Below are 57,671 nucleotides of genomic sequence, written 5' to 3'. Positions count from 1 at the left end.
GTTCAATAAATGGCTCATCAAATGACAAATCGGCTTTCATCATCTCTTCAAATACAGTATGGTGCCGCAATAAATTCACTCGGAAGTGATGTTTCTCCCCGATTACTCTCTCATATGCCGTAAGAGGATTCGTAAAGACGCCAAAATAGCTCATATCTTCAGTATGTCCACCCGTCAAACCTTTTGACAACATGTCATCAATGGCTAGATTTAATGACCCGACTAGATCTTGTATATATGCTTCTCCTTCCCGTGGTATAGCATTGGTCACCATGTTGCAGGCTTGCTCATATAAAAGGCCATTTAGCTTCATTTGATGATCTCGTCCAATCTTGCCGCCTGCAGGTGATTCAGTATCTTCTTGAATGCCACCTGCTTGTAGAGCCGCGGAATTCCCCAAAATTACATGGTGACAAACGCGGGTTAAAAGGATCGGGGCTGTTCGGATAGCATCGAGCTCTTGCATTGTGGGTATCCGTTTGTCGCTGAAATTATTTTCATTCCACCCTTCCCCAAATAACCATTTATCTGAAGGCGTATTTTTAGCAGCATCTCGCACCATTGCTAGCATTTCTTCTGCCGAAGCAGCTTTTGACAAATCTAGTCGAATTAACTTTTCCCCATGGAAAAGGATATGAAGATGACTATCGACAAATCCTGGATACATCGCAGCCCCTTCAAGATCGCCAAATGCATCCGCTTTCATTTTCAGTTTATCGATTGACCCTATTTCCACAATTTTGCCGTTCTCTACCAGTACCGCTTCAACCATTTCATTTTCTTGAACCATTGTATATATGGGACCACCATACCATAATTCTTTCATTTAAAAACCAACCTTTCAAAATAAATTAAAGATAAACCTGTTTTGGAGATTGTTGCTTTTTCTACTAATCTCATTATGCTATTTTCTTCCCTATTCCTCAAGCAAGGCTTTTTGCTTACAAAAAGAAAAAGACACGGGAGTCACGTGTCTTCAGGTAATTGACTTAGTTCATTTTTCAAGATTTGTTCGTATTCTTTGGAAGTTTTAATTTGAATGGTTATAGTGCCTGGTTGATAATAAGCTTTCACCAGGAAAGGAACGCCTAATGTGTTTTGAAATTTAAAATCCAAACCACCGAAGGATACCGTTGCATCCCTTCCTTTCGGAACATATCCTACGTCCTTTGAGTGATTATGCCTTTCAATAATGTTTAGATCCAATTTATCCACCGCATTAAACAAAGTGGAAGATGTTTGACAAATTCCACCACCAATTCCCATGACCATTTTACCTTTAATAATCTCAGGTGCCATTTGATAGCCTGTTGCGACGTCTCTTGGGCCGACAACGGAATTAAACGAAAAAATGTCATTATTGCCCACAATCACATTATCAATGGCTAGTGCAGATAATTCGATGTTTTTGCTTCTTCCGGTTTTATACGCTTTAAAGTTTGTGCTATAGGATGCCAGCACCACTTCGTTAAGATAAGGAATATCCTTTTCGCTATAATCACTTTGTATATACTTTAGAGGTAATTCAATTTCTCCTCCTGAAAAAGAATGTTGAATAATTTGTTCCACAAGCCCCTCTTCATCTACTTTGATAAGTGGTCTGCCTTTTATGATTTCTCCGTGATCACCTATTTTATCCAGAATCATCGGTTTCAAATAACCACCGCTGTTCTCGGTACCATTTGCAAATTGATGGACCCATTTTTCAACGTCATTTTTAAATCGTGAAAAGTCGGCTACCAATTCATAATCGGAAGGAGATATTTTCTTAACTATTTCTTTTGTGAATGGATCGATGATTGCAATCGTTCTTTCAGCGAACGAATCACCCTCAGTTGCTTCCTCAGCTGCAATTTCCGTGCTATTCAATGCAAGAAAAAGGACGAGTACAATAAAGAGAACCTGATTATTTTTCATTTGCCTTTACACCTAACCTAACCTATGTTCATAGGCTTAGCATTCCCCAAACCTATCGAAATATGAAGGGGCACTAATTATTCAAACACGCCGTTCCGAATGATTTCAACATCAACATCTACATTTACTTTCATGTCCTGGAACATTTCTCTCCACTTTTGGTCAGTTAATTTTGCACCCCGAACTTGCGCTCGATACTGTTCCCCGAAACCGTAAATATCGGAATTCACCTCTTGACTATATTTCAGGATCCGTGAAAGTTCATTCTTTACCTTTTCGTTTATAGCTTTTTCAATTTTTTCCAACAACTTTGCATCACTGGTTGGAATTAAAGAATTGATTTCCAATAGTCTGCATTTCATATCGATGGTCAGGTCAAACTCATTTTGTTCCGGATTCACCACTTTGATTTTTCTTTTGGTTTTGATGGAATCGATGGCGATTTGCAATTGCTTTTCTTCAAATTTGGATGAGTCGATGGATTGTCCATCTAAAACTAACTCGAGCGTACTGTCTTTGAAATTATCCTGCATCATTAAGATGTAGAAGTTATCCCCAGCCGGAAGATTCCCAACCATTTTCCCATGGCTAAAAAAAGCAGTTCCATCGAATTGAATGAATTCGCCGTTTTTGCGTAGAATGGGCAAAGCAAAATTTCTCACTTCAGAGTAATTATCCCGGACAATTTCGTGCAATGTCGAGGAAATAATGTGCTGTTGTTCAATATTGTGGTCCATCAAATTGTAAATATGTTGGCCGACATCCGTAACATCCTTGTAAGGGTACTCAAGAAGCGATTTTGACGTACCTTTTACAACAGCCAAATAAATGCTTGTACTAATTTCATTATTCATCATGGTGGTGTGCAATGCATCTTCTATGCCATTTTTCGCCAAGTCCTCACCGAATAGTATGACTCGCAATTGGCCGGCTGCCAGTTTTTTAGAAGTTTTCATATCCACCTTAACGCGAGTCCCCCGACTTGTGCTTTCAGTTTCGGATTGGACTTCCACTTTACTTTGCAGTTCAGGATTAATTTGCCTGATGACGGAGGTAGCTGTCACTTTATCTTCTTCTGCTGCATCATAACCAATCAAGGTAACCAGACCTATCCTTTCAAGGATTTCCTGACTTGTACAACCGGTGACGAGAATGCAACTAAGTAGCAAAACAATGAGAATATTACCCTTTTTCATTTTTTCTTCCCCCTTTTCTCAATACATTTTTTAAACTTGCCATGATATAGAGCAGGATAGGATAGAGAAAAACGATGACAAAAGCGATTTGTGCAAAAAAATTGTTTATATCATCTATTTGGGTACGTGATTGCATCGGAATGTTGGCGATAAACATCAAGATGCTAAAAAGCCAAATAAACGTCGTTCCCTTAACATTTTTAAATCGTTTTACGCCGCGATAAGCTGACCAAGCAAATAAACAAAGATTCGGCAATATAATAATGGTCCAGAAACAAATAATGATAATTTCGATTCTTTCTATAAACGGGAGTTTGATAACGGTAAATAAAGTCAGGGTTGCCCAAAGAGTTCTTTCCAATTGGGCTTCACTGAAATAAACAAGTGATACGAGTATGACGGACAAATAAATGAATAATGTACAAAGAAGAGCAAGGTGAACGTATTTTTGAACTTTATTTTTTTCCTTGGCATATGGATAAAGTGTATTGATGACCTCAAATCCGACGATTGTAAAGGTCATCGAATAAGCCCCTTTAAAAATGCTTGTTATATCGTGGCCAAATAGAGGCAACAAATGATTATAATGTGCATACTTCAATGGCATGTACACCACAATCAAGATCCAAAGGCCCGTCATGAAACTGAAAAAGCATACTCCTAGCATGACTCTTAACCCGCCGGTAAATGCGTAAATTACAAGTATTAACAAAACCGTTGTAATGAATGACTGTGACAGATCGGGAAATACCCATGTGTTGATGACTTCAATATAGTTCTTGATTACTGAATAGAAAGCAAATGTACAATAGAGAACATAAATGATATTTACAATACTGCCGATGAACTTGCCGAATATGTCCAGATGAATACCATATAGGTCGTTGGAAGGGTATAATTCGAGCGTCTTTATCATGAAAAAAACAACAATATGTGAAAATAGAGCAGCTAATATAACAGAAATCCAAGCATCATGACCGGCATCTTTTACAACGACACGCTGAAAACCATGAATACCGACACCTACTTGAGCTGCTGCAATGACAAAAAAGAAGAGAGAGGCATTAAACTTCTCGTCATTGCCGATTTGGAGAGTGGATTTCACCTGATCACCTTCTCTTCTTTTGCAAGGTTTTCGTTTGTTTCCTGATTGTTACTCTGTGCTCTTGAATTTACTGATTGGCGACTAATAAACGGTAATGGCATCCTGATAAAACTATCCGGCCAGTCTTTCCACCTTGGCGGGTAAATCGGTGCCATGTACGGTGCTCCCAAGCTCGATTGTCTTAATAAATGAATAATAAGGAAACAAAACGCCAGCATTACACCGAAAAATCCCCAAAAACCTGCCAATATTATGATTGGAAAACGTAATATCCTAATGACATTACCCATCAGGTAATTAGGGGTTGTAAACGATGCTAGTGCGCATAAAGCGATGATAATAATCAATATGTTGCTTGTGATACCTGCTTCAACAGCTGCTGTTCCCAGTACGATACCACCAACAATCCCGATCGTTTGCCCGACCTTTGTTGGCAATCTTGCCCCGGCCTCCCGAAGCAACTCAATAATCAATTCCAGCACCAAAGCTTCAATAATTGGAGGGAAAGGAACAATTGCCCTTGATTCACTCAAAGGAACCAATAATGGCTGCGGGATAACTTCATAATGGAAGGTTAGGGCCGCAACATAGATAGGGGTGAAAAAAATAGAAATTATCATTGCCATAAAACGTAGCAAGCGGATAAATGTTGCTATTTGCCAACGAAGGTTTTGGTCTTCCCTGCTTTGAAAAAATTCAATGAATGTATATGGACAGAGGATCGCCATGGAACTGCCGTTAACAACAATCCCTACTTTCCCGCTTAGAAGGCCATCGCAGAATCTATCGGGTCTTTCTGTTAATAACAACTGAGGAAACATAGAAAATGAGTTATCATCTATCAATTCCGATAATACGGCACTGTCAAGCAAGTCCGAAATATCAAGATCTTCAATCCTTTGACGTATTGTATTGACATGCTGCTCGGATGCAATGCCGTCAATATATAGCACCGATAATGAAGTCATCGTGTCTTTCCCTAAAGTAAACTTTTCATTACACAAATTGGGATTGGTAATATAACGGCGAATCAATGATATATTTGTCGCCAGGTTTTCATTAAAGCCCACCTGTGAACCGATTACTTGGGATTCGTTCTCCGGTGCGGATAAACCTCTCGATTGGTAGGAGGATATTTTGGCAATGACCAGTTCGGAATGGCCTTCCGAATGAATTAATACAGCACCTATCAGCATTTCCAATACACTTTTATTAAGCTCCGCAGATAAGTCTATTTCCGCAATAGGAAGTTTTTCTTTTATCGTTTTTGGTGGGGCACTTTGTTCTTTTTCTAAAATAGGCAATATTTGTTCGTTCAAAATTTTCCCGTCGATGAGAAAGTCCAGATAGACAATAGTAACTGTGGCACTAATATTTTTGATAACCAAATCTGCGGGTGAATGAACCTTCTCTTTAAGAACATCGAGAAACTCCCTTTTCGATGCTGGAATTGGTAATTTTTCAGGTTCCTCTTTATTCTGTTGTTCATTTGAATTCGTTGCATTTTTTTTTGGTTCTCTGAACATAAAACTTCTCTCCATTTCCTATCTTTACATAGGATGTCGATAAAGAATTGAACTATACTTTTTAATTTTGCAAAGAAAATAGGCAATTTTTTCGCTTAATTAACGAAAAAATTGCCTATAACTTTACATTTTAAAAGCTTGCGCAGCGGATTTCAGATTCTCCGCCATAATTGCTAAATTATCCGCTGAAGCCGCGATCTCTTCCATTGAACCATTTTGTTGTTCGGAAGCCGAAGCAATCTCTTGCGTATTGCGTGAAGCTTCAATCGATATTTTGGATATATGTTCAATTTCATCAACCATTTTTTCTGAAGAGCTTTTAATGTGTTGACTTTCATTTAGTATTTCTTTCATATGAATGGAAACTTTGTCGACAGCTTGTGCAATATTTTCAAATTCACTGCCAGCTCTTATCACTAATTCTTTTCCATCGTTTACGGCTGAATTTCCCTCATCCATTGCTTGAATGGATAAAGCAATCTCATTTTGTATATCCTTGATCAAATCACTAATTTGTCCGGATGCTTTACTTGATTGTTCAGCAAGTTTGCGCACCTCGTCGGCAACAACGGCAAAACCTCTTCCATATTCGCCTGCCCTTGCAGCTTCAATAGCCGCATTAAGTGCTAGCAAGTTTGTTTGGCTGGCAATGTCGGTAATTACAGAAATGATGTCATTGATTTCCGATGATTTTTTCCCAAGTCCATTGATTGTATCAGATGCTGCATTCGTTTTTTCTTCAACCGTTTTCATAAAGGTAATCGTATTGCCAATCACTTCGGAACCAGAGCTGGAAGCATCAACTGCTTTGCTCGAAATTTCGTTCGTCTGTTGGATATTATCCGCGATTGCCGTTATACCATTAGATATATTCGTAACGACTGTTTTTGCGTTGTCCGTAAAGCTGACTTGTGTTTCCGTGTTGGACGCAATCGTTTGGATCGAAGCTGCAATCTGTTCTGTAGCTTGAACAGTTTCATCCGAACTTGCCGATAGCTCTTCGGAAGAAGAAAGTACGTTATCCGACGCCTTTTTAATTTCTGAGACAAGATGCTTAATATTATCAATCATTAGATTGAAGTTGTTTGAGAGTTGCCCAATTTCATCTCGTCGTTTTGTATTAATAACCCTAGTCGTAAGATCCCCAGTGGCGATTCTTTCCATTTTTGCTGAAAGGACAAGAATAGGCTTCGTAATGCTTCTTACAATAATAAAAGTTACTAGAACGATGAGGACAGCTGCAATACAAATCATGAGGATTGTCGTATTTTTTAGAGCATTTGAGTCAGCAAGTATTTCGTCGGAAGGTGTATAAATACTTAGTCCATAGCCGATCGATTGAATCGGTGTGTAGGTGATGATGTACTCTTCATTCTCATAATCAAATCTAGAAATGCCTGCTTCTTGAGTACTTTTCTCTATATATGATCTTAAAGCTCCGATATTAGCTTCCTCAAACTTACTTCCAATCAAATCGTCTGAAGGATGTTCTTGAATAATGCCTTGCCCGTCAACCAGTGTGATTGAGTTGGAACTTTCTTCCTCCGCCAAATATGTATCAATCAAATCTTCCAGGTTTGCTGCACCAGCAAGTATTCCTACAATTAACCCTTTGTCATTAATGATCGGCGTGGCCGCAATGACAACCCGATTCCCTGTCTCTTCAGAAATTAATACCTCGGAGAATACAGATTTACCTCCAAATACACTCGGTACATAACTTTGCTTGCTATAATCCGCCCCGATACTCCCTTTTAATGTGTGGGTCAATACCGTTCCTTCTTTATCAATAACAAACATCGTTTCAAATTCATCTGAACGATTTTCCAACATATTGATATAAGGCAAGATTCGTTCAGCATTCATTGTTTTCATGACATCACTAGCAGCAGCTACTTGCATTTCGGATAATTGCGAGCTGAACCATTGTTCGATGGACTGCGCCTTACTCACTGCAAGTTTCTGCATGGCATCTTGTTCTTTCTCTATCAAAATACCACTATTATTATTTTGAATAAAAAATGCAACAGCGATTAGCGGGATGATCGAAATCAATAGAATGGCACTTATGAATCTAGTTCGGATACTGATCATTCGTCCTTGCTTGCTTAGTTCTTTCTGACTCTTTTGCTTTCGAATCTTCGTTGAACCCTTTTGAATTTTCTGTTTTTTCTTCTCAGTTTGGTTAACTGGATTCTTCTTCTTTTTTGGCTTTTTATATTTTGGTATCAATAAAGTAGCCCCCCCGGATGCGATTCCAATATTCAATTGTTTGAATAATGAAGTTTAAATTGTAAAACCCTCCCTTTTTGAGAAATATTTTCAGAATTAATTATATACTAAAAATAATATTAATAAAATATAAATTTAGAACATTACTACTAAAAGAAAAATTTAAATTAGTTATAAAGTATAACTTTTTAAAATTATTGATAGCTTATTTGAATTAATTTGCTTTCCAAACAAAAAAAGACACCTTTGAAAGTGTCTAATTGTACCATTCAACTGACATCAATGATCGACATATTCTTGTGAGGTGCGGATTTCGACAGTTATCGAATTTCCGGAAGTTGTCGAAACGATCATAAAAGGGATGCCGGTTGTATTTTGAAATCTGAAGTCGAGTGTTCCATAGGAGACGGTTGCGTCCCTTCCCCTTGGAACATAACCAATGTCACGTGAATGATGATGCCTCTCAACATAGGAAACACCCAATTGATCTACAGCATTAAAAAGTGTCGAGGACGTCTGACAGATTCCCCCGCCGATTCCTGTTACAAATTCGCCATTGATGATTTCCAGTGCTTCTTGATAGCCGGTTTCTTTTGTTCTTGGGCCTACCGTAGTATTAAACGAAAAATAATCGTCCACTCCAACAATCACTCTGGATATCGCATCCGAAGATCGCTTGATATTATGCGCACGACCACTCACAGAACTATCGTAATAAGTCGTATAGGAAGCCACAATTACCTCATCCAGGGTGTCGAATTCGGTTCGATCATAGCCGGTTTCTGTTAGATAGAGCGGTAATTCAACATTTCCTCCATCCGGGGAAACAGCAAGAATCCTTTCGATGAGCTCACTCTCTTTTAATACAAGCATAGGCGTCCCTTCGACGAGTTCGCCTTTTTCATTCACAAAATCCAGGACCATTCGTCGGTCATAGCCCTCTCTTGACTCTGTCCCCCGTGCAAGGTCTTTTGCCAGCAGTTCAATTTGGTTGACATAATTGGCATAATCCGTATGAAAACCTAGCTCTTTTGTGGATATGGTAGTGATAGTTTCCTCTGTGTTCGGGTCGATTAGATGAATTAAATAAGAAGGTTTTTTTTCTTCTTCCAAGACCGGCTTCTCAAGCGTTTTTTCTGTATTAACGAATTCATCGTCTTTTTCTATGAGAGGATTTTCTGTGATACGTTCCGTTTGGTCGGTACACGCAACTAATAATACGAACATAACCAAAATGAAAAGTGCTTTCATTGCACGCCCCCTATTCGACATTTTTCTCCAATTACTAATGTATTCAGAAGGGGGTGAAAACGTCCCTGCTCATCATTCAGGGAGCCTTTAGGCAATGAAATGTCATCGAAGCAAACATTATCGCTACAAAAAAACTCGAAAATACATCGATATGCATTTTCGAGCGAGAAATAATTTTATTTTATTTTTTTATAAATTTTTTGCGACGAACTAATCTCTTCATACAACTTATAATAATTTGTGTAGTTCAGTGATTCTTTATTGCCAAGACATAAGACGCCAAATTTCCCTAGACTTTGATGGAAAAGATGATGCACCTTATTTTGTAAGTCCTTGTTGAAGTATATTAATACATTACGGCAAAGTATGACATGAAACTCATTGAACGAGTGGTCTGTTACAAGATTATGTTGGGCAAATACTACATTTTTCGTCAAGTAGGGATGGAATTTCACTCCGCCATCCGTGACTTTATAATAATCCGAAAATGCTTGTTCACCACCCGCTTGCATATAATTGTTTGTATATTTTTTCATACGCTCCAAAGAAAAACATCCATTCTTCGCGGTTTTTAAAACATCTGTGTTAATATCCGTCGCGTAAATTTTCGTTTTTTCATAAAGCCCCGCCTCATGTAAAAGGATGGCCATTGAATAGACCTCTTCCCCGGTAGAGCAACCCGCATGCCAGATCCGAATAGATGGATACGTTTTTAGTTGGGGAATGACATTATCTTTAAACGATTTGAAAAACAAGGAATCTCGAAACATTTCAGTAACGTTGATGGAAAAGTCGGCTATCAGTCTCTCAAAGCAGGTTGCATCATGCAAAACTTTATCCAATAGGCGGGATATCGTGGTTAATTTCTCTCCATGGACCCGATGCCATACCCGCCTTCTTATCGAAGGATAGGCATAATCGCGATAATCATATCCATACTTTAAGTAAATGCCCTCAAGGAGAAGATGAATCTCCAGTTTCTCAAGTTCATCTCCCTGGTTATTATTTTGTAAAGTGGTTTGATCCATCGTTTTTTCCCCTTCAGATTAATATAACCATACTGTTATAAGAGAAATTAATTGGTCGGGCTCCACAGGTTTTGCAATATAATCGGATGCACCAATTTCCAGGCATTTTTCGCGGTCTTCTTTCATCGCTTTCGCAGTAAGGGCTATCACCGGCAAGTTTTGGTGGATCGGCATTTGGCGAATTTTTGCAATGGCTTCGTATCCGTCCATTTCAGGCATCATGATATCCATTAATACGATCTCAACGTCTGGATGCGCATCCAACATCGCAAGGCTTTCCAATCCGTTTTCCGCAAATACGACATCCATTCCTGCCTGTTCTAGAACGCTCGATAAGGCAAAGACATTCCGAATATCATCATCGACAAGCAAAATTTTCTTTCCTAATAGACCTTGCTTCGGCTGGACTTGTTGCGCATCTACGGTCACAAAGTCCGACTGCCTGCTAGAAGCTTCAAGATAATCTTGGAGCTCCGCCACTAATCTATCGGGAGAATGCTCATTTTTTATAATAATCGTTTGGGCGAGTTTATTTAACTCATTTTCTTCTTTAAGCGATAAATCGCGGCCAGTGTAAATAAAGATACTAATGTGCTGATTGGCATCATTATTTCTTATTTGTGCCAGTAGATCAAAACCATTGGTATCGAGTAAGCCCAAGTCAAGGATGATACAATCGATTGCCTCTACCTTCAATGTTTCAATTGCTTCTTTGCCTGATGATACTCCTTTAATTATGAAGTCCATGTTCCCGATGAGCTCCATCAAACTATTTCGTTGGTTAAGGTCATCATCGACAATTAGCAAACGTTTGATGTGGCTGGTTTGTGTAGATTGACTAGTGATTGGTTCACTAACTGCCTGAATATCATGTTGCAATATACCCGTATTGTCGTCCAACTCGGCAGCTGCCACTTCCGATGGGCGCAAAATCGGTTCTTCCACATAGGGATGGCCCTCGAAGTTACCGACATAGAACGTAAATTTACTTCCCTTTCCTTCTTTACTTTCTACCTCTATTACTCCTCCCAGAAGTGCTGCGAGCTCTCTACTGATGGACAACCCCAAACCTGTACCGCCATATTTTCTGCTTGTCGTTCCATCTGCTTGCTGGAAAGCCTCAAAGATGAGTTCTAGTTTATCATTTGATATCCCTATACCCGTATCGACGACTGAAAATGCCATAATCGGTTTTCCGTATTTTCTAGTTTTATATGAATCTTGCGAAATGAACAAGGCTACTTCTCCTGTGGAAGTAAACTTGAATGCATTGGAAAGCAGATTCTTTAATATTTGTTGAATACGAATTTGATCAGTGAAAATTGCCGCTTGGGCATTCTCTTCTACATGGACCTTGAAACTGATATTTTTGCTCTCTGCGATTGCGGCAAAATTACTTTCAACGAATTCTACCAACTCTTGGATGGAAACATCGGTAGGTATGATGTCAGTTTTTCCGGATTCGATCTTTGCTAAATCCAAGATATTATTAATTAAAACCAACAAATCATTGCCAGATGAATAGATTGTTTTTGCATATTCGACCTGTTTGTCGGATAAATTATCACTTGGGTTATCTGCTAATAATTTTGAGAGGATAATTAGACTATTCAATGGTGTGCGCAATTCATGAGACATATTAGCCAAAAATTCCGATTTATATTTTGAACTTAAAGCAAGCTGCTCTGCTTTGATTTCCAACTCTCTTCTCGCTTGCTCCACGATTCGGTTTGCCTCTTCATACTTCATGTTTTGCTTTTCAAGACTTTTTGCTTTTTCCTCTAGCTCTGCATTTGTCTGCTCCAGTTCCTCTTGCTGCATTTGCAGTTTCGTTTCCGAGTGGCGCAAACTTTGAGTTTGTTCTTCCAATTCTTCATTGGTAGCTTTTAATTCTTCTTGCTGATTTTGTAATTCTTCGGATTGTGCTTGAATCTCCTCCATTAGTGTTTGCGTTTCTTCAAGCAGGCTTGTTAATTGTATCCTGCCAATCACACTCTCTAGCACGATTCCTAAATTTAACACCAATTCTTCCAGGAAGACATGGTGCGTAGGGCTGATTGCTTTTAAAGAAGCGATTTCAAGCACTGCATTTACTTCTCCCTCAAACAAAATGGGCAAGATTACTACTTCCGCCGGAGTTGCTTCACCAAGACCTGAAGAGATGCGAAGATAGTCAGTTGGCACATCGGTAAGAATGGTTGGTCTTTTTTCGATAATTGCTTGCCCTAGAAGCCCTTCGCCTGGTTGGATTGTCTTTTTCAATGCTTGTGGCTGCAGTGCAAAGGTCGAGATGAGATGAAAGACCTCATTGTTATGTGTTTTAATATCTCTAACATAAAATACAGCGTAGTTTCCTTCAATTAAAGGAACAACTTTTGAAAGCAACGTTTTCCCCAACTTCTCCAGGTCGCGTTTCCCGGTAATGGAGGATGATATTTCCGCTATATGGGACTTCCTCCACGTTAATTCTTTTTCTATTTGGATTTGTTTATCCAGAGTATCCGTCATTTGGTTGAAGGAGTTGGCCACTCCGTCAAACTCATCATTGGAAATGACATCAATTTTGGTCGTGAGGCTTATCTTCCCTGCCGCAATGTTCTTCATAATTTTTGACATAGTAGTAATTCGTCTCGTAAAGGACAAAACCTGTCTCAAGATAATCAACATAATAATGACGATTGCGACAGCCAGCATGATGGAAGTTAAGCTTGTTTCGCTTTGTGTATTGTCGACCATGTTGTTCAGTGATTTCTCTAGTTCTGCATCATAATCGGAAGTTATCTCCCTAAGAACAAGCGTAAAATTTTCATGCAGCTGTTCGGAACTTTCATCGATCAATTGCCTTGCCTCTTCTTTTTTATTGGCATTAATTAGTGATACCATTTGATTTTTATATGCTTCAAACTCACTATTTACACTGTTTAATTTGCCGACTAATTCCTTCTGTTTCTTATTTGTTGCAATTTGTTCCAGTGTTTGTATATTTTTTTGGATTTTTTCTGACTCTGCTTCTATTTTAATTATTTCATCGTTGATGGCATTTTCATTTGTGTAGATGATTAAATTTCTTAAATTCATTCCTTGATCTTTAATGTCTACCCGAATAGACCCTGCAAGGATAGATGAATCAAAGCCTTTATGGATCTCGTCGCTTGTGTTATTTAAGTGCGAAATCCTCACAAATCCACTACCAATCACCAATAGAAGCAGGATAGGCAGAGATGATAATGCCAATAACATTTTTGTCTTAATTTTCATGCTTCACGCCCCGTCCAAAACATTTAAAACTATAGTGCCTATCTAACTTTTTTTTCATTAATACATGTTTCATAAACTAAAGCGATTGCCTGAACCCGATCGGAAAGATTCAACTTTGAAAGAATGTTCGTTATATGATTTTTTACAGTATGTTCACTTATAAATAGTTTTTCCGATATTTCCTTGTTGCTTAGTCCCTCTACAATTAGTGAGAAGACATCCACTTCCCGGGTGGAAAGCAAGTTGTCTTGTTTAACTTTTTGAATCGCGAGGGCAATGAGGGATTTATTGATTCCCATTTCCTCAGTTGCATCCAACCTAATGACATTATCGAGGTTTTTATTCTTTAATGGGACTGTATTTATATTTTCGTGGTTCTTTCTCTTTGCATATTGAACAAATTCACCTGGTGACAATGGTTGACTATAATAGTAGCCTTGTATTTCATCACATTGCATCTTTTTCAACAAGTTGAGTTGATCTTCTGTTTCCACACCTTCGGCAATGACACGGAAATTCAGATTTTTAATTAGAGTGATGATTGATTCGACAATGATACGGCTATTTTTTTGTGGGTCGGTTATTTCCTGGATATATGATTTATCGATTTTGATGGTATCAAAAGGAAATTCCCTCAAATAATTGATTGATGAATAGCCGGTCCCATAATCATCCAGCGCAATATTAATATTAAGCTTCTTTATTTTCTCCAGTGAACTTTTGACAATTTCTTCATTGTGCAAAAGAGCCGTCTCGGTTACTTCTATTTCCAGCAAAGAGGGATCCACCTTTGAAGCTTCGAGAATTTCTCTCAGATGTTCCACCAGGTTTCTTTGCAGAAAATGCTGTGCATTAAAGTTAACGGATATTTTCAAGGAAGGTAGCTGTTCTTTCCAGCAATTGAGTTGTGTGCAAACTGTTTTTAATACCCACTTATCAATTTCGTATATAAAGTTTGACTCTTCAGCAATAGGTATAAAAACATCCGGTCTGACGATTCCCCACTCGGGATGATTCCATCGAATAAGTGCTTCGGCATTGACTACCTTGCCCGTCTGAAGATCGATCCTCGGCTGATAAACAAGGGAAAATTGATCTAGTTCAATTGCTCTCCTTAACTCATGTTGCATTAAGAACTTTCGATAAGACTCCATATTCATTCCTGAATGGTAAACCTTATATCTATTTTTCCCTTGTTCTTTTGCAAGATATAGAGCGGCATCCGCATTTTTCATTAAAGTGCTTGAATCTTCGGCATCATAAGGGAAAATGGAAAGCCCGATGCAAGTTGTCATGTAAAATTCAAAACTATCAATATAAAAAGGTTCTTTAAAGCTGTCTAACAATGTTTCAGCAACTTCTAGACACCCTTCACGATCACTATTTGATAGAAGTATGATAAATTCATCTCCACCGATTCGTGCGACAAAGTCCGTCTTTCTAACTGAACTAAGAAGTCTCTTGGAAACCTGTTGCAGTAGCTTGTCCCCGATTACATGGCCGAGGGAATCATTTACCGATTTAAAACGGTCTAAGTCCAAATACATCAATCCGAGCGTCTCGTTGCTCTGTTTAGCCTTCGTCAAAGTTTGGAGCAGGACGTCATGAAACTTTCTTCTATTCGGTAGATTCGTTAACCCATCATGATAGGCCATATATTCTATCGTTTGGTTCTTTTCTTCGAGGCTTTTAGATTGTGCGACAATTTTCTTGTTTAACAGATAGAGCTCCACAAATCTTTCAACTTTCGATTTCAAAATAAGAGGGTCAAAAGGTTTTAAAATATAATCAATGGCGCCAACGGAATACCCCATGAAAATGTGTTCCGAATCAAGATTGTTTGCCGTAATGAAGAGAATCGGAATATGCTTTGTTTTTTCTCGCGCCTTAATGATTTTGGCTGTACTAAATCCATCCAGACCAGGCATCTGGACATCAAGGAGAATGACCGCAAAATCATATTTCAATAAATATTTGAGTGCTTCTTCACCTGAATAAGCTTTTATTAAATTATATTCATCTCTTTCTATGATTGCTTCCAAAGCTAATAGGTTTTCCGGACGATCATCTACCAATAGAATGTTTATTCGATCCTTTTGATTCATCTTTTCTCCCCACCCTTTACTATTAACCTCTAATAATTTGGTAGTACTAGAATACCATAGTGTTTAAAAGGATGGGAGATATAAACTCCCTAGAGGAAATAACTTTAATTTAGAATATCAGGACTAAAGTAGTGAATAATGAATCTAGAAATCTACTTTAAGATCTTCTTTCCATTGAGATGTTCATTTGATGTTTAGAGCAAGCAGCTATCTGGCGCCATTGGCCACATTTTTTAAGTAGTGAAATTTATCTTCGTGCACAAAATCACAATTCGAAGCGAACGCATGTTGCTTTAGTTCAAAAGAGAGCCTTCTGAGAATTTCTAGTAAGTGATTCCTTTCATTTTCATCGATTGAAAACTCAACTCCATATTCAAAAAAGTCATCCTTAATTTCAGTCTTCCAAACGATGAAACCATTCAGGACAATCGGATTACTCATAATGGTGCATTCGAAAAGATACATCACGTCAGGTCGAACGGGTAGTTGCATATTGGATGTAAACTTTAGGCCACCTAAGCCAATACTGTCGATGACTACTTTCGTTTTACCTAGTTTCACTTTTCTTCCTTGGAAAGATGTTAAAGTCATTTGGCTGCTTAATGGATAAAATAATTCGATTCGGGAAAATGCTCTTCTTTCCATTTGCTCTGGAGTATCACTAATAATCTTCGATTTCAGGTAGATATTTTTCAAAAATAATTGGAACTCTGCCTCCGGGACAGCCTCACTAAAAAGATAGCCCTGGATTTCTTTGCATCCTTGTTCCTTTAAAAATTCCAGCTGTTCGATTGTCTCGACACCCTCTGCAACAAGGTTCATTCCCATTCCTTTAGCCATGAAAATAAGAGAAATAATGATAATGTCCATTTTTTCATCTTGCTTGATCAGCTGAGTAAACGATTTGTCGATTTTGATTGTATCGATAGGGAAATCACTAATATGCGCCAAAGAAGAGTAGCCTGTGCCAAAATCATCCAATGCGATTTTGATCCCAAGTTCCTTTAAAAACTGAATAGCAAATTCCACTTCTTTCTCATGCTCGATCAAGGTAGTTTCCGTAATTTCAAATTCAATTAGGGAAGCTTCAATTTTATATTTATTTAATAGTGACAAAATCAATGTAACCCAATCACTTTTTAAAAATCTTTGGGATGTGATGTTGATGGAAATCGGTACAATTTGTAAATTCCCCTTCCTCCACCTGTCAATTGAGCGGCATACTTCCTTGAATACCCAATCACTGATCTCATTTATATAACCGCTTTCTTCTGCTATCGGAATAAACTCTCCTGGAGAAACCAAGCCCCAAACAGGATGTTGCCAACGAACCAACGCTTCCGCACCAAGCAATTTGCCAGTTTGGGCATCTACCCTCGGTTGAAAGTGGAGAACCAATTCATCATTCACAATCGATTTTCTCAAATCACGCTCCAATTCAAACGTTTTGAATGAAGATATATTGAGGGTCGGCGAATAAATATGATAGCTGTTTTTCCCATTTTGTTTGGCCCGCAAGACTGCAGAACTCGTATTTTTTAAAACTTCGACCGCCGTTTTGCCATTAGTAGGAAACTCACTACTCCCGATACTTGCTGAGACGTAAAGCTCAAATTCTCTTACCAAAAAAGGGTCGCTTAAATGATCGATTACTTTCTTGGCAATCAATTCGGGATAGTTGCTTTCATCATATTCCCATAATATGAGCCCGAACTCATCTCCTCCAAGCCTTGAAAACAAGAAAGTGCCAGTCAATAAATTATTGACACGCTCACAAAATTGTTTCAAAACAATATCCCCGATTTCATGTCCGAGGGTATTGTTAATATTTCTGAAGCGGTCCAAATCGAGGAACAGGACGGTAAACGGTTTCGCTTGTCCTATTAGATGTTCGACTTTTTGATTAAACAAAATACTATTCGGCAAATTGGTGAGGTTATCATAGAAAGCGAGTTGATGAATTTTGTCTTCATAGTTTTTATGCTCAGTAATATTGGAGATAATTCCATCAACCCGAATCACTTGCCCATGGTCGTTTAATACAGGGAGTGTCTTGTCGTGGACCCAAATGATGTCCCCGTTGTTATGGAAAACCCGATACTGAATATCAAAGCCCTTTCCTTTCAAGACTTCGGCATAAGATTTACTATAATGCAGTTTGTCTTCCGGATGGATCAAATCTTCCAGACTCCCCTTTTGGTAAAACATTTCAGTTGGGTAGCCAAGTATTAATTCAATGCCGGCCGTAACAAGAGTAATTCGATCGTTCACTGTATCGTAAGATCGAATGCCCGGCGATAAATTATCAAAGATATGCTCAAACCTTTGTTTTGATTCCAGAAGTTCTTTTTCTGCTAATTTTCTATCTGTAATATCCTGTGTATTGCAAATCAAGCGACTGGGTTTTCCGGTTGGATCTTTGACTACCGAAATTCTTTCATAAACATAACGGATTGTATTATCCCCGCGAAGCAACCGGTACTCAAGTGTATTTCCAGCGCCATTTTCGATAATATCATTAAAATAGTTTAAATACTTTTCACGATCGGCAGGATGAACATATTCTAATCCTTCGGCGATATTGGGTGTATAACCTTCCTCGATTTCCCTGCCGCAAATGATATAGAGCTGGTTCGACCAATAAATCTCATCCTTCTCGATGTCATAGTCCCACGAACCAATATTCCCGCAGCTTTGGGCCAGTTCCAATCGATTCAAGATATTTTGAATCTTTTGCTCATGTTGGACATACCCGGTGATATCTTGCGCCATTCCATAAATGAAAAGCACCTCTTTGTCCCGATTCATGAATGGTACCAAGGTGAGACCGATATTCACTTCATTTCCGTTCTTATGTTTTACAAGTTCTATGATACTTTGTGCCTCGCCGTTAAGTGCCAATTCGAACGATTTCTGAACTTCTTGATGAAAGAAAAAATGATTAAAGTCTGATACAATTGTTTTTTCTGAATAGCCGAAGATGGAAAGTAATGACGCATTGAAAAGATCCACCTTACCTTCGAGCGATAGTGTAAATACGGCATCGGGATGCTTCTCGAACATGGCCTGAAAGATGGCCGCATTCGGATAGTTGTCACTTTGGAGTGTAGATTTGTGTTGTTTTCCGGTTTTATTTTTCGTCATTTTAGGTAAGATTGAAAATTCCATAAAAATCCTCCCAGTTCCATGGTTAGTTAAATAATATATCCGTTCTAGAGTTGTAAAAAATGTCAATTACAAGGATAAGTACATGATAGACCTTGCTAGAGTGAATACATATCGCCGATAACTCTTATTTTTAATAGGAACCTGTTCCTATTTTTGGTCTCACATCTTTCTTTTCCATCCGTGACCAAAAGCTCACAAACAGCCAACGGGTAATCTTAGAAATTAAAAAAGCCCCAAAAGATACTAAGCATCTTTGGGACAGCAGATTAAAATGGCTTAAAGACCATTAAAAATACTAACAGGATCAAGAGAAAATAAGTTGTGAATGTAAAAGGTTTCGTTTTATTGGCTACTTGAATATACTCGCTGGGTAGATCATCTCCTTTTGTTTGGCCCAGTATTTCAAGCATGGCTCTTTCATATCTTGGCAATACATAGGCAACAACCGGCTGAGTCAGGATATATAAAACAATGGATGCAATGTACCAGCCGGTCGTAAATAGATACGGATGTATAAAACCCATTACAAGTCCGGAAGCCACCAAGGCAATACTTCCAATTTTAGCTAATTTTTCAATTTTCGCATTTACCATATGAGCCGTAAATGCACTTCTCACATTACGTGCACTTTTCATGACAAACGGTGAAGCAAATGTGGCACCTAATCCACAAATAGCACCAAGAATATGAATGGACAATAAAAATTTAAAAAGGATTTCCAATTATTAAGCACACTCCTTCACGACTATTACTTTATGTATACGTATGAGGAGGTTTGAAATTTCTCGATAAAAGATTTTTCTAATAGAAAGGAGCAGCACGAATCCGTCATGGAAATCGTGCTACCCCTTATTAATCACTTATCAAAAATTCACTCGTAATATCATAACCCCGCATATAATCGGGCGAACCGGGGAAATTTTGCATGAAGCCATGAATACCTCCATCAAATCTTACCAGCTTTACATCAACCCCTACTTCTTTCAATTTTTCTGCATAAAATTCCCCTTCATCACATAGGGGGTCATATTCAGCCGTAAAAATAAGAGTTTTCGGCATTTGTGAAAGGGTATTTTCGTCTGCTAAAAGTGGTGATTCATATTGCTGACCCGCTTGCCCATTATGCAGTAAATCTGCATGGCTTTTCGTAATGTCCACGCCATACTTTGCGTTATACAGGTCCCTTGATTGATAGTCGCTCCCTTTAATGGAGACGTCAATATCGAGGATTGGATAATGAAGTACTTGTTTTGCTAATTGGAAGTCCTTGGTCATAATGGATTTCATAGCGACCACGGTAGCTAAATTTCCTCCCGCACTTGGACCTCCCACCACTACTTCCTCTTGACGGCCGCCAAGTTCGGATGCGTTTCTGATAACCCACTCTGTGGCGGTGTAGCAATCATGAAATGCGGCAGGAGCAGGATGATTTGGAGATAAACGGTAGTCCACCGAAATTACCTTATAACCGGATAGCTGGCAAAGCAATCGGCAAGAGACATCGTGGGATTCCAGATTGCCGTGGATAAATCCTCCACCGTGAAAAAATACAAAAAGTGGATAAAATGCCACCTCATCATCCGGTGTGTAGATGCGAATGGGGATTTGATGGGTTTTCGCATCGATGTTTCGGTCTTCTACATTTAAAACTTTCGGGCGTTTCTCCAGGGCTGGGTTTTCGAATGGAATCCCTTTACTCCTGGCTACTAAATTTTGCTGGAAATATTGCTCAATATAATGATGTAGTGGCATTGGTTAACTCCCTTCTTATTTAGATTTGGTATACCTCCGATAAATCGGTTCATAATATTACTTCTTATGGTGATAGGCAGAAATTTGGGTTACCCGAACATTTCCTGTGTTTAATTCGTGATAAATACCACGACTATCCGTAAATTCAATAAATTGATCTCTTTCTTTTCGGATAATCTCTTCTGCTACTTCTTGTGATTCGACATGTATAAATCTTCTCACATAGTGGTGCTCATCAAAAAAATAAGTCACTTTGAATTCCTGCATAATTGGATTCGCCCCTAAAGTTTCTTACTAATTAACATAACCAAGTGAAGTGGCTCTATGAATAGAAAAACCAAGCTAAAAAGGATAAATCCTTCTCACTTGGTTCAATCTATTTATTCCAAGGATTCGATAAATTCCAGATCGCCTACGTATTGAGACATATGCTTTTTGATTTCTGCATAAATTGAGGCTGCATTTGGCAAACTCTCATTAGTTAATTGATACATCGGGATAATCTCGAAATCCTTCCAATTCGCAAATTTCACGTATGTTGGCAATAATTTTGGATTTTTAATTTCGATTAATGTAGTTGTGTCGCCCTGTTCAGTATAAGTTATCGTCTTTTCGACTTCCAACTCCAATATTGCGCCGATTTGCCGGTACAATTGATCTTGAGATGAAAGAAAGTTTCCTAACGAATGAATAACAAATGTTTGATTTCCCTCGATACCTGTATACCATTTTACAGGTTGCAATACGTGCGGGTGGTGGGCAAAAATGATATGAACTCCATTGTCCGCAGCTAATTGGGCAATTTTTTCCTGATATTCATTAGGAGTACGGCTGTATTCCTCGCCAATATGCAAGTTTAATACAACCAGATCAGATATCTCTTTTGCCTTTTGGATGTCTTCAATCATTTTTTCTTCATCAATATAGCTAACAAGATACTCTTTTCCATTAGGCACTTCTAATCCATTTGTTCCGTAAGTGTAGCCTAGAAATGAAAAAGTGATTTGATTTACGGTCATCGTTTTGATCTGCTGAGATTCTGTCGGGCTAGTCGCAGCTCCTATATACTCTATCCCCAACTCGTTCCAATAATTCGCTGCGTTTTGTATCGCTTGCTCTCCCCGGTCCAATGTATGATTATTGGCCATATTGACTACGTCCACCCCAACGTCCTTCAAAATGTCGGCCAACTCGTAAGGGCTATTGAATTGAGGGTAACTCGAGACACCGAGTCCCTGGCCGCCAATGATACTCTCGCTATTTGCAACGGTAATATCCGCTCTCTCTATGTATGGCTTTACTTTCGTAAACATCTTCGTAAAATCATATTGGTCCTTCCCGATGTATGCTTCTTTATAGACCGGGCTATGCGCCAGAATATCACCAATCGCCGAAATGGTTGCAGTATACGATTCTGGCTTCATATCCAGCTTTATGATCTCTTCTTTATTGTCCGAAATATTCTTTTCAATCACTTGCGTTCCGGCGGTTCCCTTATTCTCATTTTCTTTAGAAAGGTTATGATGAACAACAGAAACGAATATTAATAAACCGATCAATAAAAAGTACTTCTTTATAATTGTCATTCACCCCCCTTTAATCACCTTACCTTTTAATATACATATCTTATCAAAAAATATGCTATTTACAATTATTTCTAGAGGGATGTATAAAGTTTATAGGTTAACTAAAAAGCTTCCGGTAGTTCCTATCTAAATTCCTCCTTTATCCTATTGTGAGGTTAAGATTTGGAAGTTTTACTTTTACTTAGACACTTTCAAACAATCTAAAGGATTTATTATAGTATTTAGAGAAAATATATAATGTAATACTGTACTGTTAATTATTGCTTTAAGGAGGAAGAGAAATGTCGAAAGTGAAATTAATTCAAGCGGAAGAAACGTATAATCTAAGGCATCGTATCTTAAGACCTCATATGGAATTAAAGGATTGCATGTACGATACCGATCATTCCGATGGTACTTTTCATGTGGGAGCCTTTGTTGGAAATCAACTTGTGAGTATAGCTTCCTTTAATATAGAGATTCATCCTGCTTTTCCTGCAAAAAGGCAGTATCGTCTAAGAGGTATGGCCACGTTGGATGAGTTTAGAAATCTAGGAACCGGAAGAAAGATAGTAAGTTTTGCAGAAGAGGTAATTAAATCAAAAGAGGCTGATTTATTGTGGTGCAACGCAAGGACAACAGTGAAGGAGTATTATTACAAAATTGGTTTTCAGACATATGGTGATGTCTTCGATTCCCCGTCAATCGGCCCTCATATTGTTATGTACAAGCTGATTAAATGAGATACAATCTAAAAATAGCCAGGAAAATTAATTTCTTTCCTAAGCTATTTTTTATTTACTTATATAAGTCGCTCAACGCTGAATCAAGTTTTGGAAATTCAAATTGGAATCCTTCATCCAGGAGTACTTTTGGCAGTACTTTTTGACCTTCGAGTACGAGTTTGCTTTTTTGTCCAAGTGCCAGTCTCATGATAAAGGACGGGACAGGCATCCAATGTGGGCGATTCATTACTAGGCTTATTGTTTTGCCAAATTCCTCCATCGTCAGAGGAGCGGGAGATGTTACATTGACCGGTCCGATGATTCTAGTTTGATGAAGTGCAAACGAAATAGCCCTCACAACATCCACGATATGTACCCAAGACACCCACTGCCTACCAGATCCAACAGTCCCTCCTGCATAAAATTTATATGGCAAGGTCATTAATGGAAGTGCACCACCATCCCGACCCAATACCAAGCCAAATCTCATAAGTACCGTTCGCACATTATACTTCTCTACTTTCCTTGCCTTCATCTCCCAATCATAAACCGTCCGTCCCAAGAAGTCATCAGTTTGGCATTCTGAATTTTCCGTATATACAGCTTGCAATGATACAGGATAAATGCCGATTGCGCTTGCACTGATAAAAATAGAAGGCTTTTTAGGCAATAATTCAATTATCCTCAATAACTCACCTGTTGCTTCCATCCGGCTATCATAGATTTGTTTCTGATGTTTCCTGGACCATCTCCCACCATTGATTGAAATACCTGCCAGGTTAATAAACGCATCAATATTTTCCAAGCCGTTTTCTGAAGCTGCGCCTTCCTCAAGCCATTTTACATACGAAACCCCATTTTTCGGGTGTTTTTCCTTTCTTGTAAGAATCACAATCTCATGTCCTTCGTTAATTAGAAGCTCGGTTAATTTACTACCGATAAAACCTGTACCCCCGGTGATCGCTATTTTCAAGATTTCACCCCTAGGTCAATATTCTAGAACATTCATATAGCCCCTCAAAATAATGAAGCTCTTCGTTATAAAATTACTGTTGAATCAACTGGATAAGATTGCCGCATGTATCATCAAAAACAGCTATACTAATATTTCCCATGTTCGTAGGTTTCATAGTAAACTTCACACCCTCTTCGATTAACCTGTTGTACTCGGCGTCAAGATCGGCAACCCCAAACATTGTTACCGGGATCCCTTCTGAAAATAACCGCTCTTGATATTCCTTTGCCGCTGGATGGTTATTCGGTTCAAGTAATAATTCCGTACCATTTTGGTTATCGGGCGAAACAAGCGTGATCCATCTGTATTCACCGGAAGGCACGTCATGCTTCTTTATAAATCCAAGCTTTCTAGAATAAAATTCTAGTGCCTTGTCCTGATTATTTACGAATATACTGGTAACAATGATTTCCAAATGTGAATCCTCCTTTAATCATAATGATCTTGTTGTTTAGTATAAAATGCTGTTAGCGAATCTATCCACTTTGTATTTAAAGCTCGTCCATTTTTCTTACGATTTAGCCCAAGCTCCAGTAAGTTTATGGAACGTTAATTATTGCTCTATCAATCATTAAACGGTTGCTTTCTCATTGAAGTGTAGTTTATTGCTTAATTGCTATATATATTGCTATTTCTCCTTTAGGATCGTATTTTTCAAAATCATATGTGTAAGCGCGCTTTAATGTGCCCTCTTCTTCTTGAGCCCAAATGTCGGTCCAAGTATTAAAGACCCCTTGTTCATCCCCTGGTTCGACATTAAATATCACATACTTCTCGTTTTGCGGTATTACAAGCGTTGGCTCTTCGCCATCGCACTCTATCCCGATACTTAACGAATAATCCCCTTTATAGTCACTTTCATAATTATGATAAATACCGTATTTAGTGTTCTCATCTCCTACCAGGGAATGGGAAGCACTCTTCCACAAATCAGTTATTTTTTCCAGCATAAGATCATCGCTAAAATTATTCGTTCTCGTACTGTTGATGATTGTTAATTTCATCCTTATCATTCCTTTCATATTTCCTCATTAATGTATTCACCAAACGCTTCCAATTCCCTTTAAATATCTAATACATTTTGAATTTGAATAAGAGAATTACGGCTATATGGTTTTTTCATAATGTGGTTAAATTATATTGTCCCTCATTTTTCCATTTTTTAGATACAATGTCGCTTCGCATCAAGCAATGCCGAAGCATGCACACTAAAAAAAGATTAAATACATCCACATACATAAATTAATTTGGAAAAATTTAAGCCAAATCACTTTCCCGGTTGTCTAATAGATGTATAACAAAACGAAAGGAGGAATAGTGATGAAAATGGAACGTCTAGTCAAGAAAGCGCAAAAAGGAAATGATAAAGCATACCTCATGCTTTTTCAGCAATATGAAACAGATATTTATCGAATGGCTTATGTCTATGTAAAAAATAAAGACGATGCCTTGGATCTTGTTCAAGAAGTGGCCTATCAGTCCTTCAAGAATATCCGAACATTGAAAAATCCGGAGTATTTCAAGACGTGGCTCATGAAAATAACAATCAATTGCGCACTGAACTTGCTTAATAAAAATAAGAACGTACTACCGTTAAATTCGGAAATACAAATTGGAACAGAAGAGGAAGACATTGCCCTTTCAATCTCTTTACATAAGCTTATTGATACTTTGAAAGAGGATGAAAAAAGTGTCATCTTGTTGAAATACTACGATGACCGTACATTAAAGGAAATTTCAGAGATATTGGAAATCCCGCTTGGGACCGCAAAGTCTGTTCTATACCGGGCTTTAGAGAAGCTTCGTCAAAATATAAAGGAGGTAGGTAACTATGGATAATCAACATCTAAAAAAAGAATTATCAAAGATTGAAATTCCAATGGAGCTTCATGAATGGAGCAAAATGGGTATTCGCAACGCCAAGAATGAAATGGGCGGGAAATTGAAGCGAATAGCCAAAAAGAGACTGGCTATCGCTGTTATTTCTGCTTGTTTAATGCTCCCAACAGGTGCATTTGCCTATCAAACCTTACTTGCGGATGACTTATATGGTTCATTTGATCAGCTGAAAAACCATATCGTTAATGCTACTATGGAAAGTTACTTATTGTTTAATGCAAAATTAGATCAAGCAAAAGGTGATTTGGAGAAAGAAGAATTCGAACAATTTAAAACTCTATTGAGTGTATTTACTAATGCAAAACTTGAATATGGCGATAAGAATGGAAACATAGACTATGCACAAGTTCCTGCGGAGAAATTAGAGGAAATAACAGTAGCAATGTACGAGGTTCAGCCATACTTTGACAAATTAAACGGATTACCATCAAGCAAAGAGGTGTTAACTGCAGAAGAATATGAGCAATACATTCAAGCTTTAATGGTTTATGAAACGACAATGGCACAACTGGGAATATCAGGGGCACCAGATGTCGCTTCTATTCCTTCAGAATTACAGGACGAGTTTGTGAAAGCTCAGGAGTATTTAATCTTTGTGAACGACAAACAAATGGAGAATTAAGCTCTATGTAATATTTGTCTGATTAATAAAACATTTATTGAATTTACGAAAATCTCGGCGACAACCGAATGTTTCAAAATTGGATTATCTTGCGATCATTATCCGGTTGTCGCTTTTTTTAATGCTTCATCGAACTTAAAATCGATTAAAAGGCAAATAGCCCCGCATTCATTATCAAATTCCTTTAGAGGTACATTTAACAGCAGGAGTATTCCTTCATAAAAAATCCATGCATGAATCGCTAAACATTGAAGAGCTCTGTATGTTTATCGGGCACATCTTAATACGATACGATACGGAATCATCCTAAATACAAGCCATTGTTTATATTTCTTTTTACTCACCATTATATTCATTTAATGATGTTCGAAATCCCCGTTCAACTAAAATTCTTGTTCTTCTTGGATTGATGATTAACCTATTTTTTTAGTAATTTAGTCTTCTTGCCAAGCAACTCCCCATACGCTACGCCCCCTAATATCAAGACTGCTCCGGCTATTTGCCCAACACTTAACATTTCACCTAAAATAGCGGCTGAGAAAATCAATGCTGATAGAGGTTCCACATATCCTAGGATGGACACAGATTGCACTGGTAATAGACCAATAGATGAAAAGTAGAAATAGCAGCCAATTCCGGTATTGATTACTCCTAATATTACTATTGCCAAAACATTTCCCTCCACCAAATCGACGGAAAATCCTTGCCTCATACCTAGATAAATGGCTACTGTCAGAAAACTAATGACTAACTGGCAAGTAGCATTTTCAAGCCCAGTAATACTTTCTGCTTTTTTATTGAAAATTACCATTACTGCATACATGACTGCTGCCAATAAACCGTATAATAGTCCTAGAGAAATTTCCCCTTGTAAAAAAGCTTTCTCATTTACCCAGATCATTCCAACAATGACACTTAGGAAGCCCAGAATTTTAGCACTTGTCATCTTTTCCTTAAAGATGATAGGAGATAAAATCACAACAATCACTGGTCCACAATAGTAAGCCAGTGTAGCTATGCTAACTCCGATTTGTGTGTATGCCTCAAATAATAAAACCCAGCTACCACCCATTGCCGCCCCAGAAATGACCAGGTACAACCCGTGGATTTTCTCTTCCAAAATCCGAATTTCGACTTCGTGAGAGCAAATACAATGATTAGAAATAGACTACCAATAAGTGTCCTGAAAAAAACAATTTCATAGCTATTAAGCAAAACAAAACTTGCCACAATGCCTTTAGAGCCAAATAAGAGCAGTGCCACTATATATTTAAAGTATACATTTTTCATTTTTATCCCCCTCCCTCCTCTCATCGCTTGATTTGCTCTGGTTTCTAAAACCGCTTGATTTTCTAGTAGTTGTAATTCCTGAGGAACATCCTCTGGCTAAATATGACAAGTTTCCAATGCATGAATTATCGAACAGTCCGTTTATGCTTTTGGAAAAAGGAGAAAAATCTGAAATTTCTGAATTCTTCGTTCAACATCAAATCGCCCCACGTGTACATTTCACAACTTGGGACGATTATGCCATTATGTCTATGGTGGAAAACGGTTTAGGGATTAGTATATTACCAGAATTAATTTTACAACGTACTCCCTACAAAATCGTAAAGAAGGAGCTTGAGGATCCAGCTTTTCGGAATATCGGGATAGCAATGAGACAGCAGAAATCTCTCTCACTCGCTTCCAGAAAATTTTTGGAGTACCTACCATATAGAAAAAAAGAGTAGAAAACCAGGGGCGCAACTTTTCAGATGATATTGCTCCTTTTTGAACATACCCTTTGGAAGGTGCCGAAGTTATGGAAAGGGATAGTACTGATGGAATCGCTTTTCATTAGGCGTTTGGATGGTGTTGCACGTGCCGAGCATGGATTAGCAAATACACTATTTATAGCTAACCAACACACTGGTTGACTATGCTTTTGCAAAATACAAAACCACCTTCTTTGTCGATGAAGGTGGCTTTAAAGACCCTTGTAATCTATAATAGTTCGTATTTGTTACTAGTAATATTTTCAATACACGAGATCAAGAAGGTGCCTTCTCGGCTTAAAATTCATGAATATTAAAAACCTAAGCCCTTATCCTTTTCTCATAAGGATCGTCATTGTATTCCGCTTTTCTTTTATAGACAACAATCCCCGATTCCTCTTTTCCATTTTTGGCAGGAATAACTACCTGAGTGCCTCTGACAGCTTCCCCGATTTTATGAGAGTTTTTCCCTGTTAAACGACCGGATTTTTTCATGCAGAATCACCTCCAAAAATATAATTTATAGTATTCATCAAGTTATAATTATGTCTAAAGATATCGTCTATTTCTTCTTCACTTAATGTTTTTGTACCAGTAATTGAAACGATAAGAACCAGTTGATTGCCTACAGGATAACATAATCCATATCTTTTATCAAAGTGTATATCGCTTTTGCGAAGAACGGATTCTTCATTTTTCATGAAGCAATCAACCACGATAATCCTTTCAGCATCCCGCTTCCCTTCGTTCACTCCATACTCATAAAACAGGGTTCGACCTTCGCTTCCGGCAATCTGTCTTAAGCCATGTTGTTCTGCTTTCCAAATACCGATTCCTTCTATCGAAAAAGATTCCGGTGGTTGATAGCCCGTCAAAACCCCTTCAGCCAAATAATCATATTTTCTCGCTGGATTGTTGACTAATCCCTTTGATAATTTTCTAAGCAGGCGGATGATTGCATAATCTTTTTCTATGTTATTTCTTGCATCTTCTAATAGTTTTGCCGGATCATTAAAAAACCGGAGATCTTGTATTTTTGTTTTGATTACTTTGCATGCCCTATTAACGGCTGCTTCATAGTTTTTGTCGGAGCGTATTTCATATGTTAAAACAGATAAACCTGCCAGATCACTGGGCAATCGGAATCCTTCTGTCGCTTCTTCATTCGAAATGCTTTCCGGTATAATAAAAAACACACGACCACGCTTCAATCTTCCCCAAAATAATCCCATTTCAAATACTGTGTTATCTCTCGTTTTAAAAACAGTACTACCCCTTGTGGTCACAACATCATCCGGGGAAAAGACGAAGATGGCATAATCACTTTCATCCAATTGTCTTTCCAGGCTTTCCATCGGGTATTCCAAAGCGGAAAATACACCCGCAGACCAAGGGGTAATTTCAGCATCATAGTGAAGAAGTTCGTGTATCGCGTCAACATAATGGATAGATTCTCTTGCAGATCCAATAAACAATTTGGGTTTTAGAATGCTCATAAATCCTCCAAAAATGATTGTATGAAATGTAAAAAAATCACCTTAATTATAGCATATGATTTGCGCCACCGTTTTACTATTATTCTAATTCAGAGTGTTATATAAACTTTCGCACTGTTGTGCTGCAAGCCGTAATAGCTGATAGAAACGCTCATTATGTAATTTTATATTATTAATTACTATTTTAACCACACACATTCAGGTCATTTTTCGATCATTAACTTCGACCGCAAAATTACTCTTATAAAAAAAACACTTTCCTTGGCTCTAGGAAAGCGTCCGGTATTTGATATAGAATTGCTTGGCTTCCTCTATTTCGGCTCTATACCCTTACCGAAAAAGTTCAGTCCGAATTTATTGCTTCTTAAGAAATTCGAGACTTTTGTCAATCGATTCTTTATTTTTCGCGATAGTTTCCGTAATGGTTAATGGAACTTCACTACCATCGGTGTCATAATTATCTTTCGGGTTTTCATCTAAGCGAGGTACTGGTGATTTATTCTTATCAATATCCATTTAATCCCCCTCTCGAATGATATTACTATTAGTATAAACGATATATTTCGACTTTTATATTAAATTTGGGTGACAATTATTAACATGAGAATCTCTTGTTCGAGTAGAATGCCCGGATTTTTATAATCACATTGTGCCTTCTTGAAGTGAAATTGGAAAGTATCAACAACAACTTTAGCTAAGATTTCATTTAAGAGCATTAGTAAAAAATCAACGAAATCTATTTTTTGAAGTTAAGTCCTACTTCCTATTATAATTTCTTATTTTCAGAAAATAACTTTAAACTCAAATTTACCACAATCTATCAGCCACATTCTTTTACCGGAATGGTATTTACTACACCTAGATAATTAACATCAGCTAATTTCGGCCCAGGTCAAAATCATTAATATTGCAGCCGTTATACACTTTTTAGCAATACAAAAGTTCTAGATATCCTTCAACAATATGTCACAATAATGAAAAAGCACCCATATTCCATGGGTGCCTCAGTTTAATTACATATACTCAGAGGCGGGCCGAAGAAGATCCAGCTATATCCTCTTATCATTTTTCATGTAAAAGTGCAGACATTACATCACCAGCTAACGGAGGCGAAAAATAGTAACCCTGATATTGATCACAACCAAGCTCCATTAAGTAGTGAAGTTGCTCTTCTGTTTCGACACCTTCTGCTACAATCTTCAAGTTCAAATGTTTTCCCATTGAAATAATGAGTGAAGTTATAGCCATATCTTCCTCATCATTTGGTATATCTTTAATAAAACTTCGGTCTATCTTTAAAATATCTATCGGGAAACGTTTTAAATGAGCCAAGGAGGAATATCCTGTTCCAAAATCATCGATGGCGATACAAATACCAATATTTTTTAATTCATTAAGTACATATACAGTTGTATCGAGATCTTTCATCATGGCACTTTCTGTTATTTCAAACTCTAAATAACCTGGTTCGACTTGGTAATTTTGTAGGATGTCTTTTACAAAATAAACAAAATCCCTCGATAGAATTTGCTTTAAAGAAAGATTGATAGCCACTGGTACAGTATGAAGACCATTTGTCTGCCATTCCTTGATGTTTCTGCACACTTCTTTCACAATCCATTCACCCATTGGTATAATAAAACCGCTTTCTTCTGCTATGTGAATGAACTCCATTGGAGATATTAGACCTAATTCCGGATGTTTCCACCTAACGAGAGCCTCGCAACCAATAATTTGGTTTGTTTTTAGTTGCACTTTTGGTTGATACATTACAAAAAGCTCATTGTTCAAAATTGCTTTTCGTAAGTTGGTTTCTAAGTAAAGTTTATTATACTTTTGGTCAGGGTCGGTAATCTGAAAAAATTGGTACATATTTTTCCCTTTTTCTTTAGAATAGTACATGGCAATATCCGCTTGCTTCATAAGTTCCTGGCTATCTTTACTATTTGTAGGGTAAAGGCTAATTCCAATACTTGATGAGGTGTGGATTTTATTTCCATTCACATTGAAAGAAGCATCAAAAGAAGATAAAACTTTCTTTGCTAAATCTTCTATCTGCCTCAAATCTGCCAAGTTCTTTACCAACAAGGCAAATTCATCCCCACCCATCCTTGCTAATAAATCATGTGGTCTTATCTGGGTTTTCAACCTCTTTGTTACTTCCACTAGAAGCTGGTCACCTATATGATGTCCCAAAGTATCATTTACAACCTTGAAACGGTCTAAGTCCAAATAAAAGACTGCGAAGTTTTGGTTAGACATCTCTGCTTGATTAATATAGTCTTCTAATTCTTCGTCAAACAACCGCCTATTAGGCAATCCTGTCAACATATCATGGTAAGCCAAGTAACGGAGCTGTCCTTCAAACTCTTTACGTTCTGTTATATCTCTGGAAACAACGACTATTGATGTCACTTCATTATCTTGTAAAACAGGAGATAATATACTTTCAGTCCATTTCCAGTTGTTATCTATGGTTTTTAAACGAGCTACTGACGAGAAGCTAGTGGCATGAGTTAATACTTTTTTTATTACCTCAATAGCCGATTCCAAATCATCAGGATAAATAAAACTTAAAATGTTTTTACCTATCAAAAATTCCGGGGTAAAACCCAGTACTTTTTCGTTTGAAGGCGAAGCGTAAGTTATATGGAATGAAGGATCTAAAATACGAATCATATCACTTGAATTTTCACTAATAATTCTATAACGTTCCTCGCTTTCCTTAAGTTCTTTTTCCACTTGTATTCTTTTTGTTATATCAACTACCGAACCAATTACCTCTACCACTTTCCCTTCTTTATAAATTGGACGTAGTGCTCCAAAATATACGAGTGAACTATTTTTGAGAGTTCCTTCATAATTCACTATTTCTCCTGACCAAGCTTTTTCATAAAAATTGTTTATTCTAGCTGCTTCTTCTTCATCAAGAATTTGTTTCAGTGTTTTTCCTACCACAAGATCTGGAGTCAAATCTATGGTATATGCCAATTCGCCATCAAAAAGCGTATGAACAAACTCTTCTCCTTTTTTCGTATATTTAAAAATGATGCCTTGCTGCTGTCTAACTGTGTCTTTTAGCGTGTTTTCCATTTCGTTTGCTTCTTGAATTGCCTTTTTTTTCTCTGTTATATCAATAGCTATTCCATAAATCCCAATAATTTTATTTAAAAAAGAAATAGGAATAGTCTTATATTCAACATCTCTAATCTCTCCATCTTTCCGAATTACTCTGACTTCACTAGTTTTGGGGGTTCCTTTCTTTACTTTACTAAGGTTATCATTAGTTTTTTCCAAATCTTCAGATACTACAACTTGTTGAAAATTTGTCTCACGACATTCATCAATCGAATAACCCCATATTTTCTCAAATTGTTTATTAATTTCCTTAAAATAGCCATTGATATCTAATAAAAAAATAGCAGCAGAACTTTCTTCAAATAAAGTTTTGTAAATTTTTTCTGTTTTTAGTTTTTCAGTTATATCTCGTCCTAATACAAGAAGTGCATCTGGCTTGCCATTACTATCATAGATAGGTACTTTCACTACATTAAAAATACACTCTTCACCATTTACCGGTACAACCTCTTCAAATTTAAGTTGTTCTCCTTTCTCCCATGTTTGCTTGTCGGACTCTTGAAAAAAAGGAACGAGAGCCTTGTAATGAGGGTAAAACTCTCCTAGTTCTTCCTCAGTTTTATATTTATAATTTTCATCCAAACCAAAAATCCCCAAAACCCTCTTGTTAGTTTCCAACCATCTTCCTTGTGCATCTTTTAACACTATAATATCCGGACTAGCTTGCACTATCGTTTGTAAGTGGATGTAATGTTGTTTTTCTAGCATCTTTATAACCTACTTTTCATTGTGTTGATGAATTAACAGTGAATATACTCTTTTTCACACGGTTACAATACAGCACTCTTATACCTAATTTAAATATTCCCTTAATAAACAAACCTGAACCAGTATTTTGAGTATATTTCTTCAAAAGTTGCTAATTGTTCTAGATAGCTTTACTTAGCCATCTAGAACTTAATGGAATAACGTTATTATCTTAGGCACTTTGAAGTAATAGCATAACTGCTTTCTAATTTAAGGTGCACTATAATGGCTAACAAATTTGAGTATGCAAATAATTGAAATTAGAGCATAAAAAAGTCAGCATTTCATTTTGCTGACTTTATATGTTTTATTAAATTGTTACACTTTAGCTTTTATTTATAACCCCACTCCTAGGTAGGGCCCATACCGTCCGGAAGATTGGGAATAAAAATGAGTTTTTTGCACGGGCAAACATACTTGTAAGAAAAAAATTATTGTTAGAAACAATTATTATCAAGTTTTCTTTTGCAGACTCCTAAAGATACCGAATAGAAAAAATATAATCACAGCAACAAGTCCACCGATTAGCGCCCAACCCCAACCTGGCATTCCATTCCCTTGTACTGCGACAGTTGTGGAAGAAGACCGCTCTGCAAATTCTTCCAATGCTTTACTTCCTATAATAATATCTTTTTCTTCAATTATTTCTTTTCCATTTACATTCATTGTGACTGCTAATCGATACGTGCCCTCTCTTAGAGGCTTAGTTCCCATAGCAAAAGGAAAACGAATTCGAGTTGTTGGCGCCATTTTAAATGGACCGAACTCTCCCTCACTGACTATTTCACCTTGTTCATTCTGCAAAAGGTATGTCCCCTCTATCGCCTCTTGTATACGCTGTGCTTGATTTATCATTGTAATATAAACTTTTCCGATAATCTGATTGAAGCCGGCATCCCCCAAGGTAAATTCCGGAGGAGGTAATTCACCTATATCCAATTGAATGGCCATGGCGTGAGCTATTTCCGTTTTCAAAACGAAGTTCGCTTCACCTCTTTTTGTTTTTTTTTCATTTTCCTTGTTCCCTTCGACAACAAATTTCACGGCACCTAAGAATGTCCCGTTCGCCCTAGAAGGCACAATTATTTCAATAGGGATTTCCAGTGTCTGCTGTGGCTCGAGGGTGATAGATTCTTTCACTTTAAAAAAGTTTTTTGCTTCCGAAGCCTCCCGCAAAAGAGAGGCATCTTCTGAATTTAATTCCTTTTCGTACAACATACCGCCTTCAGGATTTGTATAACCGTTGGATGGCTCTATTCTGACATTCAAAGATTCGACAGTTTTATTCACCAACTTTACTTTTACCGTTTGCTGTTCATCAGGGTTAACTGCTAATTGAAAGTAGCCTTTTACTTCCTCTTTTTGGTTCATTGGATAGACAGGGTGGACCTCAAGAGGTGTTTCCTGTGCCAAAATAGTGGATTGTACTCCGACCAGTGAAATCAGAAAGAGGAAAAAACTCAAGAAGATTCTCATCAAGGACCTGAATTAATGGTAACAGAGATTGTAGAAGTATAAGTCCCTGCTTTTACATCTTTGGGTAGAAGTTTCAAATCAAGTGCGTTGGTAGGGAATGTAGTAGTATATTCTCCCATCCCTCCACCAGCTGGTGCTGAAAGAATCTTTAAGCCTGTTCCAGTATCAATCAAACCTCCCGATTTTTCAACTTCGGCAGCATCACTTGCTCCCTCGTCATTCGCAGTTAGTGAAGGGGTAGCCGCCGTTAAAGAACCTACTGGCAAAGTAAGGGGCGTGGCGCCACCTGTCGAAAATTGAGAGGCTTTCATCACTACATTCCATCCTTCCCCTGTACCTGTTGGGTCTGTAACTGTGAACGCATCGATATTAGCAAACGTATTTTGCGTTCTACCATTCAAAACCACAGCGGTAAAGCTTCCAACAACCAAACTACTTACCGATAAGTTGGATCCTGTAATTGAAGCATCTGCCGCATGTGCCCTGTTATTGTCCGCACCCAATGCTAAAGGAGCAGCTAGAACAGTTGTGACTAGTAGCGAGCCTGCCATGATTTTTATTAAATTCACCTTCGTCTTTGGTAAATTTTTCTTAATATAATTGATTGCATGTTGGCTAATACTCTCGTCTTTGTCTTTAACTGAATATCCAAATTCCTGGGAAAATTCGACCAGCGCAAATCTTGGCTTCATGTGTAAGATAACTGTTGTTAACCCGCTTCTCTCTTCACGAACTTCGTGTCTTGTGAAAAGTTCCATATTAATCACCTCCTATTTATTTTGTTGTTTTTATATAAATCCATACATGATATTAGTCTCAAGATCATATCCTTCACATAGACTTCCTTTTACACGATTATTTGATGTCAAGTTTCAAAAACTATCCTGAAACGCTCATTTAAGCTAGACATGTCATCATATCATTTAAAATTTGAAAATGGCTGTGATGAAAAAACAAGAATAATGAACGAATCAAAGGAATCTTTTAGTGGTAGCAAACTGAACAAAGGAGCACAAGAAAATAGATTAAAATTGCTACTCTAAATTAAACATACTTGCCATATAAAAAAACCCTATAAATAAACAGATTTTGTCATTCTATCTGTCTACTAAAGGGAGCTTATTAACAATGGCGTTATACCATTTCAGAAGAACACCAAGTTATTGTATTGTAAAAAAAGTTATATTATCCATTTTCCTCATTAATGATCATGTTTCTCTGGAATCTCCATACTCCTAAGCATCTTCATAAAATTTGCATCGGTTTTCGATGGATGACTTCGCTTTGTACATTGCACGATCTGCGTATTCGAGTAACTCTCCTGCATCCAGGCTATGTTTGGGAAACAAGCTAATCCCTATACTTGCACCAATGGGCATCTGTTTGTTTTCAACATAAAACGGTTTATCAAAAATCTCTTTAAGCAGCTTTAATTTTCCATCCAGTTCATCGGCTTGTTCGATTAACAGCACAAATTCATCTCCGCTCATATGAAATGCGTGTATACCGTAAACTGATAATGCAGTTAAACGTGATGCTACATCAATCAGTAGGGCATCACCGGTGAAATGGCCGAAAATGTCATTGATTTTCTTGAACTTATCCAAATCGATAATGACTACAGCAAGGCTAGTTCCATTCTCCTTTGCCATCTTTAGATAACCATCCATGGACATATGGAGCATACGCCTATTCGGAAGCTCAGTCAGTTCGTGATGAAGAGCTAAATACTTCCATATATCCACATCTTCAGTCTGTTCATCTATCAAGTCAAAAGGATTAAAATATTTCTTTTCCATATTAACCCCCTCCATTTATTTCAAATCAAGCCTAAATTCTACTACTAACTTCTTACAAAACTCTTAAAATAGCAGTTTCCCTGTTTTTTTGAAAACAGAGACTCCCATCACTGGAGACAATGATGCAAGAGAACAGATGTTTTGAAATTTCTGAAGCATCCTGAATTTCCACTAATCAATTTAAGGAGTTTCAATACGAATAAGCATCACTTCGCTTTTTCCTTCCAAACAACGTATAATAAAAGAAGCAGGAGAAGAATTTATTTTTCCTCTAGTCAAAAAAAGAGGTGCAATTATTTGAATCAGTTTGAAACAGCATTACCCGAACAGTACGAAACATTAAAAAAACAAGCCAATTATACATCAAGTTGGCGTGAGCGTTTAGCAGCAGTCGAAAAGTTATCGGCTTATCAACATGACAAAATAATCGATTTACTAAAAAATCGTATGGAACATGATACAGTCCATAAAGTACAACTAGCTGCCTATGAAGCACTTGCCGCATTCGGCGAAAACGTGGAAATGCCATCACCTGCACGTTTTGATATTATCAAAGGTACTGATAAGATTTTTCTTCGTGTGAAAAAGAGCTTACCACGGGACCACACAGTCGCAGAGTTTGCGGATAAGCTAAAACGCATGCGATTAGATGTTTATGATGCGTATGAAGGTGAAAAAGGTCCGCAATTTATGAACTGGCTTGAGGAACGTTGGACAAAACTGTAATCAGTGACTTGCAATTGTTGATGGAGGGTCTACTTTCCCAAAGATGGAGGGGATGACTTTCTTTGTTTTTCTCACTAAGTCTTTTATCATTTTTTATAATGAAACAAAACCAAGAAGGCTCTTCAATAAGCTTCTTGGTTTTGTTTTATAAGGTATTTGTTTTCAAGCACTATACTTTTAATAACGACTTTTATTCATGATTTGTTCTCTTCTCGTCTTAAACTACAAGTTTGCAATCTTTGTTGCAATTGTTTGTTGGAACGTTTGGTCATGCTCCACAAAAACCATTGTGGGATTAAAGTCTTGAATCAGCTTTTCAATCTGCATTCGCGAGTAGATATCAATGAAATTTAACGGTTCATCCCAAACATATAGATGAGCCTTTTCACATAAACTTTTGGCTATTAGCAATTTTTTCCTTTGCCCACCAGAATAATGAGCTATATTTTTCTCAAATTGAATGCGATCAAAGTCCATTTTGCGCAGGATGGATTTGAACAACTTTTTTCGCCCGATTTATAGATAAGATATGATCTACACACCCATCTAAAAAATTCCGGTCATGCGAGATCAAAATAAACCCTCTTTTCTTCTTAAGGTAATCAGAGACAATTCTACGTCCTTCAGTATCTAAATGATTGGTTGGTTCATCAATCAATAAAAACTGGCCCTCATTCAAAAATAATGCTGCCAGCAACACCTTTGTTTGCTCTCCATTTGATAGTAAATTAAAAGGTCGGTACATTATTTCCGCATCCACATTAAGATAGGATATTTCACGTACAAATTCTCAATCTTCTGCTTGGGGGCAGATTTCGCCTAGGATCTCATAAGTATATTGGCTGTTATCCCGGACTGGATAAGGGAAATATTTAAATTCTACCGAGGAAGTGATTTTACCACCATACTCGTATTTGCCTAATAACAAATTAAAAAATGTTGTTTTTCCTCTTCCGTTTCTTCCGATAAATCCAAGTTTCCAATCTGTATCGATTTGAAAGCTTACCCCTTCAAAAATATTGTCATAGCTATTGGGATAAGAAAATGTTAAGTCTTGAACTTGTATCATTGACATAATTATTCCTCCTTTGTGTATATTTCTTTTTAATTTTTCATACAAAGTCGGTAATCCATCTATATCAATTGCACCCACGGACTCAATTCACAAGAGTCCACCATTTTACGAAATGTAAGTCATCCGCGAGGGCTTTATCGTCATTCAGTCTGGGTTTACCCCACTGGTTAAAGGATAAATTTGCTCCGTATAAGTTTGATGGATTTAACGACTCATACGGAGTAATACATGCGTAACAATCGTTTCTGAATCGCCCATTCTTCTCTCTTCTTTATATAATCATTTGCCTTTTTGAGAGAATAAAAAAATCCTCCCAGTTGGTTCATGGAAGGATTAGTCTGTTTATTATAATAAATATGTTCTTTAGAAATTGGACACCTGATGAATGATGAACAAATTTATAAAAATGAATGGACTAACCCTATATTTTTTAGTTTGAAGTTTTCATTCCAAATAATAATATAGATTAGTTAATCATTGTCCATCCATCAGTCCCCTCATTATCGTGTATCTATACTAACATCTTTTTTCCTGGGATACAAATTGCTTGAAATTACTTTAATAATAATCAGTATTAAGATTAGTTTCCAATTAATTAATTGAGCACACACCCATTAGACTTATGCCTCATATTCTAAGCGTAAAAGAAATGAGGAAGAACATGGGTCATTTAGGTGTTGACTTGTCGGCGTTGGTTTGGGACAACTTTATAAAGGTGTTGAATTATCTTCTTAGCATAACGGGGCGACAAAGTACTTGAAATGGAGCCTCTATGGGCATGATTCGCCGCTTTTTTATAAATATGTATTTACTTTCCCTTTATAATGCACCCCTTTTAGATGAAGAAATGCGGTCCCAGCCACTGAAAATGCGCTCGATAATAGCATAAGTAATTCTGTATCAATTGAACCGAGAAAAGCTTTTTCGATATATGAAGTATGAACAAACAAAATTAGTTGATCCAATGGGAAGGACGTTGAATATGAGAAGGCAATACTGTCTTTACATCGCCTTTAGCTGAATTGATTTGCATTTGTGTTAAAAACATGCTTGTAGAGAGATCAGTCCCACTAAAATCAGTATCCCGCAAGTCTGCACCAATTAAATTCACCGCTCTTAAATCTGTATTTCGCATATCGGCAGCAATTAAATATGCTCCCCTAAAATTGGTTGCCCTCAAGTCTTTGTCCTTTAATTTTTTTGCCATCCAATCGGCTCTTGCATGGTCAAAATCTTTAAGCCTTTTAGCACCAGGTAACTTTGCAATAGTATTTTCTCTAATAAAATCGCTTGCTGCTGTAAGCAATTCATTTAATGCCACGCGGTATGTCATCAAATCAAGAGATAATAATTCATCAGCAGCTAATTTCGTTAAGTTTTGTAAACCCTTTAAGTTCTCACTCAACTCATCTGATAAAGCACTTGGAATATCGTATGTTAATGCTTCTGCTGCATATGATATCATTTCGTGGATTTGTCCCATTATAGGAAACACTTGGAACATTTTTCCCGCAGTTTCTGGATTATTTCGCCAACTTTGGCCATTAAAAGTAACTTGAGAAACCACTTGTCCAGCACCTAAACAGTCAAATACCGTACAACCTTTAAAACCTTTTTCTCTTAACTGGCTGTGAATTTGGCAACGATAATCAGATTGTAAATTTGTGCAGGGAGTATCGGCAGGTTTGTTAATCGGAAAATCTTTTGATGCAATAATATTAAGTGCTGTGCAACAGAGTCCAAAGCATTTAGAACAATCAGCAGTTAAACCTTCTCTTATACTTTTAACTATTTTATTATTCATTTTAATATCCCCTATTTTCTGTAAAAAAATCTTTTAAACTTATTATACAAGATTCTTAAACATTTTCCCTTAATCAAGGAATGTAATTTCCATAAATTCCTTAAGCACACACCCATTAGACTTTCGCCTCATATTCTATGGTTAAAAGAATAGAGGGGATAGCTTATGGGTGTTGATTTGTCGGCGTTGCATTGGATTTATGTTACGTTTATTGTGTTGATCATCGGGTTTATGGTCAGACGTCGGGATACGTCTTTAATATGTATTGTGGGAATCTTCGTTATTGCCATTGTGGCAACCGGTGACTTTACTGCTTCGATTAGTGGGGTATTTGACAGCTTTATCTACGCCATCAAGGAACTATTATCGACCATTCTCATTATCTCCGTTATTGTGGCGATGAGTCGTGTCTTGATGAAAACAGGGATTAATGAAGTCATGATTTCCCCTTTTACCAAGATCATTAAAAATTCAACCCTTGCTTATTGGACAATCGGAATTTTGATGATGATCATCTCCTGGTTCTTCTGGCCATCTCCGGCAGTGGCTCTTCTTGGTGCAGTACTTCTTCCGGTTGCCATACGTGCAGGTCTCCCTGCGCTCGGAGTCGCAATGGCGATGAACTTGTTCGGTCATGGGATTGCACTGTCCAGTGACTTTATCATACAGGGTGCCCCCAAATTAACAGCCGATGCAGCTGGACTCCCTGTATCAGAAGTCATTACGGCAAGTATTCCCCTTGTGATCGTGATGGGGGCTGTGACTACAATCGTTGCATTTTTCATGCTGAGAAGGGATATGAAACGCGGCAACTTGGAAATGGTTGGGACGTTTGATCGTGAGAAAATAGAAGAAGCTATGAACACTAGCTTATTAACTTTAGGACAGCGGAAATTTTTTGCCTTGTTAATTCCAATTGCTTTTATCCTCGATGTTGTCGGGATGTCCGTCTTTAATCTTTCGGGTGGCGATGCAACTGCTTTAGTAGGTGGAACGACTGTCTTCATACTGATTTTGCTTGCAGTTTTTGCCCATAAAAATGATGGGTTGGAAAAAACGACAAGCTATTTAATAGAAGGTTTCCAATTCGGGTTTAAAGTTTTTGGTCCAGTGATTCCTATTGCCGCCTTTTTCTATCTCGGCGATTCAGGATTTATTGCGGTACTTGGTGAATATTTACCAACTGGGTCTCAAGGGATTGTCAATGACCTCGGTGTCGCCCTTGCAGATATTGTCCCATTAACAGGAGAAATTGCAGCAATGACTTTAACTGCGGTTGGGGCGATCACGGGGTTGGACGGATCTGGTTTTTCGGGAATTACGTTGGCTGGATCCATTGCCAACCTCTTTGGGACTGCGATAGGTGAAGGAACAGCCACTCTGACAGCGCTTGGCCAAATTGCTGCTATCTGGGTTGGTGGAGGTACACCTACATAGACATAAAACATTTATTAAACAGATAGCTATAATGGTTGTCTGTTTTTTATTATAGCTTTTCCAATCATTTACCAATAAAATGTAATTAGATTAAGGAGGATGATATTAGTTGAAAAAAATATTAATCGGTTTTGTAATGTTAATGATTCTTGTTCTAGCAGCTTGTGGAGGACAAGAAGAAACTTCTAGCGAGCCAAAAGAAGAATCAAATTCAGCAAGTAGCAATGAGACAACTGAAAAAGAAGAAGTAGCTAATGAAGAAACAAATAAGGAAGAATCTTCTGAGGATGAGGATATACAAGAAGATGAAAACATAAAAAATGTTAATACTTATACCAATAAAGAACTTGGTATCACTGGTGAAGTCGGACCAATGAAGTACGAAATTCCAGCTGTACAGTTAAAGAAAATTACTCCAAAAACTCAAGAAGCTGCCGATCTGTTTGAAGTAGCGATTGGTGATGAAGTAAATGCTATTACAATTGAGATGGCTGGAGAAAACACTTCTGAAGAAGATATGTCTTTTTATTTAGGGCAGGCTGTAATTATCACAAATACAAAAGAACAATTAGAACCTGACATGTTACTTTCTGAACATATTGAAGGCGATTATTTAGGTCAAGTAAGGCAAGAAGGCCATAATGTATATATCCTTAAAAATTCAGCTGTAGAAGATTTAACTTCTATCGAAATTCGTATCTCTGCCCCAACTAACTCAAACTTTGATAAAGTCGGCGAAGATGTTAAACATGTAATAGAGGTTAATAAATAATAAATGACAAGTCACTCATTTGAGTGGCTTTTTTTAATCGTACACATTAAGCTTTACAATGTTTTTCAAGAGTAGCTTAATACTGTAATCATTTATTTTAATTCTTACTGCTTGTTCATTAGGAAGCAATTCTATTATTTCCCCTTCGTAATTCTCCGTTCTTTTATTGCTCCAGTACGTGATGCGAACATTTGATTTTGTTTGAAATGCAATATTTAAATCGTCAGCCAAAGAATTCAAACTAAATTCATCAAATTCAGGTTCAGGAATATCATTATCGCTCTCGTACCAATTCCTTAAATCTGTAACATGCTCTGTTAACATCATGGCCGTCCATTTCTTATTACCTCTATCTTTCAACATTTACTTACCCTCCAATCCCAATAAACGTTTTATTTCCACTTCACAATGGTTTCTTAGCGCGATGTTTGAATATCTTTTTTCTTCTGACACCATTCCTTTTTCTACTATTGTATAGACAGTAAAATCTCCATCTGGTTTGCTCCCTTGTAGTTTAACTCCATTCTTCCCTAACTCCGCTTTAATGTTTTTCAAATCACTGTGCAGCATCATGATTTGATTATCAAACCACATGTCAAATGCTCGTTGCATTTTGAAATCTCCAATATATTTACGATCGCGCTCAAGAGTTCGAATAGTTAAGTCGGTAATAATTTGTTTATGAGTTAGTCCTACAACTTCTCGATTAATCAAATGACTTCACGCTCTTTTCTAATTACAGGTGCAAGGGCCAAAATATTATCAATTATAAAAGTTCGATTGGCATGCTTTGTAAAACAATAAGCCGTGAATTTATCATCTAACAGTTTAGAAATTTTAATACGTCTCTTACTAATTTCACCGCTTTGAGCAATGTACATCATATCCACTAATTGACCACGTTCAAACAATTTCATTAATTGATTTTTCATTTCTGCCCTCCACATTATCGAACAACCGTCCTTATTTTATGTTAATTATAGAACAAATGTTCTTGTTTTGACAATAAGAAAAACCAGGTAACTATCCCTGGTTTAAGAATAAAGTTGTTTATTTAACAAGGTGCCAGATTTTGAAGCAGCATCCATTTTAATCATTTTTTTAAAAATGGAGTTCTTTATTTGCTGTTAAATAAGACCTTAATAGAATTAATTTTATTTAAAATATTTTACCTCCATTCATACGTGAGTCATCTGCTTTTCAGAGAAAATTAAAAAGACACAATTCCTTTTTACTGGAGTTGTGTCGAATATAATGCCTATTTAACTAAAGTGCTTTTGTTCTTTTTTCTTTGATTAGCTTCTCAATTTTTCCCAGTATCCTAGAAACAAGATAAATTAAAATAAAAAGTATTACAAAATCTACAAATATACTAATTTCGCTGTTTTCTGTTATACGGTAATAACCTATTGCTATAGCCGAAAAAATCAATACTTTAAAAAATAGATACATTATTCCTCTCCCCTTAATCCTTATTTACACTATTTTACAATAAGGTATTGAAAAAATTAACTTATTATATTAATATTTAAATAGTAATATGTAAAAAATACCATATTATATAAAAAAAGGGAAGAGGAGATTGTATGAGTATACCAAAGAAGATTTTAACAGGATTAATAGCTTCATCATTAGTAGTTCCTTCAATTACAGCAAATCTAGCAAGTGCAAACTCAGAAAAACCAATTCCATTAGCTCCAAAGGTATTGACAGTAAATTCAAGCAATGAAGCTTTAGCTAAGGAAATTTTAGAAAATGGTATCATTTCAAACGAAGTTGTAACAGAAAATAATACTTTTGAAGTACCACAAGGATTCACACAATTCTCTAACTATTCTATAAATGATAACACCCTTATAACACCATTTGCCGTTGATCCGGGTGGTGGGAGCACATACTGGGATGGATCTTTCCAAGTTAACGGTTCGGTTTCTAATTCAGTAATGATTATGGGCCTATCGTATGCTGCTGCTTTTACTGCAAAACGACTTCGTCTATCAGAAGAGCTTACAGCTACATTACTTGCCGCAGCTTCTCTTGTTGGTACTACAAATATCACTATAAAAGGTACTACTTACTATAAACTAATCAGTTCTACTAAAGCGGAATATTACTCAATTTCATCAGTTTACGTAAATGGTAAACTAATTAAGACAGCTTCTGGTTCATGGACAGCTGAAATAGATCCTAATACAGATTAAAACCTTTTATTGGTGTTGCTTTATAAATATATGGAACTGACAAAGATAAATTTTATAAAAATACAATATTCGTTTTTTAGTTTACCGTGTAAATAGTAAGTCACCATTGATTTGCTACTCCACAATTTTTAACGACTTATGTTTATATTTAGTAGTGTAGCGAAATATCTTACCCTAAAATTAAACAACTATAGCTTTTTTCCCCGTCCTTACTTAGGACGGGGGGTTATGCTTGTTCATCATCATCTAAATTGTCATATCACACGTTTCTAAACTGATGCACCCACAGTTTTTAAAATATCCAAGAATAATGGAGATAATTGAATTAATACATATCCCAATCCAGCATTAAGAATCATGGACCATGCCTTGTCGCTATTGCCAAACATGAAGAAGAAGCAGGCGCCAATCATTATTACACTGGCTATAGGGAATGAAATGGCTACTAAGATTTGGATTACTGGATCCAGTATATTGGCCAAAGCATTTAATGAAGTATCTGCGATAAATCCTGTAGGTATAGTTGCGTGGGATTGTGCTCCCAATTCTCCATTAACAGATAAGGGTGTAAGATTATTTAATAATGAGTATTGATGAGCTGCAAAACCAACACTTGCTACTACCGGTATAGCTGTAGCAACGGCAACTTCCGTACGAGTTGCATATTTATATTTAGCTTTCTCTTCCTCGTATGCAAATTCTGTCATGGCAGGAACAACCTCAATTTTGTTTCTTTTAAACATTTCAGTTCCCTCCTAATTGATGTCTGTAATCGTGTATACCTTCACTTTTAAACCTTGGCATTCTTCCTCTGTTTGCTTTCTTCTTAATTCAGTTGTAGTAAGCCAAATTAAAGTTGGGTAATAGCCCAATTTCATGACAACACTTTGCATCAGTTCTTTGTACTTCTTTATCTTCTCTTTGTTCTCTTTCATGCTCTGTAAATTATCGACTTCTAAAATACACTGAAATCCATTTAGATTGAACGTTGCATCTGCGATTACATAAGTTTTACTATTTGATATCTTCACTTCATTCTTCCAATCCACTGGGCATTTGTAATACATCCACATTTCATTTCTCATGATTGTGTGTTCAACGTGACTTCCCTTCTTTCTCACCTTGTCACATTCAACGTATAAGCGACCTTCTCGGCTTAGATAATAAATAGATTGATAGCCATTCCGAACGCAATGTAGGTACTCTGAAAGGCTATTAAGCACATAGTTGGTATTGCGAATTGAACCAAGATTGAAATACCGATTTAATTGATCACGAGTAAGAAAGTCAAACTTCTGTAAAAGTAGCAATATCTGCTCCTGCCTTTGATTGAGAGCTTTCGTCCTCATGCTCAACCTCCTTTTTCTTGATGATATAAGGTTCAATCTGTTGCTGGATAGCTTCATTCTCAATGAATGGAGATTGAATGATATATCTCTTCACGTTGTTCTTATATATCCCACGGCCTGGAATATCTGGAAGTTTATCTGCTCCGCCTTCATCAAGTACAACTCTAGAAGCTGTGTCCGTATCAACTGCATAGCACAGTCGAGCTATAATGTTTCTTTTAGTCTGTGAAGGTATTACTTGAGCTGTTGGATATTGCGTACAAAATATTAAATAAAAGCCTGCTGAACGTCCTCTGCGTGCTATATCCGTTATAATATCCATCGCATCGGCATACTCAGATAAATCGGCAGCTTCATCGATTATAATGAAATGACGTTTCTTTATTTTCGCTTCTTTTACATCCTCAAAGCCGTTATCTACTACCTTCTCAAATGATTTCTGCATATCGATTTGAACATTTTTTAAAAAATCCTCAGCGCTTTCTGGATCACGAGAATAGTATTTTACCTGCTTACAGTTTCTAAATCTGTGGAAGGCAGAACCGCCCTTCAAATCGATTAAGGATAGCTCTGCATTGTCAGGTTGTTGGTCAATTAAAGTAGTTACAACTAATTTTAGAATTGCGCTTTTACCATAACCTGTTGCTCCTGCAATAATTAGATGTTTAGATTTGTCAAAGTTGTGTTCAATTAAATCGCCTTTACGTGTATAACCAATTGGAACACTCCACGACTTAGGCTTTAAAAGCATTTCGTCCCAATCGATTTTGGTTGCTAATGGCTTATCGTATACTCTAATTATCAATAATCCATCAAAATCTAATTCGATTTCTTTTTGTTCCGTAAGTTTGGTCCTCCACAATTCTTGAAGTTGCTGAATAATAGTTCTGTCGAATTTTAACTTTGTTAAATCGGTAAAATTAATCTTCTTACGTCTGTTATTCAAACCATCTTGAAGGACATCCATTTTACTTAGGTAGTCATTGAAGCTACGGCCATCTGGAATTCGGTATTTGTACTCCCATCCCCAGGAATGTTGCTTTTTTCGAATAAGAGTGGTTGTTAGCGTGTCTTTCCCATCTTTTACGTTTAGATCACTTAATGCCATAATGCGTTGAATTTTACCACTGTCGTTTGTAGCAAGACCTTTCTTTTTCACAAACGCATTTAATGCTAATCCGCCAAAAATGGAAGTAGTCAAAATTTCAAAAAGCAATATTATCCCCTTTCGATTTTTTATTTTTTATCCAAAATTTTTTAGGTGTTTTTTTGTTGGTGAGAGTAGGTTAAATTAGGAATGGAAATTGCCACGGGTTCTTATTACATAGTAATAAGTTGTCGTCATCTGGAAGAATTGTAGTGTCTTAGAGTAGTTGGTAATTGTGGAAGGACAAGTTTCTCGATTGATTGCTAAGGTGGAAATTAATTAGGAAGAGTATCTGGAATTCCAATTGGATATCCATATGGAACAAAAATATCGATATATCGATAATAATTCCATTATTTCAATATGTCAATATTATTGTGGAGAAAATTCTTAGATATCGATATAATAAATATTAGACATGTGGCATATATTGGGGGTTTGTAGATGGAGTTGAAAATGAAGCTTAAAGAAGTCCTTTTGAAGAAGGAAATGTCGCAAAAAGATTTGGTTGAGTTAACTGGATTAAGACCAAATACAATCAGCGAAATGGCTAATAATAGTCGTCAAACAATAAACCGCGAACATGCAGCAAAGGTTTTAAAAGCGTTAGAAATCGAAGATTTTAACGAAATATTCGAGATCAAATAAAAAAAGACCATCCTCCATAATAGTGAACTGCCCCCAAATGTTAAACCTTCACTAACATTTGGGGGCACTTATTTTATGACAAAAATATTTTTATTTTAAAATTTCATAATAAAATTGACTACCATTATCTGTTCTTCCTCTTATTTGATCATAATCTGAAAATGGATCATCAACCGCTTTGCCTCCAGCACTTTTAACAGCCCAATAGCGGACTGTCTTCCCTTTTGTGAAGAAGTTATCAATTATTTTGTTAAATACTCCATCTTCACCTTCCTCGTAGTACCATCCCGTTAATGTTGGAGGTGTTGTGATACCAAATTGTTTCGCTTTTGCCGAATTAACAGTGTCATTACCTACTTGCCAACTAATTGAACCGTTCCCTAGACTAAATAAAGTGCTATCTTTACTTGGGGTTGTTGTGTATTCGTAATATATTGCATAATAGTTTCTATTTAAAGCAATTGGTTCATTGTCAAAGAACATATCTTTATAGATACCTTTGGCTTGCGGACCTGTTGTATCTACAAAAATAGCACGTTCTATCGTATTTACAGCACGGTTGTTATGCAACGTATACGGTTTTCCTAGCACATCCTCAAAACCACCAAACTCTTCCCCCGCAACTGGGAGTTTAAAAGCCTCTCCAAAGTACTTTTTTACATATTCCTCTAGAGTTAGATTTTCCTTTTTTGCAGCATCCTCAGTAACCCTATACCAAAAATCATTATCGTTAGAATGTCGCTTTTTTTCATATTTTGTGAGTGAAAGAATATTCGTCCCAGTTATTGCGACTTCACGCAGTTCATTCAAGTCGCTAAACATGTTTGGATCTTTAGATAGGATATCTTGTATGCGGAATAACATGACCACGACTTCCGAGCGAGATGTGTTGCCATTCGGACGAATTGAGAAATCAGCATAGCCAGTAATTAATCCAGTACCTAGAGCAACACCAAAATATGGAATATCCTCTTTATCAAGTCCCCCTTTGTAAAACTCTGTCACTGGTAACAAGGTTAAATCAGAATCTAATTCCTCTAAAATGGTGCTATATATTGGATTTTGTGATACTAACCCATTGACTAACCACTTCACGATCTCATTACGTGTCATAGTCTGGTCGGGTGAAAATTTGTTATTATTGTAATCGTTTGGTTTGATAAAACCTAGTGCAATCCCTTCGTTAATAGCATCGGTTGCCCAGTGAGTGCTTGGAACATCAGAAAACGTATTTTGTAGACCTTTACCTCCATCAAACACACGTGAAAGGAATGTTGCAAACTCAGCTCTAGTTACCTTGCCATTCGGATTAAACTTTCCATTGTAACCTTCTACTAAACCTTGTTGAGATGCTTTCATAATAGAAGAGTATGCCCAGTGCTTTGGAGTAACATCACTGAATAATGTATCATTTGCTGTTTCAACAGTTTGTGCTTCCACTGGAATTACGATTGCTGGCATACTCACGCTAAGCGCTAATGCCCCTGCTAAAGACTTGCAATAGGTTGATTTTCTGTTCATAATTTTACCTCTTTTGTACTATACTTAGATATTTATGTAATCCTTAAATACTATTTAACCATAATATACCAAGTGGGACAACACTTTATTTAGCACTCTCTTTTCTCTTTCATAATTAAAAAATCGCCCTCAACAATAGGAAGACGGTTTTAACATTCTTGCTTATTAGATTGAGTTTGTAAGATCATTAAGTCAATTGCTGACATATGTTCTATTTGTTTGTGAAACTTACGTGCTTGTTCAATTGTTTTGAAAGCATAGTATCCGAGGTCTAAACAATCTTTATAATCAGTCACTTGCGTAATTTCTTTAGAATGAAGAAACAGTGACACACTAATGTCTTTTTTGTCCAAAACCTTCACTACATGAAATTTTTCCCCATTGAAAAGTGTGATAACTTCGATTTCTAAGTGCTGATTTTGTGGAAAAGAAAGAAAATTACCCACCTACAATACCTCCTTTTTTCAAAGAGGATAACATTGAAATTAAAATTAGGCTGTTAAATATTTGATAAGCGCCCAAAATAAATATTTGGGGCTTTTTTAAATAAGCAAAATAGCTATTTAAAACGCTTCTATGGTTTAAATTTCTAAATTGACTTGAAAAATAAAACTATATAAGAGAAAATTGCTATGGTAAAAAATACATATGCATAATGAGATTTTGCATGAAATATTTCATTAAGATTTCTATCCTGGCGATAGGTCTATTGTTGCCCTTCACATTAAGTAATAATAATGTTGAAGCAGCAACTCCTATAAGCGTAAAAATTAATTCGCAGGAACTTTATTTTGATCAACAGCCTATTATGGAAAATGGTAGAGTACTAGTTCCAATGAGAGCAATCTTCGAAGCAATGGGTGCGAAAATTGAATGGTCGGATAGAACAAAAACCGTAAAGGCCACAAACGGCAGCATAATTGTTTCTCTTACTCTAAATAGTAAACAAGCAACAATAAACGGGAAAAAGAAAGATTTAGATGTTCCTGGAAAGTCTGTGAACGGACGTACTTTAGTTCCGTTGAGATTTGTAAGTGAAGCTCTAGGAGCAAACGTTGAATGGAAAAGTAATCAAAGTCTAGTGTTAATCACATTTGATGGAGAAGTTAAAGAACAAACTGGGAAAGTATATCCTGATGGTTGGGTTGCACCAGTATTAAAAACTCCTTGGAGTTCTGACCCTGCGGTAAACTTCCGTACACTGGAAAATGAACTTGGGTTTAATAATCGTGGTGTATATTCACTCCCTTCTTATCCTGGAGTGATTAGTGTAATTGGACAAAGTTCATCATCTTCAAACGAAGTTGGAATTAAGTTCATGGGATGGACTGACCCTGCTTTAAAATATTCAGAACGTATTCCAGTCGTAGCAAAAGAAGTGTTCAAACTTTACTTTGGCAGTGATGCTAATAGAGTATGGAATTACTTCAATAGTAATGACATTCCAGAACAGTTTACTGCTAACGGAAGAAAGGTAACAGCAACATTCAGCCCTGCTGATGGCTCAGTCTCTTTAACGCTTGGTCATAAGTAATTCAAGCAGCCGAGAAAAAACCGCCTTCCGGAATATGGAAGACGGTTTAATTTTTGATTGATTTCTCAATCGTATATTCGATATTTATATTGTATAATCCAGGGAGGATTATACAAGTAATTCCCAGAAAATAAATATTTGAAACTATAATTTGTCAACGTTTTTTAATTTTCGATTGATGTAAGCAAACGAGTAACTGATCAACTCAGCATCGGTATACTTATCAACATCCTGGTGCTTTGATGTGAATAAATTTTCAGCTACTCCACGTTTAATCAGCTCTTTAGTTTCTGCCCGGCCAGTTTTATTTAATAAGTCCACTGGTTTTTCCTCCTTTTTCTCCACAATTATTTGTGTGGAAGGCTTAGTTGATTTCCCTAGATAATTCGCTAATACCTGCGCAATAGCCTGGCATATCTTTTCAAAGTCTCTACGATACAACGCTACATCCACTGAGCTGTTTACAAAACAAACTTCAATTAAGATTGCCGGCTCATACGTTTTCGCTAATACTCCTAAATCTGTTCGTTTCTTCGCTCCGCGATTGAGAAGTCCCGATACATCGCTGATTGCTTTAGCAACTTTAATAGCCAAGTCCTTTTCAGAATAATAAAGTACCTCAGTGCCAATACCCTTACTTGAACTGCCGCTAGAAGCATTAAAATGAATTGACACGATTAATCCATCGCAATCTTTGTTGTGTTGGCTAACCAAGTAATTGATATTCTCACGTTGATTTTTAGATGAATTATCCTCGTAATAAGTCGCCCGTACCTTTGAGGACTTGAGTATCTCATACACTCTCTTTGCTACTCTGCGCGCTTCTTTAACTTCATTGATATACCCATTCGCTCCACTATTAGTTAGGTTCCAATGGCCGGGATGAATTTCAATTTCTTTTGCCATTTACTTCAACCCTCTCTTTTTAAGAAGCTCCTCTTGTTCTTTAGCATTTTCACTCATGATATAGGTATTTTTATAGACTCCATAGATCACTAAAACAAATGGCACTGCTGCAATTAGAACCTCAACAAATGAATTAATTGAATCGTTGGTGAACCAAGTGAAGTTAATCCCTAAAGTTTGCAAAAATAAAAGGATTGCTCCAAGCACCCCTCCGAATAATGCGATATATTGTTTTAATTTATCTGCCGTCATCATTCATCATCTCCGTATTTATAAGTGTATTTTTCCATTCGATCCATGCGGCCTTCAAGTGATGTCAAACTATTACTGATTTCTTGCATTGTATTCGCTTGATCACCTTGAGCTTTTGTAAGTTCACTTAGATTATCCAATAGTCTAGTTTCTCGTTTGTTAGAGTGCCAAAATACATATACCACTAGCAAAATAGCACATATTGACCATACGGCTTGCGATGTAGCTATTTGACTTGCTGTTGTTACTGCTGATACTGGTTCCATAACCTCACCTACTTTTCCAAATTACACTGCTCGGTACAATGCATTGCTTAGGTCTTGTTGCACAATAAAAACCATCCACAAATTGTGAAGGCATATCTTATAAATAATATCTAATTGTTAATGAAGCACCCTTTCCTTTGTTTGGAGAATTGATTATTTTGTCATTCGTCTTCATTCTTTCTTTCATAACAATACTGCAGGTCGCCATTCTATGATTATTTGAAGGATATAATCCCACTTCTCGATGAAATTCGCCTGCATTAATTTCTATAAATTCATATTTAGCAATCCTAGCTTTATTTAGTTTTTCATTTAATTTTTCTTCAAATAAGGCTTTATTAATCTTAATCAAAATACCCCTCCTTTCAAGGGTTTTTATTCGACAAAAGGAGGAGAAATCCTTTAAAGATTTCTTGCTATAAAAACGCTAGCCTATACTGCGTTCACCGTCTAACTTCCCCACTAATCTGCGAAAGTTCCTGCTTAATCTTCTGAATCAATGTAGGGCGACTATTTCCAAAGGTTGCTTCAATGCTGAATCCGGCCGCTTCATAAACTTCCTTGATTTCCGTAATTCGCGCATCCATTGTTACGCCCCAGTCTTTGTTCTGGATAGTTACGATATCACCTAAATCATAATCAGTTTCATATTTGAAAGGACTGTTAGTTAATATCTGCCCTTCCAAATATTCCTCTTGAAGTAATTCATTAAGTTGTTGCTGGCCACGATCCGTTAACGCTTGGATAATTTGCTGTACTGGAATTGATTGACCATCATCATCCACTTCTTCCACATCACGCGCATCTACAAAGATTTCATGTCGATTCAAACCATTGAATGAACCGACTTCAATTACTCGCCTTTCTACACCTTCACCTTGCCCTGCAACGATTGCTACATTCTTATAGTTCAATTCGCTTTGTGCATATTGTAAGGACTTCAAACTTTCGAATTGTGGACTAAATATAACTGGTGGATTAACGTTTTGCCCAGCAATTAACTGACGCCCTACCACAACATCGAATACCCATTGTTTATTGACCAAATCCAACGTTACATCCCACCCTAATCCACTCGCTAAAGATAATGTGGACATTTCATCAGCTACGTTTTTAAAGCGAGATGAATATGATATTTTACCGCCTCGTTGTAAATCATCTGCAATTATTAATTGTTGGATTTTACGTCTTACTTCTCCTGGATTAACAAGATTATTATTAACATAATGCTTTATGACAGTTTCATAGCTGCCCGATTTATTATCATAAGCTGTGTGTGAAGGTGGCATTGTAATACGTTGAGCAACAATCGATTTTAAAGCATATCCTTTAATCAGCCAATTTTCTGTTGCTCTACCGTTCTCATCAAGTTCAATTTCACGATGCTTAATAATAAAAACCTTATTCAAGTCAATTCCAACAAGAATAAGATTATCTTTTAATAATGTATTTGCGTATTTTTTATATCGATTCATTCGTAATTCGATTGAGCCGATACCATGCCAGGAGCGAATAAAGAACAATGATTCGTAATTGTCGATTTCACCTAGAATATCCATTGTGGATGATAGGATACGGATTGGCTTTTTCATTAATTATTCACTCAATCTATTCTGAATCGCTAGAATCATATCTTCTTCTGTTGCTATAAAAGGTAATTCACTGGGAGTAAATCGGAATAATTGCTCCTCCTCATTTACTGTTGCTCGAACGGAACGTCCATAATAATGTGATTCTACAGCTCTTGTTGGTTGACCAGTTATCGGATTTTTAAACTGAATTTTTACTTCTCTGATTTCTATCATTATTGTACTTCCTCCTTTATTTCCTGTATTTCAGTGTATTCAATGACTTCAAATTCGTAGGTTTCACCTAACCAGGTTTCTCCAATCTCTCGTTCGACTCCTTTAATATACCAATCTTGAACATCATCATCGTTACGTGTACCGATAATTAGAGCCTTATACTGCCCTGGGGTTTCACACGTCACTTTGAGTTTATCGCCTTCAACTATTCCGTAGGCTCTTCCAAAATGCAAATGAGGATTAACCCACACATCAACATTAATATTAAGGTGTTCGAAATAATCCGGTAACAACACCTCTACTACTTGGTTAGGTTCGTTTGCTTCAATTGTATAACGATATAGCGTATCTCCTGTTGTAGGACTTTCTACTGCCCCGTGCCGTATAACGTGAGTAGCTTTTTTATCTGGATGAGGATGAGCCATTTGGAAGTTTTTTGTTCCCGACACATATAATTGCCCTGGAATCAGCCAATTCCAAGGTCCGTAACCATTAGTACCCACTCCTAACTTTGCATCACTAGCCATTGTCGCACTGACACCATAACCAATTGCTACTGAATTTTCCTTATCTGCTCTTGCGTTATATCCAATTGCGATTCCAAAATAACTATTAGCTGAACTGACTTGTCCTAGAGCTACTGCCCCAGCTAATGTTGCCGACGAGCCTATACCTAAAGATAAATTCGATCCAGTCAGCTTATCATTAACAGCTTTTATTGCACTTGGCGTTGCTGCTTGTGTAGTGCTTGGGCTGTTAAGTGCTGTATTTAATTGCACCACACCTTTTTGGGTAGTTGATGCATCCTGTGGCAACGGTACATTCTTCAATTGCGACATTGGCACACTACCATTTGAATCGAGAGTTGCTATTCCATTAGGACGAGCTTTTTGGTTTTCAAGTCCTTCAACCTGTGCAACTAATTCTGCTAATGCCTCATCATTAAAATTAGGTAGTATATTCGACCCTGCCCAAGGACAAATCACATCCGTTCCCCGTTCATCTCTTACATCATCAACTGCAATATAAGTTTGACCCCCAACGATTTTTATTTGTGCCAGTGATATTTCATACAAATTAGCTGTTTGTGTTAAATTCGGCGCAATCGGATTTGTGGAAGGTACACCCTTCTTAATAAACGCTTTTACATAACGCGCTTCGGTACTTAAATCCATTCGAATCACAATACGGTCAATACGATTATTACCAACCGTTTCGGTATCATGCGTCAATTCAAGTGGACTATCATTCTCGTAATAGCGACCAAGAATAAACGCTATACCGGTATTAATGCTCGTAATCATACTTGAGCCGTTTGTAGTGACTGCTAACTGATTTCCTGCACCTTTCATGATTCCCGTTGTCACTAATGCTTTGAAGTAATCCGTAAATTCTTGGGCATTATACTCACGATCGTATACGCCATTCTCATCTTCTACTGCATCGAAAAATCTAAATTTTTCCGCCATACCTTCACATCCTTATACACTTAAATATCTGTGTTTGTATTCCACATAAACCTCTGGATTACCACCTTCAGTAATAAAGCCGAAACGGTTTTCGCCAATATCTAAAGAAAAGAATGTTGACTCCAAATCGATATAGTGGAACGCATTTTGTACAACTCCATCAGGTGCGATGATTTCAACACGCTTATTCCCAAATGAAGTATTTAAAATTAACTTGTAGTTAGCTGGAATCGTTGCATTTACTTTGATAAACTCGCCTGTTGTTACATTAGTAATTTTCGGATTTGTAACTGGCCCGCGAAACTCTACTCGAATTGGTGTCGGTACGTCCCCTTTATTTATCAATGCACGACTATCTCCACGAGTTGCGAATCGTACTGGGAAACGGAATTTGAATCGGAAATTCCCTACAAAATCTTCTAGTTTGTAGTTATCAACTGCTACACCTTCCCAAAATGGATTTGGTGCAATTAGATTAATTACTGTCCTTTGGAACCAACGTCCCTTCGCATCACCAACCGGGAATGCAGGGGAACCATCCACAACCACTTCGATTTCTCGTTCGACATTTCCGTTTGAGTAGATTAATTTACCTAATCCCAATTTCGGGTTAAAAACTGTGCTGATTTTGTGTCGTAAATCGTTCAACCCATCTCGACTTTTAGCTATCAAACTAACATTTAACGCCAAGCTTCTTGTAGTAAGGGTAGTATCGATAAACGTTGCGCCATCTTGAAACGGCGCTGATTGCAATTGAATATCTGCCCCAACTTCCCCTCGGCCCTCCACAGATTCAAGAAGAAAAGGCAATCGATTCGTTAATTCAATCGATTGCCCTCTACTATTCTTGAATATTACTTTTTCCACTGCCATTTACACACCCCATTCCATGGCTAGTTGACGTTGAGTTTGAAGTGCTTTCCGTGCAATTTCAGAAGGTGAAGCATTTGGCACTTGGTTAATAATTGTGATGTTCGGTTGCATGTATTTTGAATTATCAATTGTGGAAGTAGATGATGTTACACTTGATGCCCTATATTCCACCGATTTTTGAGCACTACTTGCCAAAGAACCTTGAGCATTTACAACAGCTTCAGATAATCGAGCAGATGATTGGGCAACTTTTGAAATCATGTCGTCCATTCCAATAATTAAACCTTCACCAACGTTAATACCAAAGCCCTTCATCACACGTGAGGGACTGTGGATATCCAAAGCCGATTGAATTGTCTTTCTCACCGAATTAGCAATGTCCAAAGCTTTGCTTTTTATCGCATTTGATGTTGAAGAAAGCCCGCTCAACAATCCATTACCAGCATCTCTACCAATCTGCTCTAGACTTGATAATTCTGTGGAAGTATCTTTTGTAAGGGATTTAATTTTTGCATTCCACTCTTTGTTTAAGTTATCAAGTTGCTTTTCAGCATTTGTTCGCATCTCTTTTATTTGCTTATCAGTATTGTTTTTCATATCCACATGCTCTTTTTCAGCTACTTCTCTGGCCCATTTAGATTTGGTTCTATATAATTCACTGTACTTTGTGAGCTGTGTATCAGTCATACTGTTTAAAGCTACGATTTCTGCTAAAGCGTTTGGTCCCATTTCTCTTAATTCAGCTAATAACCCTCCATCAATTGCCCTTTTTGATAATGCTTCAATTTCCCTTTGCCATCCTTCAAAATGAACAATTTGCGTTTGTAAATTTTTCATGAGCTCATCACCAGTTCGACTTAAGTCCACTGTGAATTCGTCAAATAAGCCTTTTGTATTTTTAAGGGAGTTTTCACGTTTAGAAACGGCATCTTCATAAGCTTTATTTAACGCTTCTTCACTCTTTATCAACTCTTCATTAATCTTCATCACTTGACCTGAATATTCAGCATTAATAGCCGTGATTTCTTTATTCACAGCTTCTACGGCTTTTTTATACTCTTGTTGAGCTTTAATCCGTTCTGTTGTGCCTTCAGAAAACAATTCCATAG

Annotated in this window: 54 protein-coding genes and 1 pseudogene (2 of these 55 cut by a window edge); 10 read left to right on the top strand and 45 right to left on the bottom strand. The window is 37.1% G+C overall.

Features of this window, described 5'->3' with window-relative positions; all coding sequences use genetic code 11:
• From CD33_RS13815 to CD33_RS13745, 15 genes are all read right to left on the bottom strand, one after another.
• Window positions 1–826, bottom strand: partial view of an amidohydrolase gene (locus CD33_RS13815; protein WP_036201548.1) — the 5' portion only. 752 nt of this gene lie to the left of the window's left edge; the window shows 826 of its 1,578 coding nt (coding positions 1–826); the start codon lies at window positions 824–826; its stop codon lies beyond the left edge, outside the window.
• Window positions 827–966: 140 nt separating this feature from the next.
• A complete protein-coding gene (locus CD33_RS13810) occupies window positions 967–1,917 on the bottom strand; it encodes a VanW family protein (protein ID WP_036201547.1) in 951 nt (316 codons plus the stop codon).
• A 77-nt stretch (window positions 1,918–1,994) separates the two neighbouring features.
• Complete coding sequence (locus tag CD33_RS13805) at window positions 1,995–3,113, bottom strand: Ger(x)C family spore germination protein (RefSeq protein WP_036201546.1); 1,119 nt, start codon at window positions 3,111–3,113, stop codon at window positions 1,995–1,997.
• Window positions 3,100–4,218, bottom strand: coding sequence for a GerAB/ArcD/ProY family transporter (locus tag CD33_RS13800; protein WP_036201545.1), 1,119 nt, complete (start codon window positions 4,216–4,218; stop codon window positions 3,100–3,102). Before CD33_RS13800 ends, CD33_RS13805 begins: the two co-directional genes overlap by 14 nt.
• Window positions 4,215–5,744: a spore germination protein gene (locus tag CD33_RS13795; RefSeq protein ID WP_036201543.1), complete on the bottom strand. Its 1,530-nt coding sequence runs from the start codon at window positions 5,742–5,744 to the stop codon at window positions 4,215–4,217. Before CD33_RS13795 ends, CD33_RS13800 begins: the two co-directional genes overlap by 4 nt.
• A 123-nt stretch (window positions 5,745–5,867) precedes the next feature.
• Window positions 5,868–7,976, bottom strand: a complete 2,109-nt coding sequence (locus CD33_RS13790) for a methyl-accepting chemotaxis protein (protein WP_156967321.1) — start codon at window positions 7,974–7,976, stop codon at window positions 5,868–5,870.
• Between the two features lie 279 nt (window positions 7,977–8,255).
• Entirely contained in the window at window positions 8,256–9,227 is a 972-nt protein-coding gene (locus CD33_RS13785; protein ID WP_036201540.1) for a VanW family protein, read from the bottom strand.
• A gap of 176 nt (window positions 9,228–9,403) precedes the next feature.
• Window positions 9,404–10,255, bottom strand: a complete 852-nt coding sequence (locus CD33_RS13780; protein ID WP_036201539.1) for a CheR family methyltransferase — start codon at window positions 10,253–10,255, stop codon at window positions 9,404–9,406.
• A gap of 18 nt (window positions 10,256–10,273) precedes the next feature.
• Complete coding sequence (locus CD33_RS13775; RefSeq protein WP_052130244.1) at window positions 10,274–13,513, bottom strand: response regulator; 3,240 nt, start codon at window positions 13,511–13,513, stop codon at window positions 10,274–10,276.
• Between the two features lie 38 nt (window positions 13,514–13,551).
• On the bottom strand, window positions 13,552–15,618 hold the full coding sequence (locus tag CD33_RS13770) for an EAL domain-containing protein (protein ID WP_052130242.1): 2,067 nt from the start codon (window positions 15,616–15,618) through the stop codon (window positions 13,552–13,554).
• A 207-nt stretch (window positions 15,619–15,825) separates the two neighbouring features.
• Window positions 15,826–18,786, bottom strand: a complete 2,961-nt coding sequence (locus tag CD33_RS13765; RefSeq protein ID WP_036201538.1) for a sensor domain-containing protein — start codon at window positions 18,784–18,786, stop codon at window positions 15,826–15,828.
• Window positions 18,787–19,052: 266 nt separating this feature from the next.
• Window positions 19,053–19,508, bottom strand: a complete 456-nt coding sequence (locus tag CD33_RS13760; RefSeq protein WP_036201537.1) for a DUF2269 family protein — start codon at window positions 19,506–19,508, stop codon at window positions 19,053–19,055.
• A 130-nt stretch (window positions 19,509–19,638) separates the two neighbouring features.
• The gene (locus tag CD33_RS13755; RefSeq protein ID WP_052130241.1) at window positions 19,639–20,538 is read right to left on the bottom strand and encodes an alpha/beta hydrolase; all 900 of its coding nucleotides are present in this window, start codon (window positions 20,536–20,538) and stop codon (window positions 19,639–19,641) included.
• A gap of 57 nt (window positions 20,539–20,595) precedes the next feature.
• Window positions 20,596–20,805: a hypothetical protein gene (locus CD33_RS13750; protein WP_036201536.1), complete on the bottom strand. Its 210-nt coding sequence runs from the start codon at window positions 20,803–20,805 to the stop codon at window positions 20,596–20,598.
• Between the two features lie 113 nt (window positions 20,806–20,918).
• Window positions 20,919–22,124 (bottom strand): CapA family protein, encoded by a 1,206-nt coding sequence (locus CD33_RS13745; protein WP_036201535.1) that lies wholly within the window; start codon window positions 22,122–22,124, stop codon window positions 20,919–20,921.
• A 281-nt stretch (window positions 22,125–22,405) separates the two neighbouring features.
• Here CD33_RS13745 and CD33_RS13740 point away from each other — a divergent pair, with 281 nt between their 5' ends.
• Entirely contained in the window at window positions 22,406–22,846 is a 441-nt protein-coding gene (locus tag CD33_RS13740) for a GNAT family N-acetyltransferase (protein ID WP_036201534.1), read from the top strand.
• Between the two features lie 55 nt (window positions 22,847–22,901).
• Here the strand turns inward: CD33_RS13740 and CD33_RS13735 are convergent, their stop codons facing one another.
• The 3 genes from CD33_RS13735 to CD33_RS13725 all read right to left on the bottom strand — a co-directional run bounded on the left by CD33_RS13735 (window position 22,902) and on the right by CD33_RS13725 (window position 24,847).
• On the bottom strand, window positions 22,902–23,801 hold the full coding sequence (locus tag CD33_RS13735; RefSeq protein ID WP_036201533.1) for a TIGR01777 family oxidoreductase: 900 nt from the start codon (window positions 23,799–23,801) through the stop codon (window positions 22,902–22,904).
• Between the two features lie 73 nt (window positions 23,802–23,874).
• Window positions 23,875–24,258, bottom strand: coding sequence for a methylglyoxalase (glxB, locus tag CD33_RS13730; protein ID WP_036201532.1), 384 nt, complete (start codon window positions 24,256–24,258; stop codon window positions 23,875–23,877).
• A 187-nt stretch (window positions 24,259–24,445) separates the two neighbouring features.
• Window positions 24,446–24,847: a GyrI-like domain-containing protein gene (locus tag CD33_RS13725; RefSeq protein WP_036201643.1), complete on the bottom strand. Its 402-nt coding sequence runs from the start codon at window positions 24,845–24,847 to the stop codon at window positions 24,446–24,448.
• Between the two features lie 316 nt (window positions 24,848–25,163).
• Here CD33_RS13725 and CD33_RS13720 point away from each other — a divergent pair, with 316 nt between their 5' ends.
• Both CD33_RS13720 and CD33_RS13715 read left to right on the top strand, forming a co-directional pair.
• The gene (locus tag CD33_RS13720) at window positions 25,164–25,682 is read left to right on the top strand and encodes a sigma-70 family RNA polymerase sigma factor (RefSeq protein ID WP_084591368.1); all 519 of its coding nucleotides are present in this window, start codon (window positions 25,164–25,166) and stop codon (window positions 25,680–25,682) included.
• Window positions 25,675–26,364: a DUF3600 domain-containing protein gene (locus CD33_RS13715; RefSeq protein WP_036201531.1), complete on the top strand. Its 690-nt coding sequence runs from the start codon at window positions 25,675–25,677 to the stop codon at window positions 26,362–26,364. The genes CD33_RS13720 and CD33_RS13715 overlap by 8 nt, the downstream gene beginning before the upstream one ends.
• 418 nt (window positions 26,365–26,782) lie before the next feature.
• On the opposite strand, the gene CD33_RS13710 is transcribed toward CD33_RS13715, so the two are convergent.
• Window positions 26,783–27,484, bottom strand: a complete 702-nt coding sequence (locus CD33_RS13710; RefSeq protein ID WP_198135547.1) for a DMT family transporter — start codon at window positions 27,482–27,484, stop codon at window positions 26,783–26,785.
• A gap of 202 nt (window positions 27,485–27,686) precedes the next feature.
• On the opposite strand from CD33_RS13710, the gene CD33_RS13705 reads away from it, so the two are divergent.
• On the top strand, window positions 27,687–28,097 hold the full coding sequence (locus CD33_RS13705) for a LysR family transcriptional regulator substrate-binding protein (RefSeq protein ID WP_258516997.1): 411 nt from the start codon (window positions 27,687–27,689) through the stop codon (window positions 28,095–28,097).
• Between the two features lie 345 nt (window positions 28,098–28,442).
• Here the strand turns inward: CD33_RS13705 and CD33_RS20260 are convergent, their stop codons facing one another.
• From CD33_RS20260 to CD33_RS13680, 7 genes are all read right to left on the bottom strand, one after another.
• Entirely contained in the window at window positions 28,443–28,616 is a 174-nt protein-coding gene (locus CD33_RS20260; RefSeq protein WP_156967320.1) for a hypothetical protein, read from the bottom strand.
• On the bottom strand, window positions 28,613–29,617 hold the full coding sequence (locus CD33_RS13700; RefSeq protein ID WP_036201528.1) for a TIR domain-containing protein: 1,005 nt from the start codon (window positions 29,615–29,617) through the stop codon (window positions 28,613–28,615). Before CD33_RS13700 ends, CD33_RS20260 begins: the two co-directional genes overlap by 4 nt.
• A 354-nt stretch (window positions 29,618–29,971) precedes the next feature.
• Entirely contained in the window at window positions 29,972–30,133 is a 162-nt protein-coding gene (locus CD33_RS20255) for a hypothetical protein (protein ID WP_156967319.1), read from the bottom strand.
• A gap of 546 nt (window positions 30,134–30,679) precedes the next feature.
• Window positions 30,680–33,463: a sensor domain-containing protein gene (locus tag CD33_RS19550; RefSeq protein WP_052130240.1), complete on the bottom strand. Its 2,784-nt coding sequence runs from the start codon at window positions 33,461–33,463 to the stop codon at window positions 30,680–30,682.
• A gap of 492 nt (window positions 33,464–33,955) precedes the next feature.
• Entirely contained in the window at window positions 33,956–34,966 is a 1,011-nt protein-coding gene (locus CD33_RS13690; RefSeq protein ID WP_036201526.1) for a WxL protein peptidoglycan domain-containing protein, read from the bottom strand.
• Window positions 34,967–34,977: 11 nt separating this feature from the next.
• Window positions 34,978–35,736 (bottom strand): WxL domain-containing protein, encoded by a 759-nt coding sequence (locus CD33_RS13685; RefSeq protein WP_052130239.1) that lies wholly within the window; start codon window positions 35,734–35,736, stop codon window positions 34,978–34,980.
• Window positions 35,737–36,213: 477 nt separating this feature from the next.
• On the bottom strand, window positions 36,214–36,777 hold the full coding sequence (locus CD33_RS13680) for a GGDEF domain-containing protein (protein WP_036201524.1): 564 nt from the start codon (window positions 36,775–36,777) through the stop codon (window positions 36,214–36,216).
• Between the two features lie 297 nt (window positions 36,778–37,074).
• On the opposite strand from CD33_RS13680, the gene CD33_RS13675 reads away from it, so the two are divergent.
• Window positions 37,075–37,503 (top strand): HEAT repeat domain-containing protein, encoded by a 429-nt coding sequence (locus CD33_RS13675; protein WP_036201522.1) that lies wholly within the window; start codon window positions 37,075–37,077, stop codon window positions 37,501–37,503.
• Between the two features lie 222 nt (window positions 37,504–37,725).
• Here CD33_RS13675 and CD33_RS20755 read toward each other — a convergent pair.
• Together CD33_RS20755 and CD33_RS13655 are read right to left on the bottom strand one after the other, a co-directional pair.
• A pseudogene (locus CD33_RS20755) lies at window positions 37,726–38,578 on the bottom strand (ATP-binding cassette domain-containing protein).
• A gap of 952 nt (window positions 38,579–39,530) precedes the next feature.
• On the bottom strand, window positions 39,531–40,382 hold the full coding sequence (locus tag CD33_RS13655) for a pentapeptide repeat-containing protein (protein ID WP_036201518.1): 852 nt from the start codon (window positions 40,380–40,382) through the stop codon (window positions 39,531–39,533).
• A gap of 165 nt (window positions 40,383–40,547) precedes the next feature.
• On the opposite strand from CD33_RS13655, the gene CD33_RS13650 reads away from it, so the two are divergent.
• On the top strand, window positions 40,548–41,819 hold the full coding sequence (locus CD33_RS13650; RefSeq protein ID WP_235863217.1) for a hypothetical protein: 1,272 nt from the start codon (window positions 40,548–40,550) through the stop codon (window positions 41,817–41,819).
• 109 nt (window positions 41,820–41,928) lie between these two features.
• On the top strand, window positions 41,929–42,591 hold the full coding sequence (locus CD33_RS13645) for a hypothetical protein (protein ID WP_036201517.1): 663 nt from the start codon (window positions 41,929–41,931) through the stop codon (window positions 42,589–42,591).
• Between the two features lie 33 nt (window positions 42,592–42,624).
• On the opposite strand, the gene CD33_RS13640 is transcribed toward CD33_RS13645, so the two are convergent.
• Genes CD33_RS13640 through CD33_RS13630 form a run of 3 tightly spaced genes read right to left on the bottom strand, consistent with a single transcriptional unit; the run spans window position 42,625 to window position 43,523 of the window.
• Entirely contained in the window at window positions 42,625–42,954 is a 330-nt protein-coding gene (locus CD33_RS13640) for a YolD-like family protein (protein ID WP_036201516.1), read from the bottom strand.
• Entirely contained in the window at window positions 42,955–43,305 is a 351-nt protein-coding gene (locus CD33_RS13635) for a YhjD family protein (protein WP_036201515.1), read from the bottom strand.
• Window positions 43,302–43,523, bottom strand: a complete 222-nt coding sequence (locus CD33_RS13630) for a hypothetical protein (protein ID WP_036201514.1) — start codon at window positions 43,521–43,523, stop codon at window positions 43,302–43,304. The genes CD33_RS13635 and CD33_RS13630 overlap by 4 nt, the downstream gene beginning before the upstream one ends.
• A gap of 654 nt (window positions 43,524–44,177) precedes the next feature.
• Here CD33_RS13630 and CD33_RS13620 point away from each other — a divergent pair.
• Window positions 44,178–44,792, top strand: coding sequence for a hypothetical protein (locus CD33_RS13620; RefSeq protein WP_036201512.1), 615 nt, complete (start codon window positions 44,178–44,180; stop codon window positions 44,790–44,792).
• A gap of 269 nt (window positions 44,793–45,061) precedes the next feature.
• Here the strand turns inward: CD33_RS13620 and CD33_RS13615 are convergent, their stop codons facing one another.
• From CD33_RS13615 to CD33_RS13605, 3 genes are read right to left on the bottom strand one after another with little or no spacing between them, the layout of a single operon-like run.
• Window positions 45,062–45,535 (bottom strand): hypothetical protein, encoded by a 474-nt coding sequence (locus CD33_RS13615; protein ID WP_036201510.1) that lies wholly within the window; start codon window positions 45,533–45,535, stop codon window positions 45,062–45,064.
• 12 nt (window positions 45,536–45,547) lie between these two features.
• Window positions 45,548–46,141 (bottom strand): replication-relaxation family protein, encoded by a 594-nt coding sequence (locus CD33_RS13610; RefSeq protein WP_036201509.1) that lies wholly within the window; start codon window positions 46,139–46,141, stop codon window positions 45,548–45,550.
• The gene (locus CD33_RS13605) at window positions 46,080–47,357 is read right to left on the bottom strand and encodes an FtsK/SpoIIIE domain-containing protein (RefSeq protein WP_036201508.1); all 1,278 of its coding nucleotides are present in this window, start codon (window positions 47,355–47,357) and stop codon (window positions 46,080–46,082) included. The genes CD33_RS13610 and CD33_RS13605 overlap by 62 nt, the downstream gene beginning before the upstream one ends.
• Before the next feature lie 375 nt (window positions 47,358–47,732).
• Here CD33_RS13605 and CD33_RS13600 point away from each other — a divergent pair, with 375 nt between their 5' ends.
• A complete protein-coding gene (locus CD33_RS13600) occupies window positions 47,733–47,936 on the top strand; it encodes a helix-turn-helix domain-containing protein (RefSeq protein WP_036201506.1) in 204 nt (67 codons plus the stop codon).
• Window positions 47,937–48,026: 90 nt separating this feature from the next.
• Here CD33_RS13600 and CD33_RS19545 read toward each other — a convergent pair whose 3' ends face one another.
• Window positions 48,027–49,457 carry an S-layer homology domain-containing protein gene (locus CD33_RS19545; protein ID WP_052130237.1) on the bottom strand — a complete coding sequence of 477 codons (1,431 nt, stop codon included), beginning with the start codon at window positions 49,455–49,457 and terminating at the stop codon, window positions 48,027–48,029.
• 149 nt (window positions 49,458–49,606) lie between these two features.
• Window positions 49,607–49,903: a hypothetical protein gene (locus CD33_RS13590; protein ID WP_036201505.1), complete on the bottom strand. Its 297-nt coding sequence runs from the start codon at window positions 49,901–49,903 to the stop codon at window positions 49,607–49,609.
• Between the two features lie 221 nt (window positions 49,904–50,124).
• Here CD33_RS13590 and CD33_RS19540 point away from each other — a divergent pair, with 221 nt between their 5' ends.
• Window positions 50,125–50,991, top strand: coding sequence for a copper amine oxidase N-terminal domain-containing protein (locus CD33_RS19540; RefSeq protein ID WP_052130236.1), 867 nt, complete (start codon window positions 50,125–50,127; stop codon window positions 50,989–50,991).
• Window positions 50,992–51,135: 144 nt separating this feature from the next.
• On the opposite strand, the gene CD33_RS19535 is transcribed toward CD33_RS19540, so the two are convergent.
• The 9 genes from CD33_RS19535 to CD33_RS19525 all read right to left on the bottom strand — a co-directional run.
• Complete coding sequence (locus tag CD33_RS19535; RefSeq protein ID WP_052130235.1) at window positions 51,136–51,897, bottom strand: N-acetylmuramoyl-L-alanine amidase; 762 nt, start codon at window positions 51,895–51,897, stop codon at window positions 51,136–51,138.
• Complete coding sequence (locus CD33_RS13575) at window positions 51,898–52,152, bottom strand: phage holin (RefSeq protein ID WP_235863215.1); 255 nt, start codon at window positions 52,150–52,152, stop codon at window positions 51,898–51,900.
• Window positions 52,149–52,415 carry a hypothetical protein gene (locus CD33_RS13570; RefSeq protein WP_036201504.1) on the bottom strand — a complete coding sequence of 89 codons (267 nt, stop codon included), beginning with the start codon at window positions 52,413–52,415 and terminating at the stop codon, window positions 52,149–52,151. The genes CD33_RS13575 and CD33_RS13570 overlap by 4 nt, the downstream gene beginning before the upstream one ends.
• A 97-nt stretch (window positions 52,416–52,512) precedes the next feature.
• Complete coding sequence (locus CD33_RS13565; protein ID WP_052130234.1) at window positions 52,513–52,767, bottom strand: hypothetical protein; 255 nt, start codon at window positions 52,765–52,767, stop codon at window positions 52,513–52,515.
• A gap of 91 nt (window positions 52,768–52,858) precedes the next feature.
• A complete protein-coding gene (locus CD33_RS13560; protein WP_036201503.1) occupies window positions 52,859–54,007 on the bottom strand; it encodes a siphovirus ReqiPepy6 Gp37-like family protein in 1,149 nt (382 codons plus the stop codon).
• A gap of 3 nt (window positions 54,008–54,010) precedes the next feature.
• Window positions 54,011–54,220, bottom strand: coding sequence for a hypothetical protein (locus tag CD33_RS13555; protein WP_036201502.1), 210 nt, complete (start codon window positions 54,218–54,220; stop codon window positions 54,011–54,013).
• On the bottom strand, window positions 54,220–55,689 hold the full coding sequence (locus tag CD33_RS20545) for a tail fiber protein (protein ID WP_052130232.1): 1,470 nt from the start codon (window positions 55,687–55,689) through the stop codon (window positions 54,220–54,222). The genes CD33_RS13555 and CD33_RS20545 overlap by 1 nt, the downstream gene beginning before the upstream one ends.
• Window positions 55,690–55,701: 12 nt before the next feature.
• Window positions 55,702–56,562 (bottom strand): phage tail family protein, encoded by an 861-nt coding sequence (locus CD33_RS13545; RefSeq protein WP_052130231.1) that lies wholly within the window; start codon window positions 56,560–56,562, stop codon window positions 55,702–55,704.
• Window positions 56,563–57,671: the 3' portion of a hypothetical protein gene (locus CD33_RS19525; RefSeq protein WP_052130230.1), read on the bottom strand. 3,595 nt of this gene lie beyond the right edge of the window; 1,109 of the gene's 4,704 nt are visible here — the last part of the coding sequence; its start codon lies off the right edge, out of view — the gene reads right to left on this strand; it ends in the stop codon at window positions 56,563–56,565. It lies immediately after the preceding gene.

Source organism: Ureibacillus sinduriensis BLB-1 = JCM 15800, from assembly GCF_000772955.1.
GTDB lineage: Bacteria > Bacillota > Bacilli > Bacillales_A > Planococcaceae > Ureibacillus > Ureibacillus sinduriensis.
The sequence above is the reverse complement of the archived record's forward strand: the minus strand, read 5'-3'. Positions and strand labels throughout refer to the sequence as shown.

What these genes read in the sequence shown, in the direction of transcription:
- CD33_RS13755 (WP_052130241.1), bottom strand. Translation starts at nt 20,538, where the DNA reads ATGCCACTACATCATTATATTGAGCAATATTTCCAGCAAAATTTAGTA.
- CD33_RS13775 (WP_052130244.1), bottom strand. Translation starts at nt 13,513, where the DNA reads ATGAAAATTAAGACAAAAATGTTATTGGCATTATCATCTCTGCCTATC.
- CD33_RS20260 (WP_156967320.1), bottom strand. Translation starts at nt 28,616, where the DNA reads ATGAAAAAATCCGGTCGTTTAACAGGGAAAAACTCTCATAAAATCGGG.
- CD33_RS13620 (WP_036201512.1), top strand. Translation starts at nt 44,178, where the DNA reads ATGAGTATACCAAAGAAGATTTTAACAGGATTAATAGCTTCATCATTA.
- CD33_RS13740 (WP_036201534.1), top strand. Translation starts at nt 22,406, where the DNA reads ATGTCGAAAGTGAAATTAATTCAAGCGGAAGAAACGTATAATCTAAGG.
- CD33_RS13750 (WP_036201536.1), bottom strand. Translation starts at nt 20,805, where the DNA reads ATGCAGGAATTCAAAGTGACTTATTTTTTTGATGAGCACCACTATGTG.
- CD33_RS13795 (WP_036201543.1), bottom strand. Translation starts at nt 5,744, where the DNA reads ATGTTCAGAGAACCAAAAAAAAATGCAACGAATTCAAATGAACAACAG.
- CD33_RS13725 (WP_036201643.1), bottom strand. Translation starts at nt 24,847, where the DNA reads ATGAAATTAACAATCATCAACAGTACGAGAACGAATAATTTTAGCGAT.
- CD33_RS19550 (WP_052130240.1), bottom strand. Translation starts at nt 33,463, where the DNA reads ATGCTAGAAAAACAACATTACATCCACTTACAAACGATAGTGCAAGCT.
- CD33_RS13545 (WP_052130231.1), bottom strand. Translation starts at nt 56,562, where the DNA reads ATGGCAGTGGAAAAAGTAATATTCAAGAATAGTAGAGGGCAATCGATT.
- CD33_RS13680 (WP_036201524.1), bottom strand. Translation starts at nt 36,777, where the DNA reads ATGGAAAAGAAATATTTTAATCCTTTTGACTTGATAGATGAACAGACT.
- CD33_RS13805 (WP_036201546.1), bottom strand. Translation starts at nt 3,113, where the DNA reads ATGAAAAAGGGTAATATTCTCATTGTTTTGCTACTTAGTTGCATTCTC.
- CD33_RS13630 (WP_036201514.1), bottom strand. Translation starts at nt 43,523, where the DNA reads ATGAAAAATCAATTAATGAAATTGTTTGAACGTGGTCAATTAGTGGAT.
- CD33_RS13610 (WP_036201509.1), bottom strand. Translation starts at nt 46,141, where the DNA reads ATGAGGACGAAAGCTCTCAATCAAAGGCAGGAGCAGATATTGCTACTT.
- CD33_RS13560 (WP_036201503.1), bottom strand. Translation starts at nt 54,007, where the DNA reads ATGAAAAAGCCAATCCGTATCCTATCATCCACAATGGATATTCTAGGT.
- CD33_RS13765 (WP_036201538.1), bottom strand. Translation starts at nt 18,786, where the DNA reads ATGGAATTTTCAATCTTACCTAAAATGACGAAAAATAAAACCGGAAAA.
- CD33_RS13780 (WP_036201539.1), bottom strand. Translation starts at nt 10,255, where the DNA reads ATGGATCAAACCACTTTACAAAATAATAACCAGGGAGATGAACTTGAG.
- CD33_RS20255 (WP_156967319.1), bottom strand. Translation starts at nt 30,133, where the DNA reads ATGGATATTGATAAGAATAAATCACCAGTACCTCGCTTAGATGAAAAC.
- CD33_RS13650 (WP_235863217.1), top strand. Translation starts at nt 40,548, where the DNA reads ATGGGTGTTGATTTGTCGGCGTTGCATTGGATTTATGTTACGTTTATT.
- CD33_RS13700 (WP_036201528.1), bottom strand. Translation starts at nt 29,617, where the DNA reads ATGAGCATTCTAAAACCCAAATTGTTTATTGGATCTGCAAGAGAATCT.
- CD33_RS13655 (WP_036201518.1), bottom strand. Translation starts at nt 40,382, where the DNA reads ATGAATAATAAAATAGTTAAAAGTATAAGAGAAGGTTTAACTGCTGAT.
- CD33_RS19535 (WP_052130235.1), bottom strand. Translation starts at nt 51,897, where the DNA reads ATGGCAAAAGAAATTGAAATTCATCCCGGCCATTGGAACCTAACTAAT.
- CD33_RS13720 (WP_084591368.1), top strand. Translation starts at nt 25,164, where the DNA reads ATGAAAATGGAACGTCTAGTCAAGAAAGCGCAAAAAGGAAATGATAAA.
- CD33_RS13570 (WP_036201504.1), bottom strand. Translation starts at nt 52,415, where the DNA reads ATGGAACCAGTATCAGCAGTAACAACAGCAAGTCAAATAGCTACATCG.
- CD33_RS13575 (WP_235863215.1), bottom strand. Translation starts at nt 52,152, where the DNA reads ATGATGACGGCAGATAAATTAAAACAATATATCGCATTATTCGGAGGG.
- CD33_RS13770 (WP_052130242.1), bottom strand. Translation starts at nt 15,618, where the DNA reads ATGAATCAAAAGGATCGAATAAACATTCTATTGGTAGATGATCGTCCG.
- CD33_RS20545 (WP_052130232.1), bottom strand. Translation starts at nt 55,689, where the DNA reads ATGGCGGAAAAATTTAGATTTTTCGATGCAGTAGAAGATGAGAATGGC.
- CD33_RS13715 (WP_036201531.1), top strand. Translation starts at nt 25,675, where the DNA reads ATGGATAATCAACATCTAAAAAAAGAATTATCAAAGATTGAAATTCCA.
- CD33_RS13615 (WP_036201510.1), bottom strand. Translation starts at nt 45,535, where the DNA reads ATGTTTAAAAGAAACAAAATTGAGGTTGTTCCTGCCATGACAGAATTT.
- CD33_RS13640 (WP_036201516.1), bottom strand. Translation starts at nt 42,954, where the DNA reads ATGTTGAAAGATAGAGGTAATAAGAAATGGACGGCCATGATGTTAACA.
- CD33_RS13785 (WP_036201540.1), bottom strand. Translation starts at nt 9,227, where the DNA reads ATGAAAGCACTTTTCATTTTGGTTATGTTCGTATTATTAGTTGCGTGT.
- CD33_RS19540 (WP_052130236.1), top strand. Translation starts at nt 50,125, where the DNA reads ATGAAATATTTCATTAAGATTTCTATCCTGGCGATAGGTCTATTGTTG.
- CD33_RS13810 (WP_036201547.1), bottom strand. Translation starts at nt 1,917, where the DNA reads ATGAAAAATAATCAGGTTCTCTTTATTGTACTCGTCCTTTTTCTTGCA.
- CD33_RS19545 (WP_052130237.1), bottom strand. Translation starts at nt 49,457, where the DNA reads ATGAACAGAAAATCAACCTATTGCAAGTCTTTAGCAGGGGCATTAGCG.
- CD33_RS13745 (WP_036201535.1), bottom strand. Translation starts at nt 22,124, where the DNA reads ATGACAATTATAAAGAAGTACTTTTTATTGATCGGTTTATTAATATTC.
- CD33_RS13600 (WP_036201506.1), top strand. Translation starts at nt 47,733, where the DNA reads ATGGAGTTGAAAATGAAGCTTAAAGAAGTCCTTTTGAAGAAGGAAATG.
- CD33_RS13555 (WP_036201502.1), bottom strand. Translation starts at nt 54,220, where the DNA reads ATGATAGAAATCAGAGAAGTAAAAATTCAGTTTAAAAATCCGATAACT.
- CD33_RS13685 (WP_052130239.1), bottom strand. Translation starts at nt 35,736, where the DNA reads ATGGAACTTTTCACAAGACACGAAGTTCGTGAAGAGAGAAGCGGGTTA.